The sequence below is a fragment of the Gilvimarinus sp. F26214L genome (genome assembly GCF_054401055.1).
This window is the reverse complement of sequence record NZ_JBTIYG010000010.1, coordinates 1-57,671: the sequence shown is the minus strand read 5'-3', so window position 1 is coordinate 57,671 and position 57,671 is coordinate 1. Positions and strand designations below refer to the sequence as shown.

48 protein-coding genes are annotated in these 57,671 nt (G+C 59.7%); 34 read left to right on the top strand and 14 right to left on the bottom strand.

From position 1 onward, the window contains the following. Position 1 precedes the first annotated feature (1 nt). Positions 2-1,291 carry a citrate synthase gene (gltA, locus tag ACURWW_RS12375; RefSeq protein ID WP_445617400.1) on the bottom strand — a complete coding sequence of 430 codons (1,290 nt, stop codon included), beginning with the start codon at positions 1,289-1,291 and terminating at the stop codon, positions 2-4. Between the two features lie 683 nt (positions 1,292-1,974). Here gltA and sdhC point away from each other — a divergent pair. The 9 genes from sdhC to sucD all read left to right on the top strand — a co-directional run bounded on the left by sdhC (position 1,975) and on the right by sucD (position 13,435). Further along, positions 1,975-2,349, top strand: a complete 375-nt coding sequence (sdhC, locus tag ACURWW_RS12370; protein WP_445617401.1) for a succinate dehydrogenase, cytochrome b556 subunit — start codon at positions 1,975-1,977, stop codon at positions 2,347-2,349. After that, on the top strand, positions 2,343-2,711 hold the full coding sequence (sdhD, locus tag ACURWW_RS12365; protein WP_445617402.1) for a succinate dehydrogenase, hydrophobic membrane anchor protein: 369 nt from the start codon (positions 2,343-2,345) through the stop codon (positions 2,709-2,711). Before sdhC ends, sdhD begins: the two co-directional genes overlap by 7 nt. A 1-nt stretch (position 2,712) precedes the next feature. Next, complete coding sequence (gene sdhA / locus ACURWW_RS12360) at positions 2,713-4,485, top strand: succinate dehydrogenase flavoprotein subunit (RefSeq protein ID WP_445617403.1); 1,773 nt, start codon at positions 2,713-2,715, stop codon at positions 4,483-4,485. Between the two features lie 23 nt (positions 4,486-4,508). Continuing rightward, complete coding sequence (locus tag ACURWW_RS12355; protein WP_445617404.1) at positions 4,509-5,213, top strand: succinate dehydrogenase iron-sulfur subunit; 705 nt, start codon at positions 4,509-4,511, stop codon at positions 5,211-5,213. Between the two features lie 337 nt (positions 5,214-5,550). After that, positions 5,551-8,397: a 2-oxoglutarate dehydrogenase E1 component gene (locus tag ACURWW_RS12350; RefSeq protein ID WP_445617405.1), complete on the top strand. Its 2,847-nt coding sequence runs from the start codon at positions 5,551-5,553 to the stop codon at positions 8,395-8,397. Positions 8,398-8,506: 109 nt separating this feature from the next. Beyond that, positions 8,507-9,736 carry a 2-oxoglutarate dehydrogenase complex dihydrolipoyllysine-residue succinyltransferase gene (gene odhB, locus ACURWW_RS12345; RefSeq protein ID WP_445617406.1) on the top strand — a complete coding sequence of 410 codons (1,230 nt, stop codon included), beginning with the start codon at positions 8,507-8,509 and terminating at the stop codon, positions 9,734-9,736. Between the two features lie 95 nt (positions 9,737-9,831). Further along, positions 9,832-11,277: a dihydrolipoyl dehydrogenase gene (lpdA, locus tag ACURWW_RS12340; protein ID WP_445617407.1), complete on the top strand. Its 1,446-nt coding sequence runs from the start codon at positions 9,832-9,834 to the stop codon at positions 11,275-11,277. Positions 11,278-11,382: 105 nt separating this feature from the next. Beyond that, positions 11,383-12,549: an ADP-forming succinate--CoA ligase subunit beta gene (sucC, locus tag ACURWW_RS12335; protein ID WP_445617408.1), complete on the top strand. Its 1,167-nt coding sequence runs from the start codon at positions 11,383-11,385 to the stop codon at positions 12,547-12,549. Positions 12,550-12,562: 13 nt separating this feature from the next. Then, the gene (gene sucD, locus ACURWW_RS12330) at positions 12,563-13,435 is read left to right on the top strand and encodes a succinate--CoA ligase subunit alpha (protein ID WP_445617409.1); all 873 of its coding nucleotides are present in this window, start codon (positions 12,563-12,565) and stop codon (positions 13,433-13,435) included. Positions 13,436-13,556: 121 nt separating this feature from the next. Here sucD and ACURWW_RS12325 read toward each other — a convergent pair whose 3' ends face one another. Further along, complete coding sequence (locus tag ACURWW_RS12325; RefSeq protein WP_445617410.1) at positions 13,557-14,483, bottom strand: Ppx/GppA phosphatase family protein; 927 nt, start codon at positions 14,481-14,483, stop codon at positions 13,557-13,559. Between the two features lie 211 nt (positions 14,484-14,694). Between ACURWW_RS12325 and ACURWW_RS12320 the strand changes: the two genes are divergently transcribed. Beyond that, a complete protein-coding gene (locus ACURWW_RS12320; protein WP_445617411.1) occupies positions 14,695-15,546 on the top strand; it encodes a metallophosphoesterase family protein in 852 nt (283 codons plus the stop codon). A 49-nt stretch (positions 15,547-15,595) separates the two neighbouring features. Then, positions 15,596-16,072, top strand: coding sequence for a peroxiredoxin (locus ACURWW_RS12315; protein ID WP_445617412.1), 477 nt, complete (start codon positions 15,596-15,598; stop codon positions 16,070-16,072). A 215-nt stretch (positions 16,073-16,287) separates the two neighbouring features. Here ACURWW_RS12315 and ACURWW_RS12310 read toward each other — a convergent pair whose 3' ends face one another. From ACURWW_RS12310 to ACURWW_RS12295, 4 genes are read right to left on the bottom strand one after another with little or no spacing between them, the layout of a single operon-like run. Beyond that, positions 16,288-18,069 (bottom strand): ABC transporter transmembrane domain-containing protein, encoded by a 1,782-nt coding sequence (locus tag ACURWW_RS12310; RefSeq protein WP_445617413.1) that lies wholly within the window; start codon positions 18,067-18,069, stop codon positions 16,288-16,290. A 6-nt stretch (positions 18,070-18,075) separates the two neighbouring features. Further along, positions 18,076-19,842, bottom strand: a complete 1,767-nt coding sequence (locus ACURWW_RS12305; protein WP_445617414.1) for a sugar phosphorylase — start codon at positions 19,840-19,842, stop codon at positions 18,076-18,078. Positions 19,843-19,875: 33 nt separating this feature from the next. Continuing rightward, positions 19,876-21,105 carry a glycosyl transferase gene (locus ACURWW_RS12300; protein ID WP_445617415.1) on the bottom strand — a complete coding sequence of 410 codons (1,230 nt, stop codon included), beginning with the start codon at positions 21,103-21,105 and terminating at the stop codon, positions 19,876-19,878. Positions 21,106-21,130: 25 nt separating this feature from the next. Beyond that, entirely contained in the window at positions 21,131-22,984 is a 1,854-nt protein-coding gene (locus ACURWW_RS12295; RefSeq protein WP_445617416.1) for an HAD-IIB family hydrolase, read from the bottom strand. A 363-nt stretch (positions 22,985-23,347) separates the two neighbouring features. Here ACURWW_RS12295 and ACURWW_RS12290 point away from each other — a divergent pair, with 363 nt between their 5' ends. The 5 genes from ACURWW_RS12290 to ACURWW_RS12270 all read left to right on the top strand — a co-directional run bounded on the left by ACURWW_RS12290 (position 23,348) and on the right by ACURWW_RS12270 (position 27,340). Then, the gene (locus ACURWW_RS12290) at positions 23,348-23,677 is read left to right on the top strand and encodes a hypothetical protein (RefSeq protein WP_445617417.1); all 330 of its coding nucleotides are present in this window, start codon (positions 23,348-23,350) and stop codon (positions 23,675-23,677) included. Positions 23,678-23,836: 159 nt separating this feature from the next. Continuing rightward, entirely contained in the window at positions 23,837-24,475 is a 639-nt protein-coding gene (gene pdxH / locus ACURWW_RS12285) for a pyridoxamine 5'-phosphate oxidase (protein WP_445617418.1), read from the top strand. A 39-nt stretch (positions 24,476-24,514) separates the two neighbouring features. Then, on the top strand, positions 24,515-25,531 hold the full coding sequence (locus tag ACURWW_RS12280; RefSeq protein WP_445617419.1) for an NAD(P)H-quinone oxidoreductase: 1,017 nt from the start codon (positions 24,515-24,517) through the stop codon (positions 25,529-25,531). Between the two features lie 46 nt (positions 25,532-25,577). Continuing rightward, entirely contained in the window at positions 25,578-26,786 is a 1,209-nt protein-coding gene (locus ACURWW_RS12275; RefSeq protein WP_445617420.1) for a CaiB/BaiF CoA transferase family protein, read from the top strand. Positions 26,787-26,830: 44 nt separating this feature from the next. Then, the gene (locus ACURWW_RS12270) at positions 26,831-27,340 is read left to right on the top strand and encodes a shikimate kinase (protein ID WP_445617421.1); all 510 of its coding nucleotides are present in this window, start codon (positions 26,831-26,833) and stop codon (positions 27,338-27,340) included. A gap of 19 nt (positions 27,341-27,359) precedes the next feature. Here the strand turns inward: ACURWW_RS12270 and ACURWW_RS12265 are convergent, their stop codons facing one another. Next, a complete protein-coding gene (locus ACURWW_RS12265) occupies positions 27,360-27,830 on the bottom strand; it encodes an Lrp/AsnC family transcriptional regulator (protein WP_445617422.1) in 471 nt (156 codons plus the stop codon). Between the two features lie 106 nt (positions 27,831-27,936). Here ACURWW_RS12265 and ACURWW_RS12260 point away from each other — a divergent pair, with 106 nt between their 5' ends. Then, positions 27,937-29,127, top strand: a complete 1,191-nt coding sequence (locus ACURWW_RS12260; RefSeq protein ID WP_445617423.1) for an amino acid aminotransferase — start codon at positions 27,937-27,939, stop codon at positions 29,125-29,127. A 57-nt stretch (positions 29,128-29,184) separates the two neighbouring features. On the opposite strand, the gene putA is transcribed toward ACURWW_RS12260, so the two are convergent. The 3 genes from putA to ACURWW_RS12245 form a co-directional block, all read right to left on the bottom strand. Next, positions 29,185-32,322 (bottom strand): bifunctional proline dehydrogenase/L-glutamate gamma-semialdehyde dehydrogenase PutA, encoded by a 3,138-nt coding sequence (putA, locus tag ACURWW_RS12255; protein ID WP_445617424.1) that lies wholly within the window; start codon positions 32,320-32,322, stop codon positions 29,185-29,187. A gap of 96 nt (positions 32,323-32,418) precedes the next feature. Next, on the bottom strand, positions 32,419-32,919 hold the full coding sequence (gene greB, locus ACURWW_RS12250; protein ID WP_458618494.1) for a transcription elongation factor GreB: 501 nt from the start codon (positions 32,917-32,919) through the stop codon (positions 32,419-32,421). Further along, entirely contained in the window at positions 32,919-34,871 is a 1,953-nt protein-coding gene (locus tag ACURWW_RS12245; RefSeq protein ID WP_445617426.1) for a prolyl oligopeptidase family serine peptidase, read from the bottom strand. The genes greB and ACURWW_RS12245 overlap by 1 nt, the downstream gene beginning before the upstream one ends. Before the next feature lie 227 nt (positions 34,872-35,098). Here ACURWW_RS12245 and tilS point away from each other — a divergent pair, with 227 nt between their 5' ends. Continuing rightward, positions 35,099-36,457, top strand: coding sequence for a tRNA lysidine(34) synthetase TilS (tilS, locus tag ACURWW_RS12240; protein WP_445617427.1), 1,359 nt, complete (start codon positions 35,099-35,101; stop codon positions 36,455-36,457). Positions 36,458-36,470: 13 nt separating this feature from the next. On the opposite strand, the gene ACURWW_RS12235 is transcribed toward tilS, so the two are convergent. Next, positions 36,471-36,902, bottom strand: a complete 432-nt coding sequence (locus ACURWW_RS12235; protein WP_445617428.1) for a DUF4383 domain-containing protein — start codon at positions 36,900-36,902, stop codon at positions 36,471-36,473. Positions 36,903-37,267: 365 nt separating this feature from the next. On the opposite strand from ACURWW_RS12235, the gene ACURWW_RS12230 reads away from it, so the two are divergent. The 11 genes from ACURWW_RS12230 to rpoS all read left to right on the top strand — a co-directional run bounded on the left by ACURWW_RS12230 (position 37,268) and on the right by rpoS (position 47,764). Beyond that, on the top strand, positions 37,268-38,893 hold the full coding sequence (locus ACURWW_RS12230) for a CTP synthase (RefSeq protein WP_445617429.1): 1,626 nt from the start codon (positions 37,268-37,270) through the stop codon (positions 38,891-38,893). A gap of 39 nt (positions 38,894-38,932) precedes the next feature. After that, the gene (gene kdsA, locus ACURWW_RS12225) at positions 38,933-39,784 is read left to right on the top strand and encodes a 3-deoxy-8-phosphooctulonate synthase (RefSeq protein WP_445617430.1); all 852 of its coding nucleotides are present in this window, start codon (positions 38,933-38,935) and stop codon (positions 39,782-39,784) included. 124 nt (positions 39,785-39,908) lie between these two features. Continuing rightward, positions 39,909-41,198: a phosphopyruvate hydratase gene (eno, locus tag ACURWW_RS12220; RefSeq protein ID WP_445617431.1), complete on the top strand. Its 1,290-nt coding sequence runs from the start codon at positions 39,909-39,911 to the stop codon at positions 41,196-41,198. 118 nt (positions 41,199-41,316) lie between these two features. After that, the gene (gene ftsB, locus ACURWW_RS12215) at positions 41,317-41,628 is read left to right on the top strand and encodes a cell division protein FtsB (RefSeq protein WP_445617432.1); all 312 of its coding nucleotides are present in this window, start codon (positions 41,317-41,319) and stop codon (positions 41,626-41,628) included. Beyond that, positions 41,625-42,335, top strand: coding sequence for a 2-C-methyl-D-erythritol 4-phosphate cytidylyltransferase (gene ispD, locus ACURWW_RS12210; protein WP_445617433.1), 711 nt, complete (start codon positions 41,625-41,627; stop codon positions 42,333-42,335). Before ftsB ends, ispD begins: the two co-directional genes overlap by 4 nt. Next, positions 42,335-42,817: a 2-C-methyl-D-erythritol 2,4-cyclodiphosphate synthase gene (gene ispF, locus ACURWW_RS12205; protein WP_445617434.1), complete on the top strand. Its 483-nt coding sequence runs from the start codon at positions 42,335-42,337 to the stop codon at positions 42,815-42,817. Before ispD ends, ispF begins: the two co-directional genes overlap by 1 nt. A 7-nt stretch (positions 42,818-42,824) precedes the next feature. Then, positions 42,825-43,835 carry a tRNA pseudouridine(13) synthase TruD gene (gene truD, locus ACURWW_RS12200; protein WP_445617435.1) on the top strand — a complete coding sequence of 337 codons (1,011 nt, stop codon included), beginning with the start codon at positions 42,825-42,827 and terminating at the stop codon, positions 43,833-43,835. Between the two features lie 175 nt (positions 43,836-44,010). Next, positions 44,011-44,649, top strand: a complete 639-nt coding sequence (locus tag ACURWW_RS12195; RefSeq protein WP_445617436.1) for a protein-L-isoaspartate(D-aspartate) O-methyltransferase — start codon at positions 44,011-44,013, stop codon at positions 44,647-44,649. Then, positions 44,646-45,590 carry a polyprenyl-phosphate transporter gene (locus ACURWW_RS12190; RefSeq protein ID WP_445617437.1) on the top strand — a complete coding sequence of 315 codons (945 nt, stop codon included), beginning with the start codon at positions 44,646-44,648 and terminating at the stop codon, positions 45,588-45,590. The genes ACURWW_RS12195 and ACURWW_RS12190 overlap by 4 nt, the downstream gene beginning before the upstream one ends. 325 nt (positions 45,591-45,915) lie before the next feature. Continuing rightward, on the top strand, positions 45,916-46,563 hold the full coding sequence (locus ACURWW_RS12185) for a peptidoglycan DD-metalloendopeptidase family protein (protein ID WP_445617438.1): 648 nt from the start codon (positions 45,916-45,918) through the stop codon (positions 46,561-46,563). 190 nt (positions 46,564-46,753) lie between these two features. After that, positions 46,754-47,764, top strand: coding sequence for an RNA polymerase sigma factor RpoS (gene rpoS / locus ACURWW_RS12180; RefSeq protein WP_445617439.1), 1,011 nt, complete (start codon positions 46,754-46,756; stop codon positions 47,762-47,764). Between the two features lie 335 nt (positions 47,765-48,099). On the opposite strand, the gene fdxA is transcribed toward rpoS, so the two are convergent. Together fdxA and mutS are read right to left on the bottom strand one after the other, a co-directional pair. Next, a complete protein-coding gene (gene fdxA, locus ACURWW_RS12175; protein ID WP_445617440.1) occupies positions 48,100-48,441 on the bottom strand; it encodes a ferredoxin FdxA in 342 nt (113 codons plus the stop codon). 133 nt (positions 48,442-48,574) lie between these two features. Beyond that, positions 48,575-51,220: a DNA mismatch repair protein MutS gene (gene mutS, locus ACURWW_RS12170; protein WP_445617441.1), complete on the bottom strand. Its 2,646-nt coding sequence runs from the start codon at positions 51,218-51,220 to the stop codon at positions 48,575-48,577. Between the two features lie 197 nt (positions 51,221-51,417). Here mutS and ACURWW_RS12165 point away from each other — a divergent pair, with 197 nt between their 5' ends. From ACURWW_RS12165 to ACURWW_RS12145, 5 genes are all read left to right on the top strand, one after another. After that, positions 51,418-52,704 (top strand): tyrosine-type recombinase/integrase, encoded by a 1,287-nt coding sequence (locus ACURWW_RS12165; protein WP_445617442.1) that lies wholly within the window; start codon positions 51,418-51,420, stop codon positions 52,702-52,704. 458 nt (positions 52,705-53,162) lie between these two features. Beyond that, entirely contained in the window at positions 53,163-53,993 is an 831-nt protein-coding gene (locus ACURWW_RS12160) for a radical SAM protein (protein ID WP_445617443.1), read from the top strand. After that, complete coding sequence (locus tag ACURWW_RS12155) at positions 53,917-54,597, top strand: SPASM domain-containing protein (RefSeq protein WP_458618493.1); 681 nt, start codon at positions 53,917-53,919, stop codon at positions 54,595-54,597. The genes ACURWW_RS12160 and ACURWW_RS12155 overlap by 77 nt, the downstream gene beginning before the upstream one ends. Positions 54,598-54,653: 56 nt before the next feature. Beyond that, positions 54,654-55,877: a S41 family peptidase gene (locus ACURWW_RS12150; RefSeq protein ID WP_445617444.1), complete on the top strand. Its 1,224-nt coding sequence runs from the start codon at positions 54,654-54,656 to the stop codon at positions 55,875-55,877. 152 nt (positions 55,878-56,029) lie between these two features. Beyond that, positions 56,030-56,974: a GNAT family N-acetyltransferase gene (locus tag ACURWW_RS12145; protein WP_445617445.1), complete on the top strand. Its 945-nt coding sequence runs from the start codon at positions 56,030-56,032 to the stop codon at positions 56,972-56,974. Between the two features lie 86 nt (positions 56,975-57,060). Here ACURWW_RS12145 and ACURWW_RS12140 read toward each other — a convergent pair whose 3' ends face one another. After that, positions 57,061-57,537: a hypothetical protein gene (locus ACURWW_RS12140; protein ID WP_445617446.1), complete on the bottom strand. Its 477-nt coding sequence runs from the start codon at positions 57,535-57,537 to the stop codon at positions 57,061-57,063. Positions 57,538-57,671 lie beyond the last annotated feature (134 nt).

The window sequence follows — 57,671 nt, the reverse complement described above, 5'->3', positions numbered from 1 at the left end:
ATCAGCGCTGGTCTTCGGACAGGTAGTCGCGCTGGGTGTAGCCGGTGTAGAGCTGGCGGGGACGGCCGATCTTGAGCGGGCTGCTCAGCATCTCGTGCCAGTGGGCAATCCAGCCGACGGTTCGGCCGGTGGCAAAGATCACGGTGAACATATCCGTGGGAATGCCGATGGCCTTCATGATGATACCGGAGTAGAAGTCCACGTTCGGGTAGAGCTTCTTCTCGACGAAGTAGGGGTCTGACAGAGCGATCTCTTCGAGGCGCTTGGCAATGGCCAGCAGCGGGTCGTCTTCCAGGCCGAGCTCTTTCAGGACCTCGTCGCAGGTCTCCTTCATCACCTTCGCGCGGGGGTCGAAGTTCTTGTAGACCCGGTGGCCGAAGCCCATCAGGCGGAAGGGATCGTTCTTGTCCTTGGCCTTGGCCACGAACTTGTCGATGTTCTTCACATCGCCGATTTCGTTGAGCATTTCCAGCACGGCTTCGTTGGCGCCGCCGTGAGCCGGTCCCCACAGGGCGGCAATGCCGGAGGCGATACAGGCGAAGGGGTTCGCGCCGGAGGAGCCCGCCAGGCGCACAGTGGACGTGGAGGCGTTTTGCTCATGGTCTGCGTGCAGCAGGAAGATCTTGTCCATGGCCCGCGCCAGTACCGGGTTCACTTCCGGCGGATCACACGGCGTGCCGAACATCATGTGCAGGAAGTTTTCGCTGTAGCTGAGCGAGTTGATCGGGTAAAGGAAGGGCTGGCCGATATGGTGCTTGTAGCACATGGCTGCCAGGGTCGGCATCTTGGCGATCAGGCGGTGGGCCGAAATCAGACGGTGCTGTTCGTCGTGGATGTCCAGGGAGTCGTGATAGAAGGCGGAGAGGGCGCCCACGACGCCGCACATGATGGCCATCGGGTGTGCGCTGCGCTTGAAGCCCTTGTAGAAGTTGACGATGCCTTCGTGAACCATGGTGTGGTGAGTGATAATGTCCACAAACTCGGCCTTCTGTGCCGGAGTGGGAAGCTCACCGTGGAGCAGCAGATAGCAGGTTTCCAGGTAGTCACTCTGCTCGGCCAGCTGATCAATGGGGTAGCCGCGATGCAGCAGAACACCTTTCGCTCCGTCGATATAGGTAATTTTTGATTCACAGGCGGCGGTGGACACGAAACCGGGGTCGTAGGTGAAATAGCCGTTCCCGGTGAGACTGCGTACGTCGATGACGTCAGGACCGGTGGAGCCGGAGTAAATCGGGAGCTCGATGGAATCCTGGGATCCGTCAATCGTCAAGTGCGCCTTCTTCTCAGTCATTCATCGACTCCTGTAATAGTAATTGCGAAGAGGTCGACGGTCAGTCGGCCGTCGAAAAGCTATGGTATCGAGAGGAGAGAGCTGCGGGTCGGGCCGGCTAATCAGCCACCCCTTTCGGATCTGCCCACGCCCTCACGGATGAGGCCGCATTCGCCGATCAGGCTCCCCTCGCGCGGCGCTCGGACAGCCCGGCTGCCTTGGGTGGCCAGGCTTACTCTGCCAATGCTCTTTTCAGTAACTGCGTCTGCGGCCGTCGTTTACAGCGGAAAAATTGCGGTGGACAACTATAAGGCCACAAGCGGGATTGTCAAATGGATTCGCCATTCTACCCATTTGCCCCGGCGGGCGATAGCCGCGTGCCCCGGAGCGTGATTCCGGCGCCGATTGGCCGCTGACCAAAGCCGGGGGGAGGTGGGGGTGCCGATGCCCTGTTCCGGTGGTCTGTGCACGAAAAGCGTGCGTAAAAAAATGCTTACAGAAGAGCAGGATACGACGGCACTGGCGCGTCACGTTACGGTGTTTTCATTTGTAATTTGAACCTGTCCTCTCTATAATCTCGCGCGATCTTCTAACGGGGCTCATCATTTCACGTCCGCACGCCATGCGGCCTTCGGGGCGCCTTTCCCAATGGAGGCCCCTGCGGCTACGGCTCTGTCTCACTTGTCAAAAGGTACGCTGCAATTGTGAATGACAAACGACCGGTCAACCTAGACCTGACCACCATCAGATTCCCCATCACCGCCATCGTTTCCATCACCCATCGTATTTCCGGCGTTATCCTCTATGGGGGTATTGCCGTGTTGTTGTGGATGCTGCAAGCGAGTCTGGCTTCCGAACAAAGTTTCAATGAGCTGAAAGAGCTGCTGGGTAGCCCGCTCCTGCAGTTCATTGTATGGGGCACGGTTGCGGCTTTGGCTTATCACCTGGTGATGGGCGTTCGCCACATGATTATGGATCTGGGCGTGGGTGAAAGCCTGGAGGGTGGCAGACGCGGGGCGCAAATCGCGATCGTGGTTGCCGTTATCTTGATTGTTCTTGCCGGAGTTTGGGTATGGTAACCGCAGTTACAAACCTGGGTCGCAGTGGGGTTTACGATTGGCTGATTCAGCGAGTCACTGCTGTTGTCCTGACCGCTTATACCTTCTTTATTGTTGGCTTCATCCTGAGCCACCCGGATCTGAGCTACGGCGAGTGGCAGGGCCTGTTCGATCAGTTCTGGGTCCGCATTTTCAGCTTGCTGGCAATCATCTCGGTTGCAGCTCACGCCTGGATCGGCCTGTGGGTCGTGCTGACCGACTACGTGACAAGCCAGACTCTCGGCGGCGCCGGTACCGCCGTTCGACTCATTTTGCAAGTTGTTCTCGGTGTGGTCACCGTCGCCTATGCGGTGTGGGGCATCGAGATACTGTGGGGTTTCTGATATGACTAATATGCGCACGATTTCATACGACGGCATTGTGGTCGGCGGCGGTGGGGCAGGCATGCGTGCCGCTCTGCAACTGGCCCGGTCCGGCTACAAGACGGCGGTAATTACCAAGGTCTTCCCCACACGTTCCCACACCGTATCCGCCCAGGGCGGCATTACCTGTGCCATCGCCAGCGACGACCCCCAGGACGATTGGCGCTGGCACATGTACGACACGGTCAAGGGCTCCGACTACATCGGCGACCAGGACGCAATCGAGTACATGTGTTCAGTAGGCCCCGAGGCGGTGTTCGAACTGGAGCACATGGGGCTTCCCTTCTCGCGAACCGAAAACGGTCGCATCTACCAGCGTCCGTTCGGCGGTCAGTCCAAGGACTACGGCCGCGGCGGCCAGGCGGCGCGCACCTGCGCGGCGGCGGACCGTACCGGGCACGCCCTGTTGCATACCCTTTATCAGAACAACGTCCGCAACAACACGGTATTTCTTAACGAATGGTTTGCCGTGGATCTGGTGAAGAACCAGGACGGCGCGGTCGTGGGTGTGATTGCGATCAATATGGAAGACGGGGAAACCGTCTTCGTGAAGTCCAAGGCGACTGTCTTCGCCACCGGCGGCGCAGGCCGCATCTACGCTTCCACCACCAACGCCCACATCAACACGGGCGATGGAGTTGGTATGGCGCTGCGGGCTGGCTTCCCGGTGCAGGACATCGAAATGTGGCAGTTCCACCCGACCGGCATCGCCGGGGCTGGAGTCCTGGTCACTGAGGGTTGTCGCGGTGAAGGCGGCTACCTCATCAACAAGGACGGCGAGCGCTTCATGGAGCGTTACGCACCGAACGCGAAGGACCTGGCGAGCCGCGACGTGGTTGCCCGCTCGATGGTCCTGGAAATCCTCGAAGGCCGCGGTTGTGGTCCGGAAGGGGATCACGTCTACCTGAAGCTCGACCATCTTGGCGCCGATACCCTGAACGCCAAACTGCCGGGCATCCTCGAACTGTCCCGCACCTTTGCCCATGCGGACCCGATCAAGGAGCCGATTCCGGTGGTGCCCACCTGTCACTACATGATGGGCGGCATTCCCACCAACGTCCATGGTCAGGCACTGACCGTGGACGCGGACGGCAACGAGAAGGTGATCGAAGGTTTCTACGCCTGCGGTGAAGTGGCCTGTGTATCCGTTCACGGCGCCAACCGGCTCGGCGGTAACTCCCTGCTGGATCTGGTGGTCTTCGGCCGTGCCTCGGGTCTGTTTATTGAAAAGTCCCTGCGCGAAGGCATCGACCACCGCGAAGCCACGGACTCCGACATCGAAGCGGCCATGTCGCGCCTGAATCGCCTGAACGAATCCACCAGCGGCGAAGACGTGGCCAGTCTGCGCAAGGAACTGCAGACCGTGATGCAGAACCATTTCGGCGTTTTCCGCAAGGGCGAGTTCATGCAGGAAGGCATCGAAAAGCTCGCTGTTCTCCGGGAGCGCATCGGCAACGTCGTTTTGCATGACAAGACCAACGCCTTCAACACCGCGCGTATCGAAGCACTGGAACTGCAGAACCTTCTGGAAGTTGCGGAAGCCACCGCGATTGCAGCGGAGGAGCGCAAGGAAAGCCGCGGCGCCCACGCGCGGGAAGACTATCAGGAGCGGGACGATGAGAACTGGCTGTGCCACTCTCTGTATTTCCCCGCCGAGAAACGGGTTGGCAAGCGCAGCGTGAACTTTGCTCCGCAGACCATGGAAGCCTTCGAACCGAAAGCGCGTACCTACTAGATCGAACTTGGGTGAAAGATCAAATGTTGAAAGTCGAAGTTTATCGTTACAACCCGGAGACGGACAGCAAGCCGTCCATGAAGACCTACGAAGTGGACACCCAGGGAAAGGATCTGATGGTGCTGGATGTGCTGGAATTGCTCAAGGATTCCGATCCGAGCCTGACCTACCGGCGCTCCTGCCGGGAAGGGGTCTGCGGATCCGACGGCATGAACATCAACGGGAAAAACGGCCTGGCATGCATCACGCCGCTGTCCGAGTGCGTAAAGGGCAACACCCTGGTACTGCGTCCGCTGCCGGGCTTGCCGGTAATTCGTGATCTGATCGTGGACATGAGCATCTTCTACGCCCAGTACGAAAAGGTGCAGCCTTACTTGCAGAACAACACCCCGGCGCCGGCCATCGAACGACTGCAGTCCCCGGAAGAGCGGGCCAAGCTGGACGGCCTGTACGAGTGCATCCTCTGCGCGTGCTGTTCCACCAGTTGCCCGTCGTTCTGGTGGAACCCGGACAAGTTCATCGGTCCGGCCGGATTGCTGCAGGCCTATCGCTTCCTGGCCGACAGCCGTGATACAGCGACCGATGAGCGACTGGCACGCATGGATGATCCGTTCAGTGTGTTCCGCTGCCATGGCATTCAGAACTGCGTGGCTGTGTGTCCAAAGGGACTGAACCCGACCCGGGCGATCGGGCACATCCGCAATATGCTGCTGCAACGCGCCACCTGAGGGCGCGTTCGCCAGAAGAAATCGCGCCCAAAAAGCGCAAATGTAGGCACAGAGATACTCGGAGGCCACGGCGGGTTCACAAGAGCCGGCCGCGATACAGTTCCGCTCATCCAATAAGGGGGCTGAGCTGCCTGGCCGTACAACTCACGTACAGATCGGGGATTTGGATTCCGGCCGGCGGTTGGTACACCGCAGGCTCAACGGATTCCGGTGAGTTCCGGGGAACCGATATCAGCGCGCCACGGCATCGCCAAGCAGTGCCGGCTCGCTGCAGTGTTTCCATGGGATTTGCCAGACTCTGCCGGATTTCGCGCCCCTTTTACAAAGGTGGGCAACCATGCAAGGCGATGCCAAAGAAAGCTTGATGGAGCTATTGTGGAGCACTTCCCAACTGTCTGGTGGGAATGCGGCCTACGTAGAGGAGCTTTACGAAGAGTATCTGCACAACCCCAACGGGGTGCCGGAGGAATGGCGGAACTACTTCGATCAGCTCCCGCGGGTCGAAGGGGTCGTCACCCAGGACACGCCCCATTCGGTGGTTCGCGAGCATTTTGAACTGCTCGGCAAGCGCCGCGCCCGTCCCATCGCCGCGCCCGGCTCCGGCGGCGTCAACATCGAGCACGAGCGCAAGCAGGTCAAGGTCGTTCAGATTATCAGCTCCTATCGCTTCCGGGGTCACCAGAAGGCGAAGCTGGACCCGCTCGGGCTGATGGAGCGGGAGACCGTTCCCGACCTGGAATTGAGCTTCCATGGTCTGACCCAGGCCGACCTGGACACAGTCTTCCAGACCGGCAACCTGTTTATCGGCAAGGAAGAAGCCCCCCTCCGTGAAATCATCGAGGCCCTCGAGCACACCTATTGCGGCTCGGTCGGCCCCGAGATCATGCACATCACCAATTTCGCCGAGAAACAATGGTTGCAGCAGCGCCTCGAAAGCGTGCGCTCCAAACCTGTGTACGGCGACGATCTGCGTCGCAAGCTGCTCGAGCGCCTCACCGCGGCAGAAGGGCTCGAACGCCACCTGGACAGCAAATATCCCGGAACCAAGCGCTTCGGTCTCGAGGGCGGCGAAAGCTTCATCCCCTTGCTGGACGCTCTGATCAATCGCGCAGGTTATTACGGCGCCAAGGAGATCGTGCTGGGCATGGCCCACCGCGGCCGCCTCAACACCCTGGTGAACGTGCTGGGCAAAAATCCCGCCGAGCTGTTCGACGAGTTCGAGGGAAAGCGCTTCATTGGCACCTCCGGGGACGTTAAATACCACCAGGGCTTCTCTTCCAACGTGATGACTCCCGGCGGCGAGGTGCACCTCGCGCTGGCGTTCAACCCCAGCCATCTGGAAATCGTCTCGCCGGTGGTGGAAGGTTCCGTCCGCGCCCGGCAGGATCGGCGCAACGATCCGGTGGGCAGCAAGGTGCTTCCCATCGTCGTGCATGGCGACGCGGCCTTCGCAGGGCAGGGCGTGGTCATGGAGACCTTCCAGATGTCCCAGACGCGCGCTTATGGTACCGGCGGTACGGTGCACATCATCGTCAATAACCAGGTCGGTTTTACCACCAGTCGACGAGACGATGCACGTTCCACAGAGTACTGCACAGATGTGTCGAAAATCGTGGGTGCGCCGGTCTTCCACGTGAACGGAGATGATCCGGAAGCAGTCCTCTTTGTCACCCAGTTGGCCATGGACTATCGCCACGAATTCAAAAAAGACGTGGTCATTGATCTGGTGTGCTACCGCCGCCGGGGACACAACGAGACCGACGAGCCCTCATCGACCCAGCCGTTGATGTACAGCGCGATCCGCAAGCAGAAGACTACCCGCGCCTTGTACGCGGACCGGCTGGTGAACGAAGGTGTGATCAGCCAGGCCGATGCGGACAAAATGTCTGATGATTATCGCGCGGCTCTCGATCGCGGGGACCATGTGGCCAATGGGCTGGTGAGCGAGCCGGACAGTTCCCTGTTCGTAGACTGGACGCCCTATATCGGCCACGACTGGACCACGCCGGCGGATACCACCTACCCCGTGAAGGAATTGCAGGAACTCGGCCACAAGATTTGCGAAGTGCCCGATGGTGTGGTGGTGCAGAAGCAGGTGGCCAAGATCTACGAGGATCGACGCAAAATGGCGGGCGGCGCCCTGCCCATCAATTGGGGTATGGCGGAAATGCTCGCTTACGCCACCTTGCTCAAGCAGGGCTTCCGTCTGCGCATCACAGGGCAGGATGTACGTCGCGGTACCTTCTCTCATCGTCATGCGGTGATCAACAGCCAGAAGGATGCCTCCACCTACTACCCGCTGTCGGAGTTGTTCCCGGGACAGCCGGACTTCGATATTTACGATTCGCTCCTTTCGGAAGAGGCGGTGCTGGCCTTTGAATACGGCTACGCGACCACGACGCCAAACGCTCTGGTGATCTGGGAAGCCCAGTTTGGTGACTTTGCCAACGGCGCCCAGGTGGTGATTGACCAGTTCATTACCAGCGGCGAGCACAAGTGGGGTCGTTTGTGCGGGCTGACCATGCTGCTGCCGCATGGCTACGAAGGACAGGGCCCGGAACACTCGTCCGCGCGCCTGGAGCGTTTCCTGCAACTGTGCGCCGAGCACAACATTCAGGTGTGCGTGCCCACCACCCCGGCACAGATCTTCCACCTGCTGCGTCGACAGGCAATTCGCCCCATGCGCCGGCCCCTGGTGATCATGAGTCCCAAGTGGATTCTGCGCCATAAACTGGCCGTCTCCAGTCTCGAGGACCTGGCCGACGGTCAGTTCCGCAACGTGTTGCCGGACGAGACGGTGGATCCCAAGGGCGTGAACCGCATTGTGCTCTGCAGCGGCAAGGTTTATTACCACCTGCTGGAGGCGCGCATGGAGCGAGAGCAGAGCAATGTCGCCCTGATTCGTCTGGAGCAACTCTATCCTTTCCCGGAAGATGAGTTGGAAGCGGCTCTGCGCCAGTATTCCGGTGTGAAGGAAATCGTCTGGTGCCAGGAAGAGCCCATGAACCAGGGGGCGTGGTACAGTAGCCAACACCATATGCGTCGCGTGATCAATGAATATGATCCGTCACTGTACCTGGTGTATGTGGGTAGGGAGCCTGCAGCGGCGCCGGCCGCGGGTTACATGTCGACCCACCTGGAGCAGCAACATAAATTTGTGGAAGAAGCGCTCGGGGAGCGTTAGACCGAGCCGCGACGGACCGCAAGAACAAGAAATAAACGGGCAGGTTTGCTGTTGATCCGCGATTGGCAGCGAGCGCATGTTTTGCTGAAAGCGATAGGACTAATACGGGATGACTATAGAAATCAAAGCGCCAACTTTTCCTGAATCGGTTCAGGATGGCACCGTCGCAACGTGGTACAAGCAACCGGGGGAGAGTGTTTCCCGCGATGAATTGATTGTCGATATCGAGACCGACAAGGTGGTGCTGGAGGTGGTGGCACCGGCCAACGGAACATTGGCGGAAATCAAAAAGGGTGAGGGCGAGACGGTGCTGAGCAATGAGTTGCTCGCGGTTGTCACCGAAGGCGCTGCGGCACCGGCTCCTGCCAAGGAGGAGCAAAAACCCGCCGAGACCGGCGCCGGCGAAACAGCACCGGCCGCTGAGCAGGGCAAGGGCGAAGTGATCGCCAGCCCATCGGCCCGCAAACTGGCTGAAGAGCGCGGCATCGATTTGAATACAGTGAGCGGTACCGGCAAGGACGGACGCATCACCCGGGAAGATGTCGAGAACGCCAAGCCGCCCGCGGCCGAATCCAAAGCGCCCGCCGCCCAGCCCGGCGCTTCAAAAGCGCCCGAGGTGGAGCTGCCCGGAGGCGAACGCGTCGAGAAACGCGTTCCCATGACCCGCCTGCGCGCGCGTATCGCCGAACGCCTCCTGGATGCTTCCCAGAACACCGCCATGCTGACCACCTTCAACGAGGTGAACATGGCCCCGGTCATGGAATTGCGCCAGCGCTACAAGGCGGACTTCGAGAAAGCCCATAACGGCACGCGTCTCGGCTTTATGGGATTCTTTGTGAAAGCTGCGGTGGAGGCCCTGAAGCGCTTCCCCGTGGTGAACGCCTCCATCGACGGCAACGACATTGTTTACCATGGCTACCAGGATATCGGCGTTGCCGTGTCCACAGACAAGGGCCTGGTGGTGCCGGTACTGCGCAATGCGGAGAACATGGGCATCGCGGAAGTGGAGAACACCATCCGTGATTTCGGTCAGCGCGCCCGTGACGGCAAACTCGGCATCGAGGAGATCACCGGCGGCACGTTTACCATCACCAATGGCGGCGTATTCGGCTCCCTGATGTCCACGCCCATCCTCAACCCGCCGCAAACAGCGATCCTGGGGATGCACAAGATTCAGGAGCGCCCGATGGCGGTAGATGGTCAGGTAAAGATTCTGCCCATGATGTACCTGGCGGTTTCCTACGACCACCGCCTCATCGATGGCAAGGACGCGGTGCAATTCCTGGTGGCGATCAAGGACCTGCTGGAAGATCCGGCGCGAATCCTCCTGGAAATCTGATTGCGGAATAGCGGCGGGGGAACTCGCCGTTCCGATTGGCCACGCTCGGCTGAGAGTGGCCCGACAATCGAACCCGACTGACTTGGACAAAACATATGGCGAACAAATTTGACGTTATCGTAATTGGTTCCGGTCCTGGCGGCTACGTGGCCGCGATCCGAGCCGCCCAGCTGGGCCTGAATACCGCCTGCATCGAGAAGTGGCAGAATGCGGACGGCAAGGTGGTCAACGGGGGCACCTGCCTGAACGTTGGCTGTATCCCTTCGAAGGCGCTGCTCGACAGCTCGTATAAATACCTGGAAACCAAGGGCGAGCTGGACATCCACGGCATCACCACCAGCAAGGTCAACATCGATGTTCCCGCCATGATTGCCCGCAAGGACGGCATCGTCAAAAACTTCACCAGCAACATCGGGACCCTGTTCAAAGCCAATGGTGTCACCAGCCTTCAGGGTCACGGCAAATTGCTGGCGGGTCGCAAGGTGGAATTGCAGCGTCCCGACGGCAGCACTGAAACCTATGAAGCGGACAACGTGATCCTCGCCTCTGGATCCGTTCCGGTAAACATCCCCGTTGCGGAAATCGACGGGGACGTGGTGGTGGATTCCACCGGCGCGCTCGACTTCAAATCCGTGCCCAAACGTCTCGGCGTTATCGGTGCCGGCGTCATCGGCCTGGAATTGGGCAGCGTCTGGAACCGCCTCGGTTCCGAAGTGGTTTGCCTGGAAGCGCTGGACACCTTCCTCGCGGTGATGGACCAGCAGATCGCCAAGGAAACCCGCAAGATTCTCACCAAACAGGGCCTCGATATCCGTCTGAGCTGCCGGGTCACCAAGACCGAAGTGAAGAAGAACAAGGCTACTGTGACCTTCGTCAACGCGGACGGTGAGGAGCAGCAGGAAGTCTTCGACAAATTGATTGTTTGTGTGGGCCGTCGTCCTTACACCGAAGATCTGCTCTCGGCTGACAGCGGTGTGAATCTGGACGAGCGCGGCTTCATCTACGTCAACGATCTGTGCTCCACCGACGCACCCGGCGTCTGGGCGGTGGGGGACGTGGTCCGCGGTCCCATGCTTGCGCACAAGGGGATGGAAGAGGGTGTCATGGTCGCCGAGCGCATCGCCGGCCAGAAGACCATGGTCAACTACGATGTGATCCCCAGTGTCATTTATACCCATCCGGAAGTGGCTGCCGTGGGTCGCACCGAAGAGCAGGTCAAGGCGGACGGTGAACCCTACAAGGTGGGCACCTTCCCCTTCGCGGCCAACGGTCGCGCTGTCGTCGCCAATGAAACCGCGGGCCTGGTGAAGATCATCGCCCACGAAGAGACGGATCGGGTTCTCGGCTGCCACATCGTGGGACCGAGCGCGGCGGATCTGGTGCAGCAGGTGGCCATCGCGATGGAGTTTGGCGCAACCGCGGAAGATATCGGAATGATCGTCACCGGTCACCCGACGCTGTCCGAAAGTGTTCACGAAGCGGCGTTGGCGGTTAACGGCCATGCGATTCACATCGGTAATCGCCGACCGCGCAGAAAGTAAAGGACAATAACAAGGCGGGTGGAAAATCTGCCGATTTGGGGTAGGTCTGAACCTACTGGTGTTTTGAGAACAAGGGGGCGAGTCCCCGAAGAATGGAAGGTAGCCATGAATTTACACGAATATCAGGCTAAGCAGTTGTTTGCCGAGTACGGTTTGCCTGTTTCCAAGGGCGTAGCCGCTGAAACCGCGGCGCAGGCTGCTGCGGCGGCTGACGAAATCGGCGGCTCCAAGTGGGTTGTCAAAGCCCAGGTTCACGCCGGTGGCCGCGGCAAGGCCGGTGGCGTCAAGCTGGTCAGCTCCAAACAGGAAATCGAGGATTTCGCCAACCAGTGGTTGGGCAAGAATCTGGTTACCTACCAAACCGATGAGAACGGTCAGCCTGTCAGCCGCATCCTGGTTGAGTCCTGCACCGATATCGCCCGGGAGTTGTATCTGGGCGCTGTAGTGGACCGCTCCACCCGTCGCATTGTTTTCATGGCGTCCACCGAAGGCGGCGTGGAAATTGAGAAAGTAGCGGAAGAGACCCCGGAGAAAATTCTGAAGGCCACCATCGATCCGCTGGTGGGCGCCCAGCCCTATCAGGGGCGCGAGCTGGCATTCAAGCTGGGCCTGGAAGGCAAGCAGGTGAAGCAGTTTACCCAGGTCTTTCTTGGCCTGGCCAAACTTTTCCAGGACTACGATCTCGCTCTGCTGGAAGTAAACCCGCTGGTAGTTACCGACGCGGGCGACATTCATTGCCTGGACGCCAAGATCAACATCGACGGCAACGCCCTGTACCGCCAGCCCAAGCTGCAGGAAATGCACGACCCTTCCCAGGACGACGAGCGCGAAGCCCGCGCGGCCAAATGGGAACTGAACTATGTGGCGCTGGACGGCAATATCGGCTGCATGGTGAACGGGGCCGGCCTGGCCATGGGCACCATGGACATCGTCAAACTGCACGGTGGTCAGCCAGCCAACTTCCTCGACGTTGGTGGCGGTGCGACCAAAGAGCGCGTGGTTGAAGCTTTCAAGATCATCCTCTCGGACGAGAACGTAAAAGCGGTACTGATCAACATCTTCGGCGGCATTGTGCGTTGTGATCTGATTGCCGAAGGCGTTATTGGCGCCGTTGAAGAAGTGGGCGTGAAGGTGCCCGTTGTGGTGCGTCTGGAAGGCAACAATGCGGACCTGGGCGCGAAGAAGCTGGCCGAAAGCGGGCTTAACATTATTGCCGCCACCAGCCTGACCGACGCCGCTGAACAAGTGGTAAAAGCCGCAAGCGCCGCATAAGAGAGGAATTTTCATGAGCATTTTGATCGACAAAAACACCAAAGTACTGTGCCAGGGCTTTACCGGCTCCCAGGGCACTTACCACTCCGAGCAGGCCATTGCTTACGGCACCCAGATGGTGGGCGGTGTGACCCCGGGCAAGGGCGGCCAGACCCACCTGGGACTGCCGGTGTTCAACACCATGGATGAAGCGGTTGCCGCCACCGGCGCCGACGCATCCGTGATCTACGTCCCCGCGCCCTTCTGTAAGGACTCCATTCTGGAAGCGGCGAACAGCGGCGTGAAGCTCGTGGTATGCATTACCGAAGGCATTCCCACTCTCGACATGCTGGACTGCAAGGTAAAGTGTGATGAACTGGGTGTGCGCCTGATTGGTCCTAACTGCCCCGGTGTGATCACCCCCGGCGAATGCAAGATCGGCATCATGCCCGGCCACATTCACAAGCCTGGCAAGGTGGGCATTGTTTCCCGTTCCGGCACCCTGACCTACGAAGCGGTGAAGCAGACCACCGATTACGGCTTCGGCCAGTCCAGCTGTGTGGGCATCGGCGGGGACCCCATCCCGGGTTCGAACTTCATCGACATTCTGGCAATGTTCGAGAAGGATCCGGCCACTGAAGCGATCGTCATGATCGGGGAAATTGGTGGTACTGCGGAAGAAGAGGCTGCGGCTTACATCAAGGACCATGTCAGCAAGCCTGTGGTTTCCTACATCGCGGGCGTAACCGCGCCTCCCGGAAAGCGCATGGGCCACGCCGGTGCGATCATCTCGGGCGGCAAGGGCACGGCTGACGAGAAGTTCCAGGCGCTGGAAGATGCCGGCGTTCGCACGGTACGCAGCCTTGCGGAGATCGGTGAAGGTCTGAAAGCCGTTACCGGTTGGTAAGCTTCAGGTAGTTGTCCAGTGGACTGTTCTTCTTGCTAGAACTGTCCACTGGTCGCATAGAGCAGCAACCGTAGGTTGGGTTAGGCCGCAGGCCGTAACCCAACAACTCTGTCCAACGGGATTACGCTGAATGGACGCTGGCCTTGTTGCCACTCTGGGAACCCGTCATCCACTCCAGTATCCCCTCCCGCAAGGCCGTCCGGCTGTACGCGACGGATTCAATTTCCAGTGCGTCCATGATACCGGCCATGATGCTCACTCCGGCCGCGAGCAGGTCTCGGCGCTCGGGTTTGAGGCCTGCCAGTTCGATCCGGGAGTGGTCCGTAACATCCTTGAGGCAACCCTCGATTCCGCGGATGCAGGCCCCGTTGATCTCCCCCTGACTCCAACCGTTTTCCCGGCCGATATTGGCCAGCATTTTGGCAGAGCCTGAAGAAGCGAGGCACTCGTCCCAGCCAAACTTGCGAAGTGGCCCAATGGCAGGCTGCAAGGCCTCGATCGCTGCATTTTTTGCGCTGACACCCCGCGCGCCATAGAACACCCCGTCGGAGAAGAACTGATCCCGCCAGCGGACGCAGCCGATGGGAATACTGGTCGCGAAACGTACCGAAGCACCGTTGCCCAGCGCGATTTCCGTGCTTGCTCCGCCGATGTCGATTATCAGGCGATTGCCGGAGGAGGGCGGTTGTCCTGCGTTGATGCCGTGAAAGATCAACTCTGCTTCCTGCGCTCCGGTAATGACCTCCACATGAAAGCCCAACCCCCGGGCCTGATCCAGAAACTGCTGAGCGTTAGCGGCTTCGCGCAGGGCCTGGGTGGCAACAACCTGAAGGCAGCGAATGGGGTGGCGGCTGAGAACGCCCTGGAAGGATTGCAGGCAGTCGAGCCCCCGCTGAATGGCGGGAGAATTCAACACCCCGTTGCGCGCAAGGCCATCGGCCAGCTGAATCTTTTTGCTACAGCGATCCACGATCCGGAAGCCTGCGTCAGTGCGCTCAGCAATAAGTAGATGGAAGCTGTTGGATCCGAGATCGATGACTGCGTACATAGGCTAGCTGTTGTTGTTGGAAGGTCCAGACGGGGTAAGGGCGACCGCTGCCGGGATTCGTTTTTTGGAAACAGTATAGAGGCTTTGCCCCACCCCGTCATGGTGATGATGAACAGGACGATGCCGGATCTGTGCCAATATGGTTCAGTTGGCAAAGTGGCCGGGCAATGTGGGATCATGTAGTCCTTGTTTGTGTGCCAGCCGACACCTTATGAAACTCTACGCCATTAGTGACCTGCACCTGGATCATCGGGCCAACCGCGAGGCTTTGCAGGATATGCCGGAATTAGCTGACGACTGGCTGATTCTGGGCGGCGACATCTGCGCCTCGGCCGCCCAGCTTGCCGCAGCGCTCGACGTGCTTTGCGGGCGTTTCAAGAAGGTGGTGTGGGTGCCGGGCAATCACGAGTTGTGGGTGGAACCTAATGGTAAACAGTCCTCGGTGGACAAATACCGCGAACTGGTGAACGTGTGTCGAAGTTTTCAGGTCAGTACCCCTGAAGACGACTATCCGGTCTGGCCCGGCCCGGGCGGCCCTCTGCGAATCGTGCCGTTGCACATTCTGTACGACTATAGCTTCCGGCCGGACTCCGTTGCCCTGGATGAGGCCGTGGACTGGGCGGTGGAGTCGGGAGTATTGTGTCGCGATGAATACAGCATCAACCCGGCACCCTATGGCAGCAAGGCAGAGTGGTGCCAGGCGCGGCTCGACTACAGCGAGCAGCGTCTGCGCGATTGCGGGGATGAACTGCCCCTTGTGCTGGTGAATCATTTTCCGTTGCGTTACGACCTGGTGCGCACCATGCGCGTGCCCCGATTCTCCATCTGGTGCGGAACCCGCAAAACAGAAGATTGGCACCTGCGCTACCGCGCCAGCGTCGTGGTGTCCGGCCATCTTCACATGCGCTCCACTGATTATCGGGACGGTGTTCGGTTCGAGGAAGTTTCGCTCGGCTATCCGAGGGACTGGAAGCGGGAGCGCTCCATGCATCACTACCTGCGGGAAATTCTTCCCGGCGCGGGAAAGAGTTACCATCACGCCGGACCGTTCTGGAAGTTTTGAACGGATCCGTTCACCAGGGAATTTTCACAACAACACGAGGGTTATACGAATGACGATACAGGTTGGCGATAACATTCCGTCCACGACACTGAAGATCATGGGACCGGAAGGCCCCAAGGACATCACCACGGACGAGCTATTCAAAGGCAAAAAGACGGTGCTGTTCGCAGTACCGGGTGCGTTTACTCCTGGTTGTTCTGTCACTCATCTGCCGGGCTTTGTAGTGAATGCCGACAAGATCAAGGCCAAGGGCGTGGACAACATCGTCTGCGTGGCGGTAAACGACGCTTTTGTGATGGATGCCTGGGGCAAGGCGCAGAACGCGGACGCGATCACCATGGTGGCGGATGGCAGCGCGGACTTCGCGCGGGCTCTGGGCCTGGAGCTGGACCTTACCGGCGCGGGGATGGGGCTGCGCAGCAAGCGGTACGCCATGATCCTGGACGACGGCAAAGTGAGCTATCTGGGCGTGGACGCGAAAGGTGTGGAAGAGAGCTCGGCTGAAAGAATCCTGGATAAGTTGTAACTCGGGACGGAAGGCTGTTCCCGAGTCTTGCATTGAGCGCGCGAGCAAGGAGGTACGTTCCACGTCGGCCCGGGGCCACAGCAGTTCGCTCGCGGCCTGGTCCGGGGCCGAACTGAGCAATAAGTCGATCAAAGCAATTACAATAATGGAAGCAGAAAAGCTGACAGCCTCATCAAGGGCTTTGGCGACCCGTTCGTGTTGCGAATGGTCGCTGGTCAGCCCGTCCCGCTGAGCTCACCCGCTCTCTGATCCTGAAACTGAAGGGAATGGAGACGCTGGTAGAGTTCCGAGTTGCTCAGCAGTTCCCGGTGAGTGCCCACCGCCACCACCCGACCCTTCTCGAGCACTGCGATCTGGTCTGCGTGCTGAACGGTGGACAGGCGGTGGGCGATGATCAGGGTGGTACGGTTCTCCATCAGCCGTTCGATGGCCTCCTGTACGTGCCGTTCGCTTTCGGAGTCCAGCGCACTGGTGGCCTCATCGAGCAGGAGGATGCGTGGATTCTTGAGAATCGCCCGGGCAATGGCAATGCGCTGCCGCTGCCCGCCGGAAAGGCGTACGCCCTGTTCGCCCAGGGCGCTGCGGTATCCGTCGGGCAATGCCATGATGAACTCGTGAGCGTGTGCCGCCTTGGCGGCAGCCACAACTTCCTCATCGCGGGCCCCGGGGTTGCCGTAGCGAATGTTGTAGTTGACATCCCCGGTGAAAAGCGCGGGTTGCTGCGGCACCAGGGCGATCTGCTCGCGCAGGGTCTGCGGTGAAAGTTGGCGGATGTCGAGGCCGCCGATGCTGATGACGCCCTGTTCAGGATCGTAAAAACGCTCCAGCAGTTCGAAGACGGTGGACTTGCCGGCTCCGGAGGGCCCGACCAGCGCCAGGCTGCGTCCTTCGTCCACTGTAAGACTCACATCTTCCAGCGCGGCAATACCCGGGCGTGAGGGATAGCAGAAGCGAACCCCATCCAACTGGATGGCCGCGTTCGTGGGCTGAACCGGCGCGGGTTGATCGGGTGCCTGGATCAGCGAATCTGCCGCAAGCAATTCCAGCAGGCGCTCCGTTGCCCCGGCGGCGCGCTGCAGCTCCCCAAACACTTCCGAGATGGTGGCGACTGCCATGGCCACAACCACGGCATAGAATACGAACGCGCCCAGCTCGCCGGGGCTCATCCGTCCTTCCAATACATCACTGCCGCCGACCCAGAGCATGCCGGCAATGGCGGAGAAAACCAGCAGAATCACTGCGGCGATGAGAAAGGATCGCTGCCGGATACGGCGGCGCGCCACCTGGAACGCTTGCTCCACATCCCGAGCGAAGGAGTCCTGTTCCATGGCCTCGCGGGTGTAGCTCTGGACGGTTTTGATGTGTTGGATGATCTCACCCGCCTGGCTTCCCACATGGGCGATCGAGTCCTGACTGGCGCGGGCCAGGCGCCGGACCCGGCGCCCGAAGAACAGAATGGGCAACAGCACGATCGGAACGCTGGCAATCACGATCAGGCTCAGTTTAAGGTTGGTCGCCAGGAGCATGATCAGGCCGCCGATCAGGAGCAGGGCGCTGCGCAGGGCCATGGAGGCGGACGAGCCGATGATGTTCTGCAGAAGACTTGTGTCCGTGGTCAAGCGGGACGTGATTTCCCCGCTGCGATTTGTTTCAAAGTAGCTGGGATGCAGCCGGATAACATGATTGAACACGGCTTTGCGCAGATCCGCACTGACCCGCTCCCCCAGCCAGGACACCGCGTAGAAGCGCAGGAAGGTTCCCACGGCCATAAAAATGATGAGAGCAACAATCAGGGCGACGCTCTGATTCAGAGCGCTCTGCGACTCGGCGATAAACCCGCGGTCGATAAGAAACCGCACTCCCTGACCCAGGGACAGGGTCACCAGCGCGGTAAACACCAGTGCCACGGCTGCCCCCAATGTTTGCAGACGGTAGGGACGCACAAAGTGCAGGAGCTGGGAGAGAACGGCGAGTTTGCCGGCGCTGGAAGGCGTCATTCGGAATTATTCCGGCCCGGAGCGAGGTTCGTCGTTGCACAGCCACACGCTTTGATAGGGAGCAAGAGGAAGCACATCATCAAGATAGTATCGCCGGCCTGTCAGCAGGTCCTTCCAGAGGTCGGCCCCCTGCAGATTGATGGAGGAAAGAGGAAGCCGCTGTGGGTGCCGGCTGATATTGTTCAGGCAAAAAATGGTCTGTTCATGATCCATGCTTTGCCGCCAATAAGCAAATATCTGATCGCCTGTGTGCAGGGTGTACTGGTCACCGTTCGGATGGAAGGCAGGCTGCTTTTGACGGATGCGCAGCAGGGACTGCATGCGGCTGAGAATTCTTGCATGGCGGCTGGTCTCGTCTGCCAGCAACTCGTTAAGCTCGTCTTCATTCCACTGACGCCGGTTGATTGCGCGATTCTGGCCGGTGGCCGCCACCCGGCGGTGATCGTTGCCCGTGCCCACCAGACTGTGGATATAGATGCCCGGGATTCCCTGTAAGGACACCATGATGGCGTGGGCGCAGATGAAGCGCTCAATCTGCCACTCGTCCTCACCGTCATAGGTTCCCTTGAGTGCATCGATCAGGGATATGTTCACTTCGTAAGGCTTCTTTACGAGACCTTCCAGCGCTCTCCACGACACCAGCCCGCCGAAGTCTTCCATCGCCTGCAGAAACCGGGTGAGTTCTTCCTCGTCCAGAAATCCCTCTGCCGGCCGCAAGCCGATGCCGTCATGGGAGGCGATGAAATTGAAATAGGCAGTGCCCTTCTGGGCGGGTGGCATGGTCATCAGCCAGTTGGTGAGGTCGTGGCAGTCACCGCTGACCAGCGCGTTTACTAGCAGAGGCGGCAGGGGGAAGTTGTAGATGCAGTGCGCCTCGTTGGCGTTGCCGAAGTAGGAAAGGTTTTCCTGGTGGGGGATGTTGGTCTCGGTAATGATCAGGGCCCCCGGGCAGGCGTGCTCGATCAGGACCCGCAGCAGGCGTACGATTTCGTGGGCCTGGTCCAGATTGAGGCAATGGGCGCCCACCTCCTTCCAGATATAAGCGACCGCATCGAAGCGAAAGATCCGCACTCCGTGGTCCAGGTAGAGCCGCACAATCCGGATAAACTCAAGCAGCACTGCGGGATTGGTGAAATCAAGATCCACCTGGTCGTGGCTGAAGGTACACCATACGTGTTTGCGTCCCTCATAGGTGTCCACCGCCTGCAGCAGCTCGCTGGTGCGGGGGCGGATCACGCTGCGAAGGTCGTCCTCGGGGCTCGCGGTAAAAAAGTAATCCCGCCCGGGGTTCTTGCCCTGGATGAAATTGGCAAACCATTGGTGTTCGGCGGAGCAGTGATTGAGCACCAGGTCCGCCATCAAATCGAACTCGCGGCTGATAGCCTCAATGTCCTCCCAATCCCCAACATCCGGGTCCACCGCCTCGTAGTCGATGACCGCGAAACCATCGTCGCTGCTCCAGGGAAAAAACGGCAGGATGTGGATGCCGCTGACGAGCCCGGTCAAGTGGCGCTTAAAGAAATGGCAAAGGCTGTGGAGTGGCGTTTCTCCCGGCTTGTAGATGGAGTTGGCGTAGGTAATGGCGATGATGTCCTCCTGGTCCCAGAGGCTCGCGCTCCTGTCCAGAGGCTCGAGGGACTCGTCGAGCCCCATGATCTCCAGGGCCCGATCACAGGTCTCCCGAACCGTTTCCCCGGGATAAATCAGTTCCAGATGGTGCATGACCCGGCGCCGAAACACCTGGTAATACGCTCTGGATACTGCGTCGTTCATCATCACATCCTGTTGCAACGTTGTTCCGGCTTCCTAGCCCCGGTCCTGATGTTCCTCCATGTCGTCCTCGACCGCCTGCCAGAGTTGGGAAAAGACGCCCGGAATGGCGCTGGCCACCCGGTTCCAACTTGGTATAAAGGGGGTCTCCATGGGGTTTTCCAGAAACGTCTGCCCCGCCTTCATGATATTGCGCGAGAAGAGTTCCACCGCCTGTTCTTCCCGGTGGATGTCCAGATGGAGGCCGTTGATCAGCGCATCATTGCGGTAGGTTTCCACCAGGTCAAGAGCGATGCGAAAGTAGGTGGCTTTGACTGTGCGAAAGGTCTCGCCATTGAAGACGACGCCCTGGGTGGCCAGCTTGCGAAAGAAGGCTTTGGCAATGTCGATGGACATCTTGGACAGCCCGGACTGATCATTATCCAGCGAAAGCTGTTGGTGTTTGTGGTCGTAATTGTGGGCGATATCAACCTGGCAGAGGCGGTTGAGGGCGTAGTTGCGATGCATCTCCGAGAGGACCCCAATCTCCAGGCCCCAGTCGCTGGGAATTCGCAAATCGGAGATGGCATCCCGGCGGAAGGAAAACTCCCCCGCGAGGGCATAGCGGAAGCTGTCCATGTATTCCAGATAATCGCTCGGCCCGAACACTTTCTTCAGGGCCCGCAGCAAGGGTGTTACCAGCAGGCGACACACGCGCCCGTTGATGCGCCCGTTTGCGACCCGCGAGTAGTAGCCTTTGCAGAATTCGTAGTTGAACTGCGGGTTTGCAACCGGATAGATGAGACGCGCCAGGAGATGGCGATCGTAGGTCACAATATCGCAGTCGTGCAGGGCAATGGCTTCGCCCTTGCCGGAGGCGAGAATATAGCCGAGACAGTACCAGACGTTCCGCCCCTTGCCAGCGTCTCGCGGCGCCAGGCCAATGTCCTGCAGTTGCTGGTCCACCGCGCGCAGACGGGGCCCGTCGTTCCACAACACCTTCGGTTTCTGCGGCAGTTGCTGGAAATATTTCAAGGCGTGCCGATACTGGGCTTCATCGGCCCGGTCGAGGCCAATCACGATCTCGGTCAGGTAGGGTACATCCGCCAGTTGACGCACGATCTTGGGAAAGGCCTCGCCCTCCAGCTCCGAATAAAGCGCAGGCAGGAGCAGGGACATGGGGCGCTCCGAGGAAAAGCTCTGCAGCTCCCGCTCCAGTTCTTCCAGTTTTCGAAAGGACAGATTGTGAAGAGTGGTGATGGTGCCGTTCTGAAAGAAGTCTGCCACAGGATTCTCCGGTCGATAGCGGGACTCAACGATGCTGCAAAAGCGCGTCCATGACTTCCGCCCAGCCGGCGGGCCCGAACCGCTCGCTGTGAATGACGCCCTTCGGAGTCGCGAGCTCTGGAAACGCTTGTACGGGCGAACGCACCAGGATCGCGAGATCGGCCGCCTCCAGCATGGCGACATCGTTACCGCTGTCGCCGGCCGCAATCAGACTCCAGGCGCCACCCCGCTGGCTGCGGTACTCCGTCACCAGGCGAAGTGCGGCCATCCCTTTGTCGCACGGGCCCAGCAGGTGCAGGAAGCGCCCCCCCAGGAGAGTGCGAAAGCCCGCCGCCTCCGCCTGACGGCAGAACAGCTCGCGACGTTCCTCGCTGTCGAGCCACTGAATCACTTCTGAAAAATCCCGCCGCATCGCAAGCCGTGCATCGTTCTGGTTCAGTCCCGTGAGGCTCATGACTTCGTCCACCTGCATGTCTGCGAAGCTGCGGAAGCGGTACGCCGCGGAACTCACCCGCTGCAGCCAGGCTTGCAATTCCTCGCGGGGGGTTCCCAGAACCAGGCACTGGAAGCTGCCGACCGGGCTGGCGCCTGCAGCCGGGTTGGCAAAGTAATCGGGCGGAAAGTAAATGGCGGAACCGTTTTCAACCACAAAAGGGTGCCGGTTACCGAGCCGGTCGCGAATGGGGCCCAGTTCCGCAAAGGTTTTGCTGGTGTTGAAGACGAGCGGAATGCCGCGCTCTTCCAGCTCTGCAATTTGCGATGCGGCTGCTGCGTGACTGTAATCGTGATGATCGAGAAGGGTGCCGTCGAGATCGCTCACCACCAGCCAATTGGATGTCAGGGAGAGCACAGCATTCCGGACGTTCGCGGCCTGCATGTTGACCGGAGGATCATCTCCAGAAGGCTTTCTTTCAGGAGCCTGGTTTGCAGGAGCTTGATTTCCAGGAGCTGTGCTTTCAGGAGCTTTGCCTACAGGAATCTGGGGTCCAGAGGACCTGTTGTGTCGCGCGGTGACGTTCTGATTGGCGTCCAGCTCGAACACCACATCCGCAATCTGTGCCTGCTGTGCAAGGTTGTGGCGGGTGATGCGTTCGAAATGCTGGACAAACCGCTCGATCTCCGGCCCGCTCATGATCCGGTCGCCGTCGGTGGGAGAGAGCTTCTCCTCCTGTTTCTGGCGCCAGCGCAGCACGCAGTCGAAACCGGGGGCCCTGAGCGCCACCAGCTTGTCGATGCGCCGGAAGAGCGGCGGGTAGTCCTCTCTGAGCCGTTCATTCACGTAGCGGCGCCAGCGGCCATCCGTGTCTTCCTCGGCCTCCAGGATGTTAATAGGCTCGATCAGTTCCTGTTCGCTCTGGGCTGTGGCGGCGAGACACCACCCTTCCAGAATCACCAGGTCCACAGGCATCCTGACATGGGGCCACTGGGCTTGCGGCCGCCGATCGTCCCGTGCCTTGTCAAAGCGGGGCAGGGCACAGTCGCCTTCGTCCCGCCGCTGCAGACAATCAAGAGTCGCGAGTGCCAGGGAAACATCGTGGGTACCTGGAACGCCCCGGGTGGCCAGCAGCGGATGCACGGTCGCGGCGAGTGCTTCCCGCTCGGCGCGGCTCAGGTAAAAGTCATCCAGAGAGATACGGCACACCTTCAGCCCGTGCCGCCGGTGCAGAATAGTCTCCAGCAGGGCGGCCAAAGTCGACTTCCCACTGCCCTGAGTACCCACGATGCCCAGCACCTTCAACCGGCCCGCCGTCACCGCCCGTGCCAGCTCTTTGGCAAGCGGTAAAAACCACTGCTCAGCGGCTTCCGTGTAGGAGCCGGGAAGCTGCTCTTGGGCGACAAATTGGGTCAGGAGCTCGGCGTCAGAGATGTTTTGACTCAAAGTGGTGCACCCCATCCAGCCAATGAAGGTTCTTCATCGTGACCCTGGCGCGGCAGGACCCCGTGAACTGATGTATTTTACGGGTTGGCGTGCAAGTAGAATGCCGTGGTGGGCTTTGGTGCTACACGCACACCCCAAACGGGACCTTCCATAACGGATCCCGGATCCGCCGGTAAGGCCACACGGGCTGGTTGTGCGCCAGTAGACGGCTTCAATCAGAGAAGTTATAACGCCCCAGGAAGCGCGAGCATTTGCCAGGTACGGGTGGTATGCTAAGGAACCTCCACCGCCGCAGTTCGATGTGCTCGAGGCGACTAACAATAACCAACCTTGATTCACACCACTATGTATGGAGATTTACCCATGAAACGATTTCTCAAGTCCCTCAGCGTCGCCACTGTTGTGCTTTTGTTCGCCGCCTGCAGCACCGCGCCGAGCCTGCAGGATCAGTTGATGGCCGGCCAGTGGGAAGGCGAAATGCAGGGGTTTCCCCTGACTCTCGAGTACACCGAGACCGACATCAACGTGGTTGGGATGGGCATGAGCCTGCCCTACAAGCTCGAAGGGGATGAAATGTCCTTCGAAGTTCCCGGTCAGGGCACCATGGTCATGAAGATTTCGATCGATGGCGACACACTGACCCAGACCGACGTGGCCACCGGCCAGAGCACCACATTGACTCGCGTCATGTAAGTGCCCGCCAGCGGTTAGAAAAACGGCAGACTGCCTGGCAGTCTGCCGTTTTTCGTTCCGGGCCCCCCGATTCTGGTTCTTGCTCTGCTCCCGCGCCTGCGGCACCCGGATCTCCGGGCGCCTCATGTTAAGATAAGGCTTTTGCAAGCGACTGCCAGAATGAACATCGACCAACTTCGCCGTGAATACCGTCGCGAAGGGCTCAGCCAGAACGACCTCCAGGCCAGCCCCTTCCGGCAATTCTCCACCTGGCTGCAACAGGCCATCGATGCCGGGCTGGAAGACCCCACCGCCATGACCGTGGCCACTGTGTCCGCCGACGGCCAACCCTCCCAGCGCATCGTCCTGCTCAAGGGCGCCGACGACCGCGGCTTCATCTTCTACACCAACTACGAGAGCCGCAAGGCGCGTGACATTGCCGCCAACCCGAAAGTGAGCCTGCATTTTCCGTGGCACGGCATCGACCGCCAGGTTCGGGTGTGCGGTACGGCGGAAAAACTCAGTACTGCCGAATCCATGAAGTACTTCCTGTCCAGGCCCCGCGACAGCCAGATTGCCGCCATCGTTTCCGCTCAGAGCCGGCCCCTATCGTCCCGGCAGGCCCTGATGCAGCAGTTCAATGCCATGAAGGAAAAATTCGCCAACCGGGAGCTGCCCCTGCCGGACTTCTGGGGCGGTTACCGCATTGTGCCCAACGAAATTGAGTTCTGGCAGGGCCGGGAAAGCCGCCTTCACGACCGCTTTGTTTACCGGCTTCAACCGGATGGCGACTGGACCATCGAACGACTCGCCCCCTGACCCGAGGGGCGTTGATTGCCACCCACACGGATAAGAACCATGGGAGATCAGATGCGCTACGTAGAGCTGGATTCGCACGGCGATCCCGAAGTCATGAAAATTACCGAAGGCCCGGCGCCGCGGCCGCGCCCAGGCGAGGTTCTCATCAAAGTTGCCGCCGCGGGCGTCAACCGCCCGGACGTAGCCCAGCGGCAGGGCAGCTACCCGCCGCCACCGGACGCATCGCCGATCCTTGGCCTGGAAGTGGCCGGGGAGGTGGTGGAACTGGGCGAGGGCGTGGACGCATCACTGCTGAACACCCCGGTCTGCGCACTTGTTAATGGCGGCGGCTATGCAGAGTACGCCACTGCGCCCGCCGGCCAGTGTCTGCCTGTGCCCCGGGGCCTGTCGCTGGGCGAAGCGGCCGCGTTGCCGGAAACCTTCTTCACCGTGTGGACCAACGTGTTCGACCGCGCCCGACTTCAGTCCGGTGAAACTATTCTGATACACGGCGGCTCCAGCGGCATCGGCAGCACGGCCATCCAATTGGCCAAGGCCTTCGGCGCCCGGGTGCTGACCACTGCGGGGAGCGCCGAAAAATGCGAATTCTGCCGCGCGCTGGGGGCGGATCTGGCGATCAATTACCGTGAGGAAGACTTTGTGGAGGCGGTCCAGAGGGCGACGGACTCCCGGGGTGCGGATGTGATTCTGGATATGGTGGGCGGCGAGTACATCCAGCGCAACATTGCGGCGGCAGCGGTGGAAGGCCGTATGGTGAGCATCGCCTTCCTGGGGGGACCGAAGGCCACGGTCAATTTCGCTCCCATGATGGTCAAGCGCCTGACCATGACCGGCTCCACCCTGCGGCCCCGCACCGCCGAGGTGAAGGCGGCGATTGCCCGGAACCTTCGGGAGAAGGTCTGGCCCCTGATCGAAAGCGGAAAAATCGCACCGAAAATCGCGGCGGAATTCCCGTTCGAGGACGTGGTAAATGCCCACAAGCTGATGGAGTCGAGTCAGCACATGGGGAAGATCGTCCTGATCACGGACCGGGATGGGATCGGCGGGGAAAACTAACCCGCTCCGGAGAACAACCCCGCGCGCAACATAAAGAGAAACCACGATGTTAAGTAACTCCAAACGCCCCCTGGAAGGTATTCGGGTCATTGAAGTGGGCCAGCTCCTGGCCGGGCCCTTTGCCGGATGCATCCTGGCCTACTTCGGAGCGGAGGTGATCAAGGTCGAACCGCCCGGTAACGGCGACCCCATTCGCAACTGGCGAATCCTGGAAAACGGCACCTCCCTGTGGTGGAGAAGCATCGCCCGCAACAAGAAGTCCGTCACCATTGATCTACGCCAGGACGAGGGGCGCGAACTGGCCAGAACGCTCATGGAAAATGCCCAGGTCGTGATCGAAAACTTCCGGCCCGGCACCATGGAAAAATGGGGGCTGGGGCCGGAGGAAATGAAGCAGCGCAACCCGGACCTCGTCTATGCCCGCATCTCCGGCTACGGTCAGGACGGACCGTACAGCCGCAAGCCCGGCTTCGCCTCCGTGTGCGAAGCGATCAGCGGTTTTCGCTACGTGACCGGCTTTCCGGGTGAGGCACCGGTGCGGTCCAACCTGAGTATTGGTGACACCATTGCCGGCATCCACGCCGCACTCGGCATCGTGATGGCACTCCTGGCGCAGAAAAACGGCAACGCCTCCGGCGGTCAGGTGGTGGATGTGGCGCTTTATGAGTCCATGTTCAACCTGCTGGAGGCCGTAGTGCCCGAGTTCAGCGGTGCTGGCGTGGTGCGCGAGCCGTCGGGCACCACCATTACCGGCATTGTCCCCACCAACACCTATCGGTGCGCCGATGACAGGTTCGTGGTCATTGGCGGCAACGGTGACTCCATCTTCAAGCGGCTGATGGAAGCGGCGGGATATCCCGAAATGGCCAATGATCCTCGCCTGGCCGACAACGCCGGTCGCGTAAAACACGAAGCCGAGATCGACGCCGCGCTGGAGAAGTGGTGCGCCACACTGCCGTCCCGGGAGGTCATCACCCTACTGGAAGAAAACCGCGTTCCCGTCGGTCCCATCTACAGCGCCCGGGAAATGGCCGAGGACCCGCACTTCAACGCGCGGGGCCTGTTCGAGCAGGTGGAGATCAATGGCAAGCCCCTGCAGATTCCGGCCATCATGCCCAAGCTGGCGGATACACCCGGACGCACCGAGTGGCCCGGGGGCGAACTGGGCAGCCACAACCGGGAGGTGTTCTCGGAAGTGCTCGCCCTGAATGACGAGCAACTGGCCCGGCTGCGGCAAAAGGGGATTATTGACTAGCAGGCTGAAGAAATTTGCTGGCTAGACGAAGCACTGGAGGTGAAGTGAGCTGTATTTCATTGGTGGGGATGCCCGGTGCCGGCAAAAGCACTTTGGGTGTTCTGCTGGCCAAGTCCGCCATGAAGGACTTTGTGGATACCGATGTACTGATCCAGGTGCGTGCCAATCAGAGTCTCCAGTCCATTGTGGACCATTCAGGCTACCTGATGCTGCGCGAGCTGGAGGAACAAGTGCTACTGGATCTGGATCTGCGCAACCACGTGATCGCCACGGGTGGCAGCGCCGTGTACAGCGAGAAGGGCATGGCCCATCTCAGGACCATGGGGCCGCTCGTCTATCTGAAAGTGTCCCTCGAGGAGCTGAAAGGGCGGATCAAGGACCTCCCCAAGCGCGGCATCGCGGCAATACCGGGGCAGACTCTGGATGGCCTGTACCGGGAGCGCTGCCCACTCTACGAAGCCGCGGCGGACGTGGTGGTGGAGTGTGACGGCAGGACGCCCGAAGCCGCCGTGGAGGCGATCGAGCAGGCTGTGGGCCGTCTGAGCAAAGGCTGAGAAGACTCGAACGGCCGTTCTACAAGGGCAGGCGGGTGGTGTACTTCACTTCCTTGAGCGCGAAGGTGGAATTGACCGAGGCCACGTTGGGGAGGTGGACCAGGCGCTGCTTCAGAAAGCGCTCGTAGTGATCCACGCTGTCCACAACGATCTTGAGCAAGTAGTCCGTGTCCCCACTGGTGGAGTAACACTCGACGATTTCGTCGATGCTCTGCACCGCTGATTCGAAGGCTATGAGGGATTCTTCGTCGTGGCTCTTGATGGTGAGGTTGGCGTGGACTGTGACTCCCAGATTGAGGATCTTGGCATTGAGCAGGGTCACCCGCCCGACGATCACTCCTTCCGCTTCCAGTCGCTTGATGCGCCGCCAGCAGGGGGTGTGGGACAGCCCGACCTTTTCCCCCAGCTCCGCCATGGAGTAACTGGCGTTCTCCTGCAGGGTCCGCAGAATCTTCAGGTCGTACTCATCCAGTTGTATAGCGGGAGCCATAGTAAATTGTTATCCTATTTAATCCGTGTTTTACGCGAAAAGATTGCTATTTTAGACACTTTACCTCGGCTGCGGCAAGACATTCGCAGCCTCCAGGAGCCAAACCATGTTTGAAGAACTGAGCCCTCTTCCTGCCGACCCGTTGCTGGGAATCATGGCCGCCTGTGCCGCCGATCCCAACCCCGACAAGGTGGATCTTGGGGTGGGGGTGTACAAGAACGAAGAGGGCAACACGCCGATTTTCGCCAGCGTCAAAGCGGCCGAGGCGCAGATGATCGAGGCACAGAACAGCAAGGTCTACATCGGCCCCTCCGGCTCACCGGATTTCAACCGACTGTTGCCGGAGCTGATTTACGGAGATGCGGGTGGAGTCCTGAAGGATGCGCGCCTTGCGGCCATTCAGACCCCGGGCGGCTGCGGTGCCCTGCGGGTAGCGGCGGAGTTTCTCAAACGAGTGCGGCCCAATGCCACTATCTGGTTCAGCGATCCCACCTGGGCCAATCACGAGCCGCTGTTGGGCGACGCGGGGCTGAAGCTGGCCAGCTATCCCTACTATGATCAGGGAAGCAGCCGGATTCTGTTTGATCAGATGCTGGCGACTCTGGAGAAGGTGCCGGCCGACGACGTGGTCCTGCTCCATGGCTGTTGCCATAATCCCTCCGGTGCCGACCTGACTGAAGACCAGTGGCGCGAGGTCAGCAAGCTTGCCCAGAAGAATGGCTTTCTGCCGTTTGTGGATCTGGCCTATCAGGGCTTCGGACGCGGCTTGGACGAGGACGCCTTCGGTGTGCGGCTATTGGTCGAGGAAGTGCCGGAACTGGTGGTTGCCAGCTCCTGTTCCAAGAACTTTGGCCTCTATCGCGAGCGTACCGGCAGCCTCAGTGTCGTTACCCGGGAAGCGCGACACGCGGCCGCGGCCACAACTCACCTGAACAAGATTGTGCGCGGCATCTATTCGATGCCTCCGGCCCATGGTGCGGCGATTGTCGAAACGCTGCTGGCGGACTCGCAGTTGAGCGCCCAGTGGCGGCAGGAGGTGAGCGAAGTGCGCGAGCGCATGAAAGGGCTGCGCAGCGCGCTCGCCGACGCCCTGGAACAGCGCCTTGGGGATGATCGCTTCCGCTTTATCGAAGAGCAGCAGGGCATGTTCTCCTTCCTGGGTATTTCCGCCGCGCAGGTGCAGGCTCTGCAGGAGCGCTACAGCGTCTACGCCGCTGGTTCCAGCCGGATCAACGTGGCCGGTTTGAATGCACGGAACGTGGACTACGTGGCGCAGGCCATTGCCGGCGTACTGTAGCTGATGCGGCCAGGCTGCCGCTCAGGCAGCCTGCCGTTGCCAGCCGTCTGCCTCCGGCTACTCTTCCAGATTCAGCAGCGCGGCATTGCCGCCCGTGGCCACTGTGTTGATGGTTAACACTTTTTCCGCTGCGAACTGGAACAGGTAATGAGGGCCGCCGGCTTTGGGGCCGGTGCCCGACAGATTGTGACCGCCGAATGGCTGAACACCCACCACCGCACCGATCATGTTGCGATTGACATAGGTGTTGCCCACGTGGGTCTGCCGGAAAATGGAGCGGGCCCAACCCTCAATGCGGCTGTGTACACCCAGGGTCAAACCGTAGCCGGAGTTGTTGATTTGGTCGATGATCGCCGGCAGGTCCTCCCGGCGGTAACGCACAACGTGCAGCACCGGCCCGAATACTTCCTTGGTAACGTCCGCAAGACTGTTGACCTCGAAAATGTATGGGCCGAAGAAGTACCCCTGATCCGGGAGGCGCACCGGATCGTAGCGGTAGATCAGCTTCTTTTCCCGCCCGGTTTTTTCCACGTACTCCTTTAGATTCCCGAGTGCCTGCTCATCAATGATGGGGCCGATGTCCGTGGTGAGTTTGGCCGGATCGCCGATACTCAGTTCATCACAGGCGCCGCAGAGCATCTCCAGCACTTCGTCCGCCGTATCGTCCTGCAGGTACAAGACCCGCAGGGCCGAACAACGCTGCCCGGCGCTGTGGAAGGCGGATGCCAGCACATCATCCACCACCTGTTCGCTCAAGGCTGTGGAGTCCACCAGCATGACGTTGATGCCCCCGGTCTCGGCAATGAAGGGCAGGATCGGGCCTTCCCGTTCCACAAGCGCCCGCTGGATACGGCGGGCCGTTTCCGTGGATCCGGTGAAGGCCACCCCCGCCAGATTCGGATCAGACATCAGGTGGGACGACAACCGCGAGCCTTCGCCGGCCAGCAGGTGCAGCAGATCCTCGGGCACACCGGCTTCATGCATCAGTTTTACGATTTCCCCAGCCACCAGAGTCGTCTGCTCAGCGGGTTTGGCGACCACCCCGTTGCCGGCAGCGAGAGCTGCAGTGATCTGACCCACGAAGATGGCCATGGGGAAGTTCCACGGGCTGATGCAGAGAAATACCCCGCGCCCATGGAGGCTGTAGGTGTTGTCCTCGCCGGTGGGGCCTTCCAGTTCCGCAGGAGCGGCAAAGTGCTGACGTGCCTGCAGTCCGTAGTAGTGGCAGAAGTCGATGGCTTCGCGCACCTCCGCCTCCGCGTCCACCAGAGTGCGTCCCGCTTCCCGTACGATCAAACCCATCAGGCGCAGTTTATGATCTTCAAAAACTTCGGCAATCCGGCTGAGGACCTCCGCCCGCGCCTCTCCGCCCAGCCGGTCCCAGGCCACCTGAGCCGCGGCCGCACCGGCGAAGGCTGTGCGAATCCGGTCCGGCTCCGCCTCCTGGTAGTGGCCCAGCAGTACACTCGGGCGGGAGGGGTTGCGTACATCCTGCTGTGACAATCCGGCGGTGCTGTTATCGGCGTCGTCGCCAGCGGGGAAACGGGCGGCCGTGACCGCTTCGCGAACCCGCTCCGCATCCCGCGGGTTCTGTATGTCCAGTCCAGTGGAGTTGGCCCGCAAGCGGAAAAGCTGCCGGGGCGGGGGGATTTCCCCGCTGCGCAGTTCCTCATTTGCTTCCACTGCGCTCAGAGCGTCCACCGCCAGCTTCTCCGCAGGAACCTGATCATCCAGGAAGCGATTGACAAAGGAGCTGTTGGCCCCGTTCTCCAGCAGGCGGCGCACCAGGTAAGGAAGCAAATCGCGATGACCGCCTACCGGCGCGTAGACGCGAATGGGTGGCAGTTCCCCGCGCGCAAACCGGGAGGGGGAAAGCTGGCTGTAGAGAAGGTCACCCATGCCGTGCAGGCGCTGCAGTTCGAAGGGGCGCTCGCCGGCCAGTTCAATGACCGAGGCGATGGTGGCGGCATTGTGGGTGGCAAACTGGGGAAAGATGTTTTCCGACCCGGCTTCCAACAGTTTCTGAGCGCAGACGAGGTAACTCAGGTCCGTGTTGGCCTTGCGGGTGAAGACCGGATAATCCGCCAGCCCCAGTTGCTGGCTGCGCTTGATTTCCCGGTCCCAGTAGGCGCCCTTTACCAGCCGCACATTGAGAGGCGAGGTGCGTTGCGCGGCCAGTTCCCGCAGCCAGTCCGCCACGGTGATCGCACGCTTCTGGTAGGCCTGCAGCACAAAACCCAGTCCGCTCCAGTCCCGCAGCGCGGGGTCGGTGGCCAGTGCCGCAAATACCTCCAGGCAAATCTCCAGGCGCTCGGCTTCCTCTGCATCGATACTGAGGTCCACGTCGGCTTCGCGAGCCGCCAGAGCCAGTTCGCGCAGCCGGGGCAGCAGTTCCTGATGAACCCGCTCCCGCTGGGTCCACTGGTAGCGGGGATGGATGGCCGAGAGCTTGATGGACACGCTGTTGCGACCGTTTTCGGCCGGCCGGCTGGCTACGGTTTCGATGACTTTCGCATAGTCCTGCAGGTGCCGCTCGGCATCGGCGCCGGTCCGGGCGCCTTCGCCCAGGGCGTCGAACGAATAGAGCGTACCCTGCGGGTAGATCCTGGGCGCACGCCGAAGCGCTTCTTCCACCGTTCCGCCCAGAATGTACTGGCCGCCCATCAGGCGCATGGCCCGCAACATGCTCTGGCGTAATACGGGTTCACTGAACTTTTGTACAAAGTGATTGAGCCAGTTGCGGGTACCGCGTGGAGAATTCTCGAATCCCGGCATGCCGCCTTTGGCATTGCCGCCCACCATCTTGCCACCCAGCAACAGGCCCCACACCGAAGCGTTGACGAACACGGAGTCGGATTTGCCCAGGTGCTCCCGCCAGTCCCCCTGCAGGAGCTTTTCCTGGATGAGGGAGTCGGCGGTGTCCGCGTCGGGAATGCGCAGGAGCGCTTCTGCCAGGCACATGAGGGCCACACCTTCCCGTGTGGCCAGACCGAATTCCTCCATGAAGGCTTCCAGTTTGTCGCGCCGGCCCCTTTGGCTGCGCGAGGCAAGGATCAACGCCTCGGCGGTTTCCCGTATGCGTGCCCGCCGGCGGGGTGAAAGGTCGATCGCGGTGAACAGGTGCTTGACGCAATCCTCTTCGTCGATGTCAATTTGCGCGGCGATGCGGTGCTGCAGCTCTGCTAGGTTCGGCACTGTGCCTCCAGGTGATTTGCGAAGTAACAACAAGAGACCGGCCAATGATGAACAGCACAGGTCTCGATTTTTTATTCTTGGGCCATTGCCCGCCGATTATCCGCCGTAACGAATCCCGGTTACGAAGTACGCCTTGCGGCCGGTGGGTGTTTCGATCTCCACCTCGTCATCCAGCTCTTTGCCGAGCAGGGCCCGGGCGAGGGGCGAGTCCATGCTGATTCGGTTCTGGCGCAGGTCGAACTCGTCGGGGCCGACGATCTGGTACGTGCTCTCTGCGCCATCTTCGTCTTCCACGGTCACATGGGCAGCGAAGTAGACTTTGTCCTGTCGGGCCGGAACGCCGTCCACGATGGTCAACTCGTCCAGGCGCTTGCTCAGATACCGCACCCGGCGATCGATTTCCGCCAGGCGCCGCTTGCCGTAGATGTAATCGCCGTTCTCCGAGCGGTCACCATTTTTGGCCGCCTCATGGACCGCGTCGGTGACCTTGGGGCGCTCGACCTTCCAGAGCTGCCGCAGTTCGGCCTGCAAGGCTTCAGCGCCCGCCCGGGTAATGTATTTGGAGCCCCGTTGGCGGGGTGGTCGCCAGCGCCCCATCAGCCCCGCTCCGCAAGCTGGTCTGCATTGCGAAGGGGAACGGGTTCGATGGCTTCGGCGGGTTCGAAGGCGAAGATCCGCGAGTAGAAGTACAGCTCAGCCTCCAGGGCGCGACGAATGTTCGGCGCCTGGCGGAAACCGTGAGCCTCCTCCTCGAAGGTGACATAGGCCACCGGCAGACCCTTGCTGTCGAGAGCCTGGACCATGGCCTCGGCCTGATTGGGAGGCACGATCTTGTCCTGCAGCCCCTGGAGGAAGATCACCGGGCAATTCAGCTGGTCCACATGGTGAATGGGCGAGCGTTCCCGATACAATTCCTTCTGCTCGGGGTAGGGGCCCACCAGATTGTCCATGTAACGGCTCTCGAATTTGTGGGTGTCCGTGGCAAGGGTTTCCAGATCACCGATGCCGTAGAGGCTGGCGCCCGCCTTGAATACATCGTGGAAGGTCAGGGCGGCGAGCACCGTGTAGCCTCCGGCACTGCTGCCGCGAATGGCCACCCTGTCGCGATCGACCCGATCCCCAAGGAAGGCCACGCAATCCACCGCGTCCTGCACGTCCACCACGCCCCACTGGCCCTTGAGCCGTTCCCGGTAGTGGCGACCAAAACCTGTACTGCCGCCGTAGTTCACGTCGGCCACGGCAAAACCCCGGCTGGTCCAGTACTGAATCTTCAGGTTGAGAGAGTTGCGGGTGGCCGAGGTGGGTCCGCCATGGCAGAGCACCAGCAAGGGCGGCCGACTGCCGGCGGGACCTTCGAAATCCCGGTTGCAGGGCGGGTAGAAGAAGGCGTGTCCCTCCCCGGACTCCTGGCTCAGAGGGAAGCGGATCGATTCCGCAGCCGCGATGTAATCCTCCGCCACCGGCAGAGTGCCCGAGTGGGCCAGCGGCTCACAGCGGTTGCTGTCGGGGGAGTAGCGATGCAGTGCGGCAAAGGAGCGCTCTGAAGCACCGATGAAGACCGCCTGGCCCCGGGCCGCCCGCACGTAACCCAGATCGCACAAACCCGTGTCCACGTCCTGCCGCTCGCCGGATTCCAGGTGGATCCGACAGAGCGTCCAGACGCCGTCCCGGGTATAGCTCGCCAGCACCTCCTGATTGTTGAGGAAGGCGTAGGTCGAGGCGCCGAACACCCATTGGGGGCCTGCGAACTCCGCATCCTCCTCGCGCACGCACGCAAGCGCGCCATCCCGGTAACGGTACAGGTTCCACCAATTGCTGCGATCGGACATGAAGAAGAGATCACCGCCCGGCGACCACTGAGGCTGGACGATGGATTCGTCGGGCCCGCCGGCCACGAGGCGGGCGTCAACGATGGCGCCGCTGGCGTCGAACTCGCCGAGCCAGCACTCGCAACCATCCCAGGGCATGTTGGGGTGATCCCAGCAGAGCCAGGCAATGTGGCGCCCGTCGGGGGAAATGGCCGGGCTCGAATAGAAGGCGCGCCCCTGAAGAAGCACCCGGGGCTCAGCGTCCCCCGAAAGCGAGATGGCCACCAGGGTGGTCTCGGCTTCACCGCTCGCGCTGTGATCCTCGCGCACGGCCAACAGTCGCTGACGGGACCGGTCGAGGGTAAGGTCTCCGAAGGCCCATTGCGCTTCGGGCGTCAAAGGCTGGGGAGCCGCCCGGCCTCCCTTGTCCGCCAGCGCGTAAATGCGCTGGTCGTCGAACTGGACGAAGTACACCTGCTCGCCGTCCAGGCAATAGCTCCCCCCGCCATATTCATTGACGCGGGACCGGGCATTGAGGGGTGCGGGAAGCAACTCTTCTTTCTGACCCTTCTCGTTCAGGCGGACGATGGCCGTGCGGCCCCGCTCCAGAGGGCGCGACTCCAGCCAGTAGATGCTGGAGCCCTCGATGTGCGGCTCCGAAAAGCCCACATTGGCCTGGGTAAGCAGTTCCGCGGTGATCGGTGACGACCAGCTTCCGTACGCTGTGCTCTGTTTGCTCATGTGGCCTCGTGTCGGTTGCGGTTCAGTCGGTTGTATTGCCAACTCGTCCGGGGAAAGTGAGTGGATTCTGTCGGTTCGCAAGAGTCAGAGCAATGAGATTGCGCAGATCTGTGGCGACAAGCGGGAGATTCTGCCCCTTGAGGTCTTGTCTGACAAGTGCGGGCCCGGGCTGAACCCGGCATCGGGCCGCCGTTTCGCCCGGGACTGATTTCGGCTTTAATGGCGCCATGATCACATCGCCCTCATTCACACCGCGAAGTTTGTGGCAGACGCTGCAGCGATCCGGCCCGGTTCGGCGCTGGCTGGTGGGGTTCAGCGGTGGCCTGGACTCGACCGCATTGTTAGCGGCTCTTGTGGCCGTTCGGCCCCGGCAGCCGGTCATTGCCTTGCACGTCAATCATGGTTTGTCGCCCCGCGCCGGGGAGTGGCAGGCGCACTGCCAGGCGCGGTGCGCTGAGTGGGGCGTGGAGTTTCGGGCCGGGAAAGTTGAAGTGACCTGCTCCGGGCGCGGGCTTGAGGATGCGGCGCGGGTCGCCCGCTACCGGTTCTTCGAAAGCCAATTGGAAGAGGGTGACGCGTTGCTTCTGGGTCACCATCGTAACGATCAGGCGGAGACATTGCTGTTCCGGCTTTTGCGCGGAGCAGGTCCGCGCGGCCTCGGCAGCATCATTCCCGAGCGGCCACTGGGGGCCGGCCGCCTGCTGCGCCCTCTGCTGAAGGTCGACAGAAGTGAGCTGGAAAGCTATCTGCAGCGGGAGGGGCTTGACTGGGTCGATGACGAAAGCAATCAGGACGACAGCTTCGACCGCAACTTTCTTCGCCGGCGGGTCCTGCCGGTGCTCGCGCAGCGCTGGCCCCATTACGCCGAGGCTTTCGGACGGACGGCGGAGGCCTGTCAGCAGGCGGAGCTGTTGAGCCGGGACCTGGGGAGCATGGATCGGATCGCCTGCGGGGAGCGGCGCGAGCGCTGGGGGTGGAGTCTGGACTGGAACGTGCTGCGCAGACTGCCAGACCACCGCCAGAACAACCTGCTGCGGTATTGGGCATTGGACAGGCAGTTCCCGCCCATGGAGCAAAAACATCTGCGCGAGGCCCGCAAGCAGTTTCTCGATCCCGAGCGTCCAGCCGGATCCAGCGGGCTGCACTGGTTCGGCGCCACACTGAGCTACTTTCGCGAGCGGCTGTACCTGGGTCCGACGCTTCCTCCGCCTTCGAGGGTGTCGGGGATGTGGAACCCGGAGGACGCACTGGTACTGGATGACGGCAGTGCCCTTGAAGCCACGGTCGGCTCCGGCGGACTGAGGGTGAGCGGTCCGGTAGAGCTTCGCTGGCGACAAGGGGGCGAACGCTGTCGGCCCGCCCACCGGGGCCATTCCCAGACCCTCAAGAAGCTGTTGCAGGAATATGAGCTGGAGCCGTGGTTGCGGGACCGGGTCCCGCTGATCTACGTCAATAATCAACTGGCAGCGGTCGGCGACCTCTGGGTCTGCAAGGGCTTTGCGGCGGCACCGGGTGAACCGGGTTACCGCCTGAGCTGGAAGTGGCCGGCGGCCCCGGAGTGTGGGCCGGTCGGCCAGAGTGACTGAGCCTTGGCGGCAGCTAGTGGCGGCGTTCGCCGTGGGCCACTGTTGCGGGTCGATAGGCCCAGCCGAAGTAGGCAGCGCCGCCGGCAAGCAACAGATGGAGCCATACATCATTGCCGTGCAGGGGGATCAATCCGAACGTGGTCCGCAGGGCGGGAATGAGCCCCATGACGGTCAGGATGGCGTAGATTACCGCAACGGCCTTCGCGTAGGACTTGGACTTGGCGGTGTTGCGCCAGACTGCAAGCCCCCAGATACCAAAGGCGATGTGTACCAGGTCGTGCAGCACGTTTACGGGGAAGAGCCCAAACAGATGGCCCGCGGCTCCGGTAACGGCGAGGTCCGGGTCCGCAATGCCGTACGGCGTAACCAGAAAGGGAATGAAGCCGGCGATCCCGATGATGGTGAAGATCGTGCCGTAGATCAGTGCGAAGTAGCGAATGGCCATGATTGAAGCCTCCTCCATGAGTCTGTGGAGCGACGCCGAAAGCTCGGCATCCACTATGGCAATTGGACTACCAGCCGGGCAAAAAAGTCCCATTTCCGCGCTGCCGAGGGCGGAACCCACCGCCGAGGGCCGGCCTCGTCAGAGCTTGGCTGCAGCAGTTTCCAATTGAGGCAAAAGGGCCTTTCTGGTACCCTGACGTCCCATCTCGAGTACAAAGGCGGCGCTCCCTGGACGGTCTAAAATCCCGCAATTTCAAGGGCTTGTAGATCCTGCTGCTTTTCCACTCCTTCCAGACACTGGTTCCTGGCCTGTCCCAGGCCGAGCAACTATTGGCGATTGCAACTCTTCGTTGAGAAAGGGCTTAAATGACTAGATTTATTTTCGTGACCGGCGGTGTGGTTTCTTCTTTGGGCAAGGGCATCGCATCCGCTTCCCTGGGTGCGATCCTGGAGGCGCGGGGATTGAAGGTCACAATACTCAAGCTCGATCCTTACATTAACGTGGATCCGGGCACCATGAGTCCTTTCCAGCACGGAGAGGTGTTCGTCACCGAAGACGGTGCCGAGACCGACCTGGACCTGGGGCACTACGAGCGCTTCATTCGTACCCGAATGACCCGGCGCAACAATTTCACCACCGGACGCATCTACGAAACCGTGCTGCGCAAGGAGCGGCGCGGCGACTACCTGGGCGGCACCGTGCAGGTCATTCCCCACATCACGGACGAAATCAAACGGCGCATTCTGGAAGGGGGCAAGGACTACGACATCGCTCTGGTGGAAATCGGCGGCACCGTGGGCGACATCGAATCCCAGCCGTTCCTGGAAGCGGTGCGTCAGCTCCAGGCGGAATTGGGGCGGGGACGCACCCAGCTCATCCACCTCACCCTGGTTCCCTACATCTCCACGGCCGGTGAGACCAAGACCAAACCCACCCAGCATTCCGTGAAGGAGCTGCGCTCCATCGGTTTGCAGCCGGACGTTCTGCTGTGCCGCTCAGAGCAGGCCATCGACGACGACTCGCGCCGGAAAATCGCTCTGTTCACCAATGTGGCCTACCAGGCCGTTGTTCCTCTGGCGGATGCAAACACCATCTACGCCATTCCCCGCTTGCTGAACCAGTATGAACTGGACCAGATCGTGCTCGACAATTTCGGCATCGATGCGCCGCCGGCGGATCTGCACGAGTGGGATCAGGTGGTCGAAGCCAAGCTCAACCCCCAGCGGGAGGTCACCATTGCCATGGTGGGCAAGTACATGGACCTGCTGGACGCCTACAAGTCCCTGAACGAAGCCCTTGAGCACGCCGGGATTCGCAACCGCACCAAGGTGAATGTGATCTACCTGAACGCCGAAGATGTGGAAGAGCACGGCACCCGGCTCCTGGAAAAAGCCGATGGCATTCTGGTCCCCGGTGGTTTTGGCGAGCGCGGTCTGGACGGCAAGCTCATGTCGGTGCGCTACGCCCGGGAAAACGGTATTCCGTATCTGGGCATCTGCCTGGGTATGCAGGTGGCGGTGATTGAATTCGCGCGCAACGTGGTGGGCCTGGAAACCGCCAACAGCACGGAGTTTGACAAGCACACTCCCAATCCGGTGATCGGGTTGATCAACGAATGGCTGGACGCCAGCGGCAAAGTGGAAGCGCGCGATGAGTCCTCCGATCTGGGGGGCACCATGCGCTTGGGCGCGCAGGAATGCCGGCTGGTGAAAGGCTCCAAAATCCAGGAAATTTACGGCGACGATGTAATCATGGAACGCCACCGCCATCGCTATGAAATGAACAACAATTATGTGGACCGGCTGCAGCAGGCCGGTTTGCGGATTGGTGGCTGGTCGGCGGACGACACGCTGGTGGAAACGGTGGAACTGCCGGATCACCCCTGGTTCGTGGCCTGCCAGTTCCACCCGGAGTTCACCTCCACGCCGCGGGACGGCCATGCGCTGTTCACCAGCTTTATTGAAGCGGCCAACAAACATCGCGGCAGCTGATCGCGGCTGGGCAAAGACATCACAGTGGTAGCGAGGAAAATGGACAACAGGAAACTTACCATCGGCGACATCAGCGTTGCCAACGATCTGCCGTTCGTCGTTTTTGGCGGCTTGAACGTGCTGGAGTCCCGCGACCTGGCTTTGGAGGTTGCCGAGCACTTCGTGCAAGTGTGCGCGAAGCTTTCGATTCCCTACGTGTTCAAAGCATCCTTCGACAAGGCCAACCGATCCTCCATTCATTCCTTCCGCGGCCCCGGCCTCGATGAGGGCCTGAAGATGCTGGAGGAAGTGAAAACCCGGTTTGGCGTGCCGGTGATAACGGACGTGCATGAAGTTCACCAGGCCCAGCCCGCGGCGGAGGTTTGCGATGTAATACAACTGCCTGCTTTTCTGGCCCGGCAAACGGACCTGGTGACCGCCATGGCCAAAACGGGAGCGGTGATCAACATCAAGAAGCCGCAATTCATCAGCCCCTCCCAGTGTGCCAACATCGTCGAGAAGTTTGCCGAGTCCGGCAATGACAAGGTGATGCTCTGCGAACGCGGCGCAGTGTTCGGTTACGACAACCTGGTGGTGGATATGCTCGGCTTTCGCACCATGAAGGAAGTCAGTAAGGGGGCCCCGCTGATTTTCGACGTGACTCATTCCCTCCAGTGCCGCGACCCGGGTGGCGCGGCCTCGGGCGGGCGACGGCGGCAAACCCCCGAACTGACTCGCGCCGGAATGGCCGTGGGGGTGGCGGGGCTGTTCCTCGAGACCCATCCGGACCCGGCCAATGCCAAGTGCGACGGCCCCAGCGCCTTGCCACTGGACAAGCTGGAGCCGTTGCTGCAACAGGCCAGGGCGGTGGATGAGCTATGCAAGAGTCTGCCTCCTCTGGAGATCGAATAGACACAACCTTGAGCAACCCGGAATTAACCCAGCAGGCCGCTGGTCACCTGTCGCCCGGTGGAGCATCGCGCGACTGACGAGCGATCAGAGACAAAATCGTTTAATAAAATTTGGAGACGCTTCAATGACAAAGATTGTGGAAGTCAAAGCCTTTGAGGTTTTGGATAGCCGCGGCAACCCCACCGTGAATGCGGACGTGATTCTTGAATCGGGCGCGGTCGGCTCCGCCTGCGCGCCCTCCGGCGCCTCCACCGGTTCGCGGGAGGCCCTGGAACTGCGCGATGGTGACAAGAGCCGCTATCTGGGCAAGGGCGTCCTGACGGCCGTCAACAACATCAACACCACAATCAATGACCTCTTGAAAGGGCAGGATGCCGCGGATCAGCGCAAGATCGACCAGCTCATGATCGACGCGGACGGTACCGAGAACAAGTCCAAGCTCGGCGCGAATGCCATTCTGGCAGTCTCCCTCGCCGCCGCTAAGGCAGCGGCCATCGCGAAGAAGGTCCCCCTGTACCAGCACATCGCCGAGCTGAACGGCACGCCCGGCGAGTACACCATGCCGGTGCCCATGATGAACATCGTCAACGGCGGTGAGCATGCGGACAACAACGTGGATATCCAGGAATTCATGATCCAGCCGGTGAAGGCCACGACCTTCGCCGAAGCCCTGCGGCAGGGCGCGGAGATTTTTCACAGCCTCAAGAAGGTGCTGAGCGAGCGGGGCCTTGCTACGGCAGTGGGCGATGAAGGTGGCTTTGCCCCCAACCTGCCCTCCAACGAGGGCGCCATCGAAGCCATCGCCGAAGCGGTACAGCGTGCCGGGTACTCACTGGGCGATGACATCACCCTGGCGCTGGACTGTGCCGCGTCCGAATTCTACAAGGACGGCAAATACGATCTGGCCGGCGAAGGCAAGGTTTTCACGGTCGGGGAATTTGCGGATTACCTGGCGGGGCTCGCGGGTAAGTATCCCATCCTGTCCATCGAGGACGGCATGGACGAAAGCGACTGGGACGGCTGGGCGACCCTCACCCAGAAGATCGGTGACAAGGTTCAGTTGGTGGGCGACGACCTCTTCGTGACCAACACCCGTATTCTGAAAGAGGGCATCGAGAAGAGCATCGCCAACTCCATCCTCATCAAGTTCAACCAGATCGGCTCCCTGTCCGAGACTCTGGACGCGATCAAAATGGCCAAGGATGCGGGCTACACTGCTGTGATCTCCCACCGCTCCGGGGAGACCGAGGACACCACCATCGCCGACCTCGCGGTTGCCACCGCCGCCGGCCAGATCAAGACTGGTTCCCTGTCCCGCTCCGACCGCGTGGCCAAGTACAACCGCTTGCTGCGCATCGAAGCGGAGCTGGGCAGCAAGGCTGCGTATCGCGGTCGGGCCGAGTTCAAGAGTTGATCGACTGTCTGATCTCTCAACCAGACCGGGCATGGATGTTCGGCCTGGGCCCCCTAATGTTTGCTGACCGTTGTGCGTAACTCAGGACGCAAGGTGACTGAACCAAGGTGACTAAACAATGAAATGGCTCATCTCGGCACTGGTCGTGTGTCTGTTGTTGCTGCAATACCGTTTGTGGATCGGTGACGGCAGCATTGCGGAAGTGGTGCAGTTGCAGCGGGAGATCCAGGCCCAGGAAGACGAAATCGAACGTCTGCGCGAGCGCAACCGCATTCTGGCCCTGGAGGTGCAGGAACTGAAGACCGGTGTAAGCCTGATTGAAGAGCGGGCCCGCAGCGAGATGGGCATGGTCAAGGAGGGGGAAACCTTCTATATGATCGTGGACGGCGACGAGACAGAAAAACCTGCAGGGCAGTCAGCCGGCCAATGAGCGAAGCAGCGTCCTACTGGGCCATCGTACCTGCCGCCGGCGTTGGTCGGCGCATGGGCGGCTCTCGCCCCAAGCAGTATCTCTCGCTGCGGGGTAAAACCGTCATCGAGCATTCCATTGATCGGCTGCTGGCACTGTCGCGAATCCGCTCGGTGCTGGTGGCGATCAACCCCGACGACGAAATCTGGAACACGCTTGATATTGCCGGCGATCCGCGGGTGGAAACCATTTGCGGGGGCGCCGAGCGAAACCTCTCGGTACTCAACGCGCTGGAAAACCTGCAGAACCGGGCCGCCGATCAGGACTGGGTGCTTGTGCATGATGCGGTGCGGCCGTGCGTTACCGCCGAAGCGATTCACCAGCTCATGGAAGCACTTGCAGACCACCCCACCGGAGGGCTGCTGGGCCACCCCCTCAGCGACACATTGAAGTTCGTTGACGACAGCGGTCATGTGCAGCGCACGGTGGATCGGACCAACATCTGGGCCGCTGGAACGCCGCAGATGTTTCGCTATGGCGTGCTGATGCGAGCCATGCGGGCGCAGGCCGCAGGGGGCGTGCCCACGGATGAGGCCATGGCCGTGGAGGCACTCGGCCTCCATCCGCGGATGATTTCCGGTCGGCGGGACAATCTCAAGATCACCGTACCGGGCGACCTGGAACTGGCGGACCTCATTCTCAGATCACAAACGCGGGAGAAGTGCTGATGCGGATCGGGCAGGGTTTTGATGCACACAGATTTGGCCCCGGCGACCGCATTGTGGTCGGCGGCGTGATCATTCCACACGATCAGGGCGTGTTGGCCCATTCCGACGGGGATGTGCTTTTGCACGCATTGTGCGATGCGCTGCTCGGGGCCGTGGCCCTCGGCGATATCGGCAAGCACTTTCCCGACACTGATCCACAGTACCGCAACGCCAACAGCCGCACTCTGTTGCAACTGGTTAAGGCCAAGGTTCGCGCCGCCGGCTGGCACGTGGAAAACTGCGATAGCACCATCATCGCCCAGAGCCCGCGGATGGCCCGCCACATTCCCAATATGATCGCCAACATCGCTGAGGACCTGGACGTGAGTGCCGACCGGGTGAGCGTCAAAGCCACGACAACCGAAGAGATGGGCTTCACCGGCCGCGGCGAGGGCATTGCCGCCCAGTCCGTGGTTCTTTTGAGCCCCTTTCGCAGGGATTAAAGGTCCAGTGATTAAAGGCCCAGTGATTAAAGGTCCGGTGATGGACGGCTCGGTGACGGACGGCCCGAGCCGCTTCTCCCTCGACTTCACCCGGGCCTGGGGCACTCCGACTGTGTCCGCGTGCTTTCGCAGCCAACCTGAAGACTTTCAGGTGGACGAGGATCTGGGGTTCGAGCCCTCCGGCGAGGGCGAGCACCTCTACCTGCACCTGCGCAAGCGGGGGCAGAACACTCAATGGCTTGCGGGCCAGATTGCGCGATTCAGTGGTGTGCGCCCCATGGATGTGGGCTACTGCGGCCTCAAGGATCGCGTAGCGGTTACCAGCCAGTGGTTCAGCGTCTACCTCCCCAAAGGCCCGGAGCCGAACTGGAAGGAATTCAACCCCGAAGGGGTGGAGGTTCTGACCGTATCCCGCCACAGCCGTAAATTGAAGCCGGGGATGCACCGGGCCAACCGCTTCGGGATTGTGCTGCGGGACTTGCAGGGCGAGCTGAGCGATCGACTCACCCAGGTCGGTAAGGCCGTCCCCAACTATTTTGGCGAGCAACGCTTTGGCTGCAACGGTGGAAATCTCGAGCAGGCCGACAGACTGTTAGTAGAGGGCCAGAGGATTAAAGACCGCAAACTGCGCGGGCTGGTCATGTCGGCGGCCAGATCCTGGCTGTTCAACTTGGTGTTGTCGGAGCGGGTGCGCGCAAACAATTGGCAGCAATGCCTCAGTGGGGATCGGGAGGACGGGCCCACGGGACCGTTATGGGGCAGGGGGCGCTCGCATGTCGGCGACCACACGGCAGCGCTGGAATCTGCGGTCCTGGAACCCTGGGGCGCCTGGTGTCACGGCCTGGAGCATCTGGGGCTGCAGCAGGAGCGCCGCCCCTTGATATGCCGGCCCATGGGCTTCTCCGGTGAGTTGAACAGCGGCACCCTGAAGCTGGAATTCAGCCTGGCGCCCGGCCAGTACGCCACGGCGGTTCTGCGGGAGATTGCGGAGCTCGAAAACCCTTCCCGCGCAGGATGACCTGCGTGCCTGCTGCACCTATAATATCCGCCAACAAAACAGACGGTGGCCGCGAGCTCAATGCGCGGAGCGCTGCGACAGACAGCGCTGATACAGCGCCGCTTCCGGCATGGGCCGGCACAGTTGTACTTGGGGAGATTTTGGCTTGAGTCAGTTAAATTTAGCCGGTGTCGGGATGACTTCGGAGCGCACCCGGGTGCGCCTGATTAACCGCCTGCGTGAGCAGGGCGTTACCAACAACAGGGTGCTGGACTGTATTCGCGAGACTCCCCGACATCTGTTTTTGGATGAAGCCCTTTCTCACCGCGCCTACGAAGACAGCGCGTTGCCCATCGGCTATGGCCAGACCCTTTCCCAGCCTTACATCGTGGCCCGGATGACCGAAATCCTGCTGGCGGCGGGAGAGATGAACCGGGTTCTGGAGGTGGGCACCGGCTCCGGTTATCAGACCGCAATACTCGCCCAGTTGGCGGCGGAGGTGTACAGCGTGGAGCGCATCAAGCCGCTGCAGGACAAGGCGCGTACCCGCCTGCGGCAGCTCGGCCTGCGCAATGTGCATCTGCACCATGCGGACGGTGGCTTTGGATGGCCGGACAAAGGACCGTTTAACGCGATTCTGTCCACCGCGGCCCCCCGGGAAATCCCGCGGGAACTGTTGAATCAGCTCGCGCCCAATGGAGCCCTGGTGATTCCGGTGGGGGATGAGGAGCAGGTCCTGACCCTGGTGCTGCGCGACGGCGACAGTGAGAAATTCATTACCCAGAAGCTGGAACCGGTCAAGTTCGTTCCGCTTCTTTCCGGCACTACAAGGTGAAGATCCTGGGTCGCTACCCGGGGCTCTTTCTCCGGGGCATGGCGATGGGGGCGGCGGACGTGGTGCCCGGTGTTTCGGGCGGTACGGTCGCCTTCATCACCGGCATCTACGAAGAACTCATCGACTCTCTGCGCCGATTCGATCTGGCGGCCCTCACCGTGCTGTTCAGCGAGGGGCCGGGCGCCGCCTGGAAGCACGTCAACGGTAACTTCCTCCTGGCACTCTTCGCGGGCGTTGCGCTGAGCCTGTTGACCCTGGCAAGGATCATCACCTATTCCCTGGAAACCTGGCCGATTCTCGTCTGGTCCTTTTTCTTCGGACTGGTGTGCGCGTCGGCAATTTATGTGGCCCGTCAACTGAAAGGCTGGGCCGCAGCGGAAGTCGTGACCTTCCTGTTGGGCATCGCCGTGGCGGCGGGCATCACCATGGCCAATCCTGCCCAACTGCCGGACAGTCCCTGGGTGCTCTTTCTCGGTGGGTCCATCGCCATCTGCGCGATGATCCTGCCCGGAATCTCCGGCAGCTTTATCCTGCTGCTGCTCGGTTTGTATCCAGTCTTTCTGCAAGCCATCAGCACCTTTGATCTGGTGCCCCTGGCCAGTTTCGGCGCGGGCTGCGTGGTGGGCCTGCTGGCCTTTTCTCATGTGTTGTCCTGGCTGTTGCACCGTTTTCATGGCCCCACACTGGCCGCCCTGACGGGCTTTCTTGTGGGCTCCTTGCAGATGATCTGGCCCTGGAAGCAGACTGTGACCAGTTATCAGAACCGCCACGGCGAGTGGGAACCTCTGGTCCAGCGAAATCTCTTACCCGAGCAGTATGCGACTTTAGTGGGCGAGGACCCGCTCCTCATGGGGGCAATTCTGGCCGCCATACTCGGGGTAGCGCTGGTACTGGGCCTCGAATGGATTGGACAAAGAGGTGAGAGACGCCAGGACCGTTGACGTCAAACTTTCCCATGCGAAAGTGCGATGTGGCGCACAATATTGCGACCCTGGTCCGCTTTTCGTAATTTCTGGGTGCTCGTCTTAGATAAATTTTTAATAAGAGAACACAATTAGACCGGCAGCCAACATATCATTGATCAATAAATGAGCCCCCGGTCCAGCGAGTAATCAGGTGAATTTAGTTATAAGACTGGCTTCGATTCAGCTCAAGGTGGTCAAGATCTTAACCACATTGATGCTCGTGGCGTGCAGTGGGCAACCTTACCGGGCGCCGATAGCGGCTCTCGAGCAGCCGCCGAGCCAGAGAATCACGACTCATGTGGTGGCGAAAGGCGACACTCTCTATTCCATTGCCTGGCGTTACGATCTGGATGTCCGAAGATTAGCCCGCGCAAATCGGGTGGCTGAGCCCTACACCATCTTTCCCGGCCAGCGCCTCAATCTCGACCTCAGCCATATTGCCCCGGCGGTGGCAGCCGCGCCCGCGCCTGCATCCCCAAAGCCCGCTCAGGATTCGCGACCGTTTGTAAAACGTTCAAATAATCGAGCAACTTCCACAAAGCCTGCTGCTGAAACCCGGACCGGGAACTCCAAGCTCAACTGGCAGTGGCCGGTGGATGGCACGATTCTCTCCGGCTACTCCGGGGAGATGGCGCTGAATAAGGGTATTGATATCAGCGCTGAAAAGGGAGAACCTGTCCGTGCTGCTGAGGCGGGTTCCATTGTTTACGCAGGGAACGGCCTCCGCGGATACGGCAATTTGCTGATCATAAAACACAACCAGAATTATCTCAGCGCCTACGCACACAACAGCAAACTGCTGGTGGCGGAAGGCGAAACGGTAAAAGCTGGGCAGCAGATCGCCAAAGTGGGATCAAGTGGTACCAACAGGGATAAGCTCCATTTTGAGATTCGACGTGACGGTAAGCCCGTAGATCCTCTGCGGTATCTACCTTCACGCAATCGATAAAGCCGAGCTTGAGCCATCAAAAACCAAGAACACTGCGGCCATCGGTTCGCAATGGCAGGTACAAGAAAGCTCGCAGGTCAGGAGGCGCTCTGGCGCCAATTTCCAGCCTGCTGGTCGAGATTAAACGGGGCAACAAGGCGCAAGCCGATACGAAACAAACACCGAAAATACTCACAGGGCTAACGAACAGATGGCAGCACAAAGAGAGATAGATACTTACTTGTCCGACGACGAGACCACCACCGTCCTTCCGGACTATCAGCTGGACGACGCCAATGGCGAGGAAGAGAATGAGCTCGGCGGCAAATCTTCCGGTAAAACCGATTCCGCTGATCGTTATGCTGAAACTCAGGAAAAGGTTCAGAAGAGCCTTGATGCAACCCAACTGTATCTGAATGAAATCGGCTTCTCCCCGCTGCTGAGTGCAGAGGAAGAGGTCTACTTTGCGCGACTGTCCCTTAAAGGTTGCGACGCTTCGCGCAAACGCATGATTGAAAGCAACCTTCGCCTGGTGGTGAAGATTGCCCGGCGTTATGTGAACCGCGGTCTGGCGCTCCTCGACCTCATCGAGGAAGGTAACCTGGGCCTGATTCGCGCCGTGGAGAAGTTTGACCCGGAACGCGGCTTTCGCTTCTCGACTTACGCCACCTGGTGGATTCGCCAGACCATCGAGCGGGCGATCATGAACCAGACCCGCACCATTCGCCTGCCCATTCATGTGGTCAAGGAGCTGAACGTCTACCTGCGCGCGGCCCGTGAGCTCGCCCAGAAGCTGGACCACGAGCCGAGCCCGGAAGATATCGCCGAGTTGCTGGATAAGCCGGTGGAAGACGTCAAGCGAATGCTTGGCCTGAACGAGCGGGTGACGTCCGTGGACGTACCCATCGGCCCGTCCTCCGACAAGGTGCTGGTGGATACCATCCCCGATCAGAACGTTTCGGACCCGGCAGCCCTGCTGCAGGAAAGCGACCTGAGCGCCAGCATCGACGACTGGCTGCTGGAGCTCACCGAGAAGCAGCGCGAAGTGGTTTCCCGCCGCTTCGGTCTGCGCGGCCACGAGATGAGCACGCTCGAGGAAGTGGGCCGCGAAATCGGCCTGACCCGTGAGCGCGTGCGTCAGATCCAGGTGGAAGCTCTGCGACGCCTGCGGGACATCCTCGAAAAGCAGGGCCTGAACGGAGAAGCGCTGTTCAGCGCCTGATCCTTCAAGCCCGGCCAACAAAAGCCGCACCCCGGATGCCCGAGGTGCGGTTTTTGTATATCGGCACGTACCCCAGGAATCGCCATCCCGTAGGTTGGGTTAGCGCAGCGTAACCCAACACCAGCGTGCCACGCAGACCATGCCCGCAAGCACTGCCTCTTGTTGGGTTACGGCCTTCGGCCTAACCCAACCTACGAACGCACCGAGGAATGGCACCATAACGTAGGTTGGGTTAGCGCAGCGTAACCCAACATCAATCTCCAGGCACAAAAAAGCCGCATCCAGGATGCGGCTTTTTGCTGGGTTCAACTCCCGGCTCGGACCCGGGCCGAGGCCTACTCCAGATCGTCCGGAACACCTTCCAGATACTGGCGCTTGTTCTCCACGCCGTCCCACTCGTCCGCATCGGGGAGAGCCGGTTTTTTCTCGGTGATGTTGGGCCAGACCTCAGCGAGCTTCGCGTTCAGCTCCAGATAGTCCTGTTGATCCCCCGGCAGTTCGTCTTCCGAGAAAATTGCGTTCACCGGGCACTCCGGTTCACACAGGGCGCAGTCGATACACTCATCCGGATGGATGACCAGGAAGTTCGGGCCTTCATAGAAGCAGTCCACCGGGCACACTTCCACACAATCGGTGTGCTTACACTTTACGCAGTTATCTCCTACTACAAAGGTCATGGTTCGCGAACCTCCATTACAAATTCAGCGCGCATTCTAGCAGAATTGCCGGTCCGATAAAGATGGCGCGTGGAGCTTATTTGTTATTACCTTATGCCGGAGCCCGTCTTTTCCCGGCGCTGTTCCTTACTCTTTACCGACTCTTCCTGGTCAGGGCGTGGAGTTCATAAAGCTTCTCCAGGGCCTGCCTCGGGCTCAGGTTGTCCGGGTCCATCGCTTCCAGAAGCGAGAGGGCTGGGTGCGGCGCGGGCGCGCTGAACAACTCTGCCTGCTGCGGTGAGCCGTCCACCACCCCGGCGGTTGCCCGTTTCGGTTCGGGCATGGCCTGCTGCTCCGGGGAGTCCGGGCCGGACTGCTCCAGGCGCTGCAATTGCTGCTTTGCCGTATGCAGAACCGGCTCCGGAATGCCTGCCAGACGGGCTACCTGCAGGCCGTAACTCTTGCTGGCGGGCCCATCCTGAACCTGGTGAAGAAAGACGATGCTGTCCCTGTGTTCCGTTGCGTCCAGATGCAGATTGGCAACCCCCGCGAGGTCCGCGGCAAGCTGGGTCAGTTCGAAATAGTGAGTGGCAAACAATGTGAACGCCCCCATCCTGGCCAGGTGATCCGCCACGGCCCAGGCGAGGGAGAGGCCGTCAAAGGTGCTGGTGCCGCGGCCGATTTCATCCAGCAGGACGAGACTGCGTTCACTGGCGTTGTGGAGAATGTTGGCGGTTTCCGTCATTTCCACCATGAAGGTGGAGCGCCCGCCGGCCAGATCGTCCGAGGAACCGATGCGGGTAAAGATGCGATCCACCAGGCCAATGGTGGCGCGATCCGCGGGGATGTCACTGCCAATGTGGGCCAGCAGAGTGAGCAGGGCGGACTGCCGCATATAGGTGGACTTACCGCCCATGTTGGGTCCGGTGATAATCAGCATCTGCCGCGAGTCGTTCAGGTGCAGGTTGTTGGGGATGAAGGGCGAGTCGATGACTTGCTCCACCACCGGGTGGCGACCGTTTTCAACCTCGATGCCGCGCTCCTGCCGCAGCTCGGGGCGGGTAAAGTTCAGCGCAACGGATCGCTCCGCCAGGTTGGTCAGTACGTCCAGCTCCGCCACCGCGGCGGCGGATTCCTGCAGTGGCAGCAGGGATTCGTTCAGCGTCTCCAGCAGGGCCTCGTAAAGGGCCTTCTCCCGGGCCAGAGCGCGGCTCTTGGCCGACAGCGCCTTGTCTTCGAACTCCTTCAACTCCGGGGTGATGAAGCGCTCGGCATTCTTGATGGTCTGCCGGCGAATATAGTCCGCCGGTGCCTCGGCCGACTGGCCGCGGGAGATTTCGATGTAGTAGCCGTGAACGCGATTGAAGCCCACCTTCAGGGTGGAAATCCCCGTGCGCTCCCGCTCCCGAGTCTCCAGGTCCACCAGATACTGGCCCGCGTTGCTGCTGATATTGCGCAGCTCGTCCAGCTCGACATCGTAACCCTCGGCAATCACGCCCCCGTCCCGGATCACCACCGGCGGGTTTTCCACAATGGCCCGCTCCAGCAAGTCCACCAGATTCGGGAAGGTGGCGATGGAGTGTGCGAGCCGGGTCAGCAGGGGCGAGCCCAGCTCCGCCAGGGCGCCTTGCAGCTGCGGATAAACAGCCAGTGATCCGTGCAGGCGGGACAGGTCCCGCGGGCGCGCCGAGCGCAGGGCGAGGCGGCCGAGAATACGCTCCAGGTCGCCGATCTGTTTCAGGTGCTGGTGAATGCCTTCGAAGCGGTAGTCCTGCTTGAGGGCGGCAATCGCATCCTGGCGTTCCTGCAGAACACTCAGGGTGCGCAGGGGGCGGTTGATCCAGCGGCGCAGCAGGCGACTGCCCATGGCGGTTCCGCAGTGATTAAGGACTGCGAGCAGAGTGTTGTCGTCGTCACCATTGAGCGTGCGGTCCAGCTCCAGATTGCGGCGGGTGGCCGCGTCCAGGGCGACTGTCTCCTCCCTGTTTTCATGAGTGAGGGCGCGGATATGGGGCAGGGCAGTGCGCTGGGTTTCCCGCGCGTAGCCCAGCAGGCAGCCGGCAGCGCGCAGGGCGAGGGTCAGGTGATCGCAGCCAAAGCCGGACAGATCCTGGGTTTGAAACTGACGGGTGAGCAACTGGTGGGCCGTATCGTCATCAAACTCCCAGCCCGGCCGCCGCCGCGCCCCGCGTCGCTTCGCCAGCCCCTCCAGCGCCGCACAGTCGTCCGGCAGCAACAGCTCGGCGGGATTGAGGCGCTCGATTTCCGCAGTCAGCGCTTCATCGCCCTCTACCTCCAATACCTGGAAGCGCCCGCTGCCGATGTCCAGATGGGCAATCCCGAAGCGGTCCTCCATCTGGCTCACGGCCACCAGCAGATTGTCCCGACTTTCGTCCAGCAGTGCTTCATCGGTCAAGGTCCCCGGGGTCACGATGCGAACCACCTTGCGCTCCACTGGCCCCTTGCTCGCGGCCGGATCACCGACCTGCTCGCAAATCGCCACCGACTCCCCCAGTCTAATCAGCTTCGCCAGATAGCCTTCCGCCGCGTGGTAGGGCACCCCCGCCATGGGAATCGGCTCACCCGCCGACTTGCCGCGGGCGGTCAGAGTTACGTCCAGCAGTTGCGCCGCCTTCCTGGCGTCCTCGTAAAACAGCTCGTAGAAATCGCCCATGCGATAGAACACCAGCTCGTTGGGGTGCTGGGCCTTGATGCGCAGGTATTGCTGCATCATTGGTGTGTGTTCAGAGTATTTCTGTTTGTTGTTCAAGTGCTTGTCTGTCTTAACTCGTTGATTCATTTGAGGTTTTCAGCGGTTACTTGGTCTCAGGAGGTCTCTAGTAGTCTCAGGTAGCGCCACCAAATCCCGTTCATAAGTGTAGGTCAAAGTGTAGGTTGTGATATCATTAGTGTTGCAGGACCGGATAAAACCTACACTTTTGCATCCTCGGATGCTTAACGAACAAGAATAGTTTAACGCCTCAAGGGCAGCAGCTTATGACGACGCGACAGAGTAACAAACCTCTATCCACCAAGACAGTTGAATCCATGCGCCCCGGTGGCAGGGATGTCGCTGATACCGGGGAGAATCGCGGGCTAAGAGTTACGTGCGGCGCCGGGGGCACGAAAACCTTTTTCTACCGATACACCAGCCCGGAAACAGGGAGACTGGTGCAGGTGAAAATAGGGAATTTTCCGCTGGTATCGCTTGCAGAGGCCAGAATCGAGCTGCAACGCCTTAAAGGCATGCGAAAGCAAGGCTTGTGTCCGGCGGCGGAGCTGAAAAGAAAAAAGTATGAAGAAGAGGAGCAAGAGAGGGCGGAAAGACTCAAGCGAGACTTCACTGTTACAGATCTGGTAGAGCTTTATCTTACGCAGCATATCGAAGATCGCAGGGCGCCAAACGGAAAGCGAATTTCGGGAGTTAGGAAGCCAAAAGGTCAAAGCGAAACTCGGCGCACCCTATACGGAGATGCTGTTGCCCAGCTGGGTACAAAACCAGCCACGGAGGTAACCCGGAAGGATGTTGTCGACATGATCATGAAAATTGTTGGTAGGGGGGCCAACGTCCAGGCCGGCAACGTGCTTCGGGAGCTGTCCGCCGCCTACGAGTTCGCCATCGGGCTTGGAGAGCTTCCTGAGGAGTTCGCAAACCCGGCGCTCCTTGCAAAGTCCAGCTTGCGTCAAGCGAAAGTCAAGTTGACCTCACAGCGGGGGCGGCGAGTGCTTTCGGACAATGAGCTTGCTACGTTTCTAAAGTGGCTACCTGGCTCAGCCTACACCCAAACTCAGAAAAACGTCCTCAGGTTCACCTTGTGGACCGGCTGCCGCACGGGCGAGGTTTGTGACGCTGCCTGGAAGGATATCGATTTGGAGAAAGGGACGTTCCACATACGTGATTCGAAAACGGGCGTCGAGCGCTACGTGCAGCTCCCGACTCAGGCGGTCGACTTCCTCCGAAGCTTGCGTCTTACCACGGGTGAGTACTTGTTTCCCTCCCAAAAAACGGGCAGACCGATACTGCAGAAGCAGCTCACCGAGCAGGCGTGGAGGCTTCGCCAATCTGGGAAAATGCTAGATATTGAGACGTGGACTCCACATGACCTCCGGCGTACGGTCAGGACCGGACTTTCTCGGCTACAGTGCCCTAACGAAGTGGCGGAGGCTGTTCTAGGACATTCGAGAAAAGGAATTCAAGGAACGTATGATCTGCACGGCTACGACGATGAGTGTCGGAAATGGTTGCAACTGTGGGCTGATCATCTTGAACGGCTCGCAAATTAATTTTGTTCGTGTGATAACGACGCATAGGTGTTCTCATGCCAAATCCGCGAAATTCGCGACAACTTCGAGTTCGTCCGCTCACGCGCAACTTGACGGCGATACCACCTTTGGTACTTTCTCTCTGCTCCTTCTTCGAAACTTGTAGCCTGGAGGTTTGAGATGAATCATGCAAATTATCGCGTCGACTGGATCAAAGTTCGGAAAGATTGCGCAAATGGGCCCGCGCCTGGACTGGAAGGATACTTTTGCTACTCCGGTAAAACTTGTATCGCGCCTCCGCTCCCTCCAGGCAAAGTGACTAAGGACACGTTTCGAAAGCGTGTAGAGGCTTCAGAGGTGATCGTGGAAGAGCTGCTGAAACAGCAAGCCTAGAAGCCTTCGGAAAAGCTGGCCGAACGAGAGCTCGTTTTCCGGCAGCTACCCGAGTAGGGCAGCGCGGGTGCGCAAAAGGAGGAATCATGCTTAAGCAAGCTATGACAGAACTCTGCACGCGTTGGAAGCCATCTCGGTACAACTGGATTGTGCCCGTTGAGGAATATGGCGGTGGTGGTGCTATTTTCAACGCGTTCACGGGAGCATGCTTGGATTTCGACCCTGTCGATTTTGAGCGGGTTCGTAGGACGTTAGTGGATGCCCATGAAAAGGACGTAGATTTCAGGTTACTTGGCGCTAACGCAGCCTCTTTAGGTGGCGCCCTGATTGCCGGGGGGTTCTTAGTTCAAGCGGAATTCGATGAATTGCTCGCGCTTGAGAACGGAAGCGCCAACCGCGCTGAAGGGCTCCCTTTAGTCCTTACCATTAATCCAACGTTCGCCTGCAATCTTGGTTGCAGCTATTGTTTCGTGGGTAAGAAACAAGGACTGATGGATGAAAACACAGAGCAGCAGCTGATCAAATTTGTCGAAGATCAGTTACGTCCATCAGATGTTCCTGCACTGGTTGTCGACTGGTTCGGTGGCGAACCATTATTGGCCAAACGAACGCTCGGACGGTTGTCGGAAGCGTTTCTGAGGCTGTGTAACGAAAAGTCCATTCCTTATAGCGCACAGGTTATCACGAATGCGACGCTGATAACCGCAGAGCTTGCTAAACACCTCTCGTCATGGGGGAGTCGAGACACTTCAGATCACCTTAGATGGGAGCCCCGCCACACACGATGCTCGCCGACCGTGGAAAGGGCAGTTAATAACACGATCCTCGTACGAAGATACGATGCGCGGCCTCGAGGCTGTCATCGGCAAGTTCGCTATTCGGCTTCGGGTGAATGTCGACGATGGCAACATAGATGAAGCGATGTCATTACTCCAGACATTCGACAGCCGAGGCTGGTTATCGCGTGATATGCGATTTTACCCCTATCCAGCTTTAGTGACCGATTTTACCGTCGCTGCAACTCAAGAATGGTCTCCTACCCCGGCTTGTCAGAATGACCGTTTTGACGACCTTCATGATAAGTGGCTGGATTTCCTGAATGCTCGAGGTGTGCCAGTGGCAGGTGAATCCCTGTACGGATTTCCGGAACCTTCTAATCTTCCGTGTAGCGCCGTCAGCCAGCGCGGATGGGTCGTAAACTTTGACGGAGAGCTTCATAAGTGTGGGCTAGATAGTGATATGGAACACCGCGCGGTGGGAGCTCTCGACAAAGCAGTTAGTGAGCAAAACGAGAACGGTCAGTATTGGTCGAACTATGAACCGGTAGCCGATCCAACGTGTAGAGCTTGTCCAGCTCTACCTGTATGTCTTGGCGGATGTGCACGCGACCGCCGAGAGGAGCGCAGTAAAGCCATGGCTGAAAATTGCCGCTATCATCTTCAACGGCAACCCGAAATTGTCGCTCATCACGTCAGGCTACGACGTCAGAACGCCAATAGGCGTGGAGGTAAACCTTGCTGAGAGAGAGAAGATCAGTAATTCCTCACGCGACCCGTAAGCTCGTCTTAGCTGGTCTTATGTCGCTCACGAGTCTCGCTAACGCCGACGATCCACGACCTAACGATCTGTCCGATATATGGGTTTTCGCAAAAGAAAATATTTACCCGCCCGAGTTGAGCACCCGTTTCTTGCCAGAAGTCTACGACGAACTTAATGTGCAACTTCGAGAAAACCCGCAGGCGAGTGTTGCAGACGTAATCAATCCTTTTCTGACAAGTTTAGGCATTTCCCACACGTACTTATACGACGAAAATGACCTTGGTTATTACCTGTTTCGATCTATGTTCACAACCCGTGACATCGCGAGTCCTAAAGTCGTGCACATCGGCATTCAATCGTCGTCGCGCGAGGATGGATTGCTAGTAGATGCCGTGTTGGAGGGCGGCCCCGCCTACCGGGCTGGGATCAAGCGCGGCGATATTATAACCGCTGTGAAAGGCGTAAAGCCGACCAAAGACTCCGCCTTCTTTTCATATGAAGGCCGGGCTGTAGAAATCGACGTTATCACGCGAAATGGAACGCGGCGGAGCGTAACCGTTCAGCCGATTGAGCAGTCCATACATGCGGCTCTCGCGCAAGCTACGCGCGAGAGCGTGAAAATTATAAAAAGAGACGATTTGCGCTTCGGCTACCTTCATCTTTGGGCGGGGACCGATCAACAGTTCCTCGATACATTAAGGACTACGGTTCTCGAGACTTTCTCAGACGTCGATGGAATCATTTTGGATTTGAGAGACGGCTATGGAGGCGCGTGGTGGCCGTATCTTGACCCGTTCTTTCCAGATACGAATGACTATTTTGTTGCCAAGAAATTAGATCGCGAAGGACATTCGGAATACATGAAGCCGGAACGGACGACGAATTCAGTGTATTACTCAGGCCCGCTGGTAGTCCTCATCAATGGTGGTGTCAGGAGCGGCAAGGAGGCCTTAGCGTACCAGTTTAAAAAGTCGGATAGAGCTACCCTGATAGGCACGACGACCGCCGGCGCATTCGTTGGAGGCCTGGGCGGTTTTGCGAACAAGGATCGCGGGTTTATCCTTTACCTGTCCGTGTTTGGTATGTATTTAGATGATCATCAAATCGAAGGTAAAGGTATCTCTCCGCATATAGAAGTCTCACCCTATGATAGCGAGCATGACGATCCACAGCTAGAACGAGCAATTCTGGAGGCAATACATCAACAGGCCAATAGGCGAGACTCTGCTGGGAGTACGAGACGGCAAGGTCCTCCTGTATAAGCATGTAAACCGTTGGCCTCGTTGGGCGAAGCTTAAGAACGATTTCACGCGCATAACAAGTTCAAATACCTGCGGCTGGCGCGCATTTAGATCCGAATAGCTAGAAGACTTCGCCATAAAAACGGCTGTCACAACAAACAGCGGAGAGAACAATGAGCGTTGTCGTGAGACTACTAGATGTCGACCAAGACATTCATCAAGTAGAAAAGATCTCCCGCATCGTCCAACTAAAGCGGAGCCATATAAGAGAGTTCTGGGAGGATCTTTCGGGTCAGGGCGCAATCGTTCGCGTCTCGGTTGCCCAGCATTCATCAAAGGGCATTGTCGGCTTTCGCCAAATGACACGTCAGCCCAATGCAGAAGACTGCTTTATTCAGGTGGTTATTGATTCTGCCGGAAGCGTGCGAAATCGAGGGGTCGGAGGTAAGCTGTATGACGAAATGCTCGCATTCGCCTTAGATAAAGGAGTGCGAAGACTGTCGAGCTGGGTTTGGGCGGATGACGTCGAATCATTGTCGTTCGCCCAACGGCGGGGATTCGAAGCTGGCCGCCGCGTAGTTGCACATGCTATGACAGCAATGGGGCCGAGTGACGACAAAATAGATGAAGTTATATCGAGTATGAGGGAATCCGGGATCGGATTTCGGACGATGGCTGAACTTCCCAATGATGAGCGAGCACAGAAAAGAATATATGACCTGCATCAAGAGCTCCTCAAAGATAGCCCTGGAGCAGGAGATTGGTTCCCACCGTTCAGTGTCTACCAGCAGCAGATGTTTCACTCACCAAGTGCCAAGCCGGAAGGGATAATCGTAGCTACGGATGGCGATCGATGGGTAGGACTGACTATCGTTTTACATTATCCATATTCCAACAGAACATTTGGCCCTATCCTCGGAGTCATCAGAGAGTATAGAGGGCGCAATATAGGGCGGATTCTGCAGCACTTCTCAAGACAATATCGGAAGAGTCTGCGAACAACCTACCACACATACACATACGACGCGGAAAATGCGCCAATGAAGGCAATGGCGGGTGTTGGCACACGTTATATCGAGCGCGAATTCTTCCCGCTAAGCAAAGAGATAAGTATTTAGGTGGAGTAGTTTAGATATGGTCTGAACTACTCCAATTCAGGTAAAACGAAGTTGGCGTTTCTGTCCCATCCTTGGGACTGATAGTCCTAACGTCCGGCGTTTTTGAATGCAGCGTATACTTCAAAAGTCGCTAGCATAGCCTCCTGGTCGGTGGAGGGCTTCGCACGTCCTTGGGCCGTTTCAAATGCATTCAGTATAAGAATGCTACCGGCTGCGCTATTTCTTTCTGTGAACTCCAGCGTAATGGTCTGGGTCTTGACGGTATATGCACTGTTGAAGAAGGATGGCTTACCGTACTCAATAAAAGCACCAGCTGACTTGGCAGCGCATATAAATTGCCCCAGGGTCACTTGGTCGTAAGGGACGGCAATACGATGAGCCATGTGGTCAGAGGGCAGCCCGCTACCCGCCATTACCTTGCTGCAGACTTCCTTCTCGATCTCCTCTGACACTGCGAGCTTCTTGGCCTCGATATCCGAACTCAACTGGGCTGTCTTGATCGAAACCGCCGGCGATGATCCTCTTGTCTTCCGGACTTCATCCTTCAGCTCTTCCAGTTTCATAATATCCAGCGTCAACTATCGTGGCCGGTTCAGCGTCAATTAACTTGGCCGGTTGACGCTGAACCTATGATCCCTTCTTCTGGATCGTTTTCCTTCTGTAGCTCTCACCCTGGCAGTGGATGATGGTTGCGTGA

Excerpts from the sequence above, each read along its gene's own strand:
- gltA (WP_445617400.1), bottom strand. The coding sequence starts at position 1,291 with ATGACTGAGAAGAAGGCGCACTTGACGATTGACGGATCCCAGGATTCC.
- sdhD (WP_445617402.1), top strand. The coding sequence starts at position 2,343 with ATGGTAACCGCAGTTACAAACCTGGGTCGCAGTGGGGTTTACGATTGG.
- sdhA (WP_445617403.1), top strand. The coding sequence starts at position 2,713 with ATGACTAATATGCGCACGATTTCATACGACGGCATTGTGGTCGGCGGC.
- ACURWW_RS12355 (WP_445617404.1), top strand. The coding sequence starts at position 4,509 with ATGTTGAAAGTCGAAGTTTATCGTTACAACCCGGAGACGGACAGCAAG.
- ACURWW_RS12350 (WP_445617405.1), top strand. The coding sequence starts at position 5,551 with ATGCAAGGCGATGCCAAAGAAAGCTTGATGGAGCTATTGTGGAGCACT.
- odhB (WP_445617406.1), top strand. The coding sequence starts at position 8,507 with ATGACTATAGAAATCAAAGCGCCAACTTTTCCTGAATCGGTTCAGGAT.
- lpdA (WP_445617407.1), top strand. The coding sequence starts at position 9,832 with ATGGCGAACAAATTTGACGTTATCGTAATTGGTTCCGGTCCTGGCGGC.
- sucC (WP_445617408.1), top strand. The coding sequence starts at position 11,383 with ATGAATTTACACGAATATCAGGCTAAGCAGTTGTTTGCCGAGTACGGT.
- sucD (WP_445617409.1), top strand. The coding sequence starts at position 12,563 with ATGAGCATTTTGATCGACAAAAACACCAAAGTACTGTGCCAGGGCTTT.
- ACURWW_RS12325 (WP_445617410.1), bottom strand. The coding sequence starts at position 14,483 with ATGTACGCAGTCATCGATCTCGGATCCAACAGCTTCCATCTACTTATT.
- ACURWW_RS12320 (WP_445617411.1), top strand. The coding sequence starts at position 14,695 with ATGAAACTCTACGCCATTAGTGACCTGCACCTGGATCATCGGGCCAAC.
- ACURWW_RS12315 (WP_445617412.1), top strand. The coding sequence starts at position 15,596 with ATGACGATACAGGTTGGCGATAACATTCCGTCCACGACACTGAAGATC.
- ACURWW_RS12310 (WP_445617413.1), bottom strand. The coding sequence starts at position 18,069 with ATGACGCCTTCCAGCGCCGGCAAACTCGCCGTTCTCTCCCAGCTCCTG.
- ACURWW_RS12305 (WP_445617414.1), bottom strand. The coding sequence starts at position 19,842 with ATGAACGACGCAGTATCCAGAGCGTATTACCAGGTGTTTCGGCGCCGG.
- ACURWW_RS12290 (WP_445617417.1), top strand. The coding sequence starts at position 23,348 with ATGAAACGATTTCTCAAGTCCCTCAGCGTCGCCACTGTTGTGCTTTTG.
- pdxH (WP_445617418.1), top strand. The coding sequence starts at position 23,837 with ATGAACATCGACCAACTTCGCCGTGAATACCGTCGCGAAGGGCTCAGC.
- ACURWW_RS12280 (WP_445617419.1), top strand. The coding sequence starts at position 24,515 with ATGGGAGATCAGATGCGCTACGTAGAGCTGGATTCGCACGGCGATCCC.
- ACURWW_RS12275 (WP_445617420.1), top strand. The coding sequence starts at position 25,578 with ATGTTAAGTAACTCCAAACGCCCCCTGGAAGGTATTCGGGTCATTGAA.
- ACURWW_RS12265 (WP_445617422.1), bottom strand. The coding sequence starts at position 27,830 with ATGGCTCCCGCTATACAACTGGATGAGTACGACCTGAAGATTCTGCGG.
- ACURWW_RS12260 (WP_445617423.1), top strand. The coding sequence starts at position 27,937 with ATGTTTGAAGAACTGAGCCCTCTTCCTGCCGACCCGTTGCTGGGAATC.
- greB (WP_458618494.1), bottom strand. The coding sequence starts at position 32,919 with ATGGGGCGCTGGCGACCACCCCGCCAACGGGGCTCCAAATACATTACC.
- ACURWW_RS12245 (WP_445617426.1), bottom strand. The coding sequence starts at position 34,871 with ATGAGCAAACAGAGCACAGCGTACGGAAGCTGGTCGTCACCGATCACC.
- tilS (WP_445617427.1), top strand. The coding sequence starts at position 35,099 with ATGATCACATCGCCCTCATTCACACCGCGAAGTTTGTGGCAGACGCTG.
- ACURWW_RS12235 (WP_445617428.1), bottom strand. The coding sequence starts at position 36,902 with ATGGCCATTCGCTACTTCGCACTGATCTACGGCACGATCTTCACCATC.
- ACURWW_RS12230 (WP_445617429.1), top strand. The coding sequence starts at position 37,268 with ATGACTAGATTTATTTTCGTGACCGGCGGTGTGGTTTCTTCTTTGGGC.
- kdsA (WP_445617430.1), top strand. The coding sequence starts at position 38,933 with ATGGACAACAGGAAACTTACCATCGGCGACATCAGCGTTGCCAACGAT.
- eno (WP_445617431.1), top strand. The coding sequence starts at position 39,909 with ATGACAAAGATTGTGGAAGTCAAAGCCTTTGAGGTTTTGGATAGCCGC.
- ftsB (WP_445617432.1), top strand. The coding sequence starts at position 41,317 with ATGAAATGGCTCATCTCGGCACTGGTCGTGTGTCTGTTGTTGCTGCAA.
- ispD (WP_445617433.1), top strand. The coding sequence starts at position 41,625 with ATGAGCGAAGCAGCGTCCTACTGGGCCATCGTACCTGCCGCCGGCGTT.
- ispF (WP_445617434.1), top strand. The coding sequence starts at position 42,335 with ATGCGGATCGGGCAGGGTTTTGATGCACACAGATTTGGCCCCGGCGAC.
- ACURWW_RS12195 (WP_445617436.1), top strand. The coding sequence starts at position 44,011 with ATGACTTCGGAGCGCACCCGGGTGCGCCTGATTAACCGCCTGCGTGAG.
- rpoS (WP_445617439.1), top strand. The coding sequence starts at position 46,754 with ATGGCAGCACAAAGAGAGATAGATACTTACTTGTCCGACGACGAGACC.
- fdxA (WP_445617440.1), bottom strand. The coding sequence starts at position 48,441 with ATGACCTTTGTAGTAGGAGATAACTGCGTAAAGTGTAAGCACACCGAT.
- mutS (WP_445617441.1), bottom strand. The coding sequence starts at position 51,220 with ATGAATCAACGAGTTAAGACAGACAAGCACTTGAACAACAAACAGAAA.
- ACURWW_RS12165 (WP_445617442.1), top strand. The coding sequence starts at position 51,418 with ATGACGACGCGACAGAGTAACAAACCTCTATCCACCAAGACAGTTGAA.
- ACURWW_RS12160 (WP_445617443.1), top strand. The coding sequence starts at position 53,163 with ATGCTTAAGCAAGCTATGACAGAACTCTGCACGCGTTGGAAGCCATCT.
- ACURWW_RS12155 (WP_458618493.1), top strand. The coding sequence starts at position 53,917 with ATGCGCGGCCTCGAGGCTGTCATCGGCAAGTTCGCTATTCGGCTTCGG.
- ACURWW_RS12150 (WP_445617444.1), top strand. The coding sequence starts at position 54,654 with ATGTCGCTCACGAGTCTCGCTAACGCCGACGATCCACGACCTAACGAT.
- ACURWW_RS12145 (WP_445617445.1), top strand. The coding sequence starts at position 56,030 with ATGAGCGTTGTCGTGAGACTACTAGATGTCGACCAAGACATTCATCAA.
- ACURWW_RS12140 (WP_445617446.1), bottom strand. The coding sequence starts at position 57,537 with ATGAAACTGGAAGAGCTGAAGGATGAAGTCCGGAAGACAAGAGGATCA.